Genomic DNA, 57,671 nt, shown 5'->3' on the forward strand with positions numbered 1-57,671 from the left:
TAATTTTCCTCAGCGACGGCTACATCGCCAATGGCGCCGAGCCCTGGAAATTCCCGAAAAGCGACGATCTGCCCGCCATCGAAGTGAAATTCAAGAAAGCGCTCGACGAAGGGGAAGAACAATACCTGCCTTACCAGCGCGACGAAAATCTCGTACGCCCCTGGGCCATACCCGGCACACCCGGGCTGGAACACAGGATCGGCGGGCTGGAAAAACAGAATATCACCGGCAACGTGAGCTACGATCCTGAAAACCACCAGGTTATGGTGAAGATCCGCCAGGAAAAAGTGGACAGGATCGCGGACCATATTCCGTTACAGAAAATAGAAGTAGGGCCGGATAAGGGGAAAGTGCTGGTACTGGGCTGGGGCTCCACCTTTGGGGCCATCAAAAGCGCGGTGCTGGAACTGCTGGCGGAAGGCCACGAAGTTGCACACGCGCACCTGCGCCACCTGCGACCCTTCCCGAAGAACCTGGAAGAGATACTTCACAGCTACGACCATGTGCTGATCCCCGAGATCAACAACGGCCAGCTGATCCGGATCATCAGGGACCAGTTTTTGATCCCTGCCCACGGATATAACAAGATCATGGGCGTGCCTATCACGAAAGGTGAGCTGGTAGCGAAGATCCGCGAGTTGCTGTAAACTTTGCGAGAGTAGCAATTGCCTGTCTGGAAAAGCGTTTCCAACCGGTAATTGCTATTTTCGTATATTGCTATACGTAATCGTTTTTTGACCCGTATGCCATGCACGCTCAAAACATATCGCCTGAAAGGCATCGTTCCCGTATTCCTGTTCGGGATCTTGCCGATGCTGACTGCCTTTGCGGCTGCCGCGCAGGTTTCAAAATATGAGATACGTTTTGGCAACAACGTGGTGGGCCTGTTGGAAGTAAAGCAGGAAACCGCCGGCTCCAACCGCAAGCTCTCCATCCGCAGCCGTGTGCAGTCCAAATTGTTTTCCCGCATGGAAACGGATATCCACGCAGAATACCGCCACAATGTACTCCACGCCGCTTCTATGAAACGCCTGAACAACGGGCAGGAAACCCTCACCGAGAAAAACGAGAAAGGGTATTCGGCGGTCTTCAGAGGCGACAAAAACGAAAAAAAAGATAAAAAGATACATCTTCCCGAACAGCAGATCACCTATTGTGTAAGCGATCTCTATTTTACGGAGCCGCGCGACATTAAAAAAGTGTATTCCGAAACGCAGGGCCGCATGCTGGACATACAGCAATTGCCGGATAAAACTTACGCGCTGATCATGCCGGAAGGGAAAAGGAATATTTACCGTTATATAAAAGGCCGCCTGGTGGAAGTGGAGATCAACCACCAGCTGGGCAAAGCCTGGTTCAAACTGATCGAGAACAAATAAGCGCAACATTCTCGCAGGAATGTTGTTTAATGCATAGAGCCTGTTTACTCCGCCGCCGATTTAAGCACACCTGCTGATTAAACCTACACGCGTATGATGGTGCTCTTATTCGTAATACTGACTTTTGCCCTGTTATTCGCCCGCAAGGGAAATTACACCTTCGCTGTTGCCGGCTTTTTCCTGCTGCTGATACTTTCCATCTGCTGGCTGATCTACCACATTACTGACCGCATAAATATCAATTTATGAGAAAAACGAACGGCGTAATGCGGGATATCAATGCCACGGGCGCTTTAGGGCTGGGACTGGTGGTAACGGGCGCGTATATTTTCCAGTTCGTGCTGCACGAGCTGCCCTGCCCTTTGTGTATGCTTCAGCGCTTAGGTATGCTGGGTGCGGCTTTCGGCTTGCTGATGAATGTACGTTTCGGGCTGCGGCCTTCGCATTACGCAATGGCCATTCTCAGCGCGTTGTTCGGTGCGGCCGTATCGGTAAGACAAATATTGCTGCATATCGTGCCCATGGCGGGCCAGCCAACGGGCTACGGCACGCCGCTGTTCGGCCTGCACGTGTATACCTGGGCTTTTCTGATCTTTATCGTCACCATCATTGCCGCGGCCGTGCTGCTGTTATATAACCGCCAGTTCCGCGACAGCCGGGTGTTGCCGCTTACCCGTTACCACCAGTTCGTTTACTGGTTCATCATCGTGCTGGCGGCGGCCAACGCGCTCACCACCCTGCTGCAATGCGGCGTGCTGCCCTGCCCGGACAATCCCACGGAATACCTCATCTTCTAAAACAAAAAAGCCGGCGCTAGGCCGGCTTTCGCATATCGGAAGGGATCAGATCACTTTCTCTACGATCTGCCCCGTTTTTTTGTCTTTCAGGATCAGTTTCTGGCTGCCGAAGTGGGTCATTTCTTCTTTGATGAGATAGAACTGCTCGTTGTAGCTGGTGAGCGCTTTTTCTTTCTCCACGCCTTCTCTCCCGCGCCATACGTCGAGTTTTACGGGCTCCCACTGTTTGGAAGCGGCGGAGCGGTAAGCGGCATCCAGCACGGCGTTTACCACGTAACCGTCGTAAAACGATTCCTGCGGGGCGCGGCCTGCTTCCACGGCGTTGAACATATCGGCGAACATATGGTTGTAGCCCAGTTCGTTCAGTTCGTCGCCCACGGGAAACAGCCAGCCGGTATTGCTTTCCGCCTTTTCGGCCACATAATCGGCTCCTTTGCCGGTGGTGAACATGTCGAAACCGGTGCGCAGGAAGCTGTTCAGCCAGATGGTGCCTTCGGAGCCCATTACTTCGTCGCGCAGGTCGAGGCCGCCGCGGAAGGTCCAGCTTACTTCAAACTGGCCGATAGCGCCGTTTTCATATTTCACCAGGCCGATGGCATGATCTTCCGCATCGATCGGTTTCACCTGCGTGTCTGCCCAGCACATCACTTCGATGGGCTTAATGTCTTTCCCGATAAAGCTCCGCGCGATCTCCACGCAATGGCAGCCCAGGTCGAGGATGCAACCGCCGCCGGCCTGCTCTTTGTCCCAGAACCATTCGCTGTGCGGGCCGGGGTGCGTTTCGCGGGATTTGGCCCAGAGAATTCGGCCCAGCGCGCCGCTTTTCACGGAAGCGAGGGCTTTCAGGAATTTGGGCGTATACACGAGGTCTTCGAGGTAACCGTTGAAGATGCCCGCTTTTTCCACGGCTTCCATCATCCTTTTGGCTTCTTCGGCGTTGCGGCCGAGGGGTTTGGTGCACATCACGGCTTTTTTAGCCTTGCAGCAGGCCAGTACGGCCGCTTCGTGCAGGTTATTGGGGAGGGAAATGCAAACCATGTCCACATCGGGGTGGTTGATGGCTTCTTCCATATTGGTGGTCCAGTGGTCGCATTTATAATCTTCCGCGAACTTTTTCGCGCTTTCCTCCCTGCGGGAATAGATGCTCACGATCTTGTCCCGGCTGCGTTGCCCTTGTAATGAATCCGCGTAAAAGCGGCCGATGAAGCCGGAGCCCAGCATTGCAATTTTCGCCATAATGATGAGATGTTTTTATATGTTTCAGACTGGTTTTTTATCCCTGAAAGCGATCATGAAATACACCAGCACGGCGGCCGCAATGTATACCGGCACCATCCAGATGGAGGGCCAGTCGCGCACCATGTTGATGGTGTAAAAATCCGCTACCATGCCGCTGAACCAGTTGCCGATCACCATGCCCAGCCCGTAGGTGGCGAAGGTGAAAAGCCCCTGCGCGGCGCTTTTGATCTTTTCTCCCGCGCGGCTTTCGGTATACATGTACCCGGTCACGAAAAAGAAATCGTAACAGATGCCGTGCAAAATGATGCCGCCGTACAGCATCCAGAGGCCGGAACCGCTGTCGCCATAAGAAAAAAGAATATACCGCAATACCCATGCGATCATGCCTAGGATCAGCATTTTTTTCACGCCGATCCTTTTCAGCAGCAGCGGGATGGCGAGGATGAACAGGGCTTCGGATAGCTGGCCGAGGATCATCTTGCCCGCCGCGTTTTCCATGCCTGCTTCGTTAAGGAAAAGGTTGGCGAAGCTGTAATAGAAACTGAGCGGTATGCAAATGAGCACCGCGGCGATAAAAAATACGAGGTAAGAGCGGTTTTTGAACAGCACAAAGGCTTCCGTGCCGATGGCGCTTCCCGCGGTGGCAGCGCTTCCCTGCGGAGGCGTATTCGGCAGCGTATAGCTGAAAAATCCCAGCAGCAGGCTGGCCGCCGCCGCGATGTAAAAGATATTGGCTGTTTTTTCGATGCCCAGGTTGCCGATCAGCAAGCCGCCCGCGATCCATCCTACGGTGCCGAGCATACGTACGGCCGGGAACTGCCTGGCCGGGTCTTCCATCTGCAAAAAGGCCACACTGTTGCTCAGCGCAATGGTAGGCATGTACAGCAGCGAATAGATCAGGATAATGGTGATGAACAACGGGTTGGAGGCGGTGAGCGTAGCCAGGAAAAGAAACACCCCGCCTGCGATATGCAGCGCCCCCATAATTTTTTGCGCGGAAAAATACCGGTCGGCGATCCTGCCCACAAAAAACGGCGAGATCATGGTGGCAACGGCCAGCGCGCCGTAAGCGTATGTGATCTGTTTGCCGGTAGAGCCAAGGTTGGCGACCATATAACTGTTCATGGATACATACCATGCGCCCCAGATAAAATACTGGAGGAACATCATGAAGGATAGCTGAAAACGGGTGCTGTTATTCACGTGGTGGAGGGTTTTGATCTTTCAAGATAATGAAAAACCTTTCAGCTTGCAATGCGAAGGTCAGCATTTTGCAAACCGTTTCAAAAAAATGCGACCCTTCCCGAACGAAACGGAAAACTATGCTTTGATAAGCTGCTGATAATACTTGCAGGCCGGTCTCAGCCCGCATTCCCCGCATTTGGGGCTGCGCGCCACGCAAATGTAGCGGCCGTGCAGGATCAGCCAGTGATGGGCGATGTAGATCTTTTCTTTGGGGATCATTTTGATCAGCTGCAATTCGGTTTGCAGGGGCGTTTTGGCATTGGTGGTAAGACCGATGCGCGCCGCCACCCTGAACACATGCGTGTCTACGGCCATGTTCGGCTGTTGATGCACCACGCTGGTGATCACATTGGCTGTTTTACGGCCCACGCCGGGCAGTTTTATGAGCTCGGGCACGGTATCGGGTATATTACCGCCAAAATCGTCCATGACCATATTGGCCATGCCGATAAGATGTTTTGTTTTATTGTTGGGATAGCTGATGCTGCGGATCAAAGGGAACAGCTCGTCGAAAGTAGCTTTGCTGAGCGCGGGAATGTCCGGGTACTTCTCGAAAATGGCCGGGGTGGTCATGTTTACCCGTTTGTCTGTGCATTGGGCAGACAGGATAACGGCTACCAGCAGCTGGTAGACATTGTCGTATAGCAATTCCGTTTCAGCATTGGGCGCATGTTTCTCAAACCAGTCGATCACGAACTGGTAACGTTCCTTTTTGGTCATGCCGCAAAGTACTAAAACCGGCGCTCTTCCTCAACGCTTTGGGCGTGATCGAAGATGGCTACGAGGGTAGCCGGGCGTGGGGAATATTGAACTTTGTTCAATATCTGCAAGGTCTGCAGGTGCAGTTTTTCCTCTTCACGGGCTAATTCAATATTCTCTTTCATAAGTTTCCCTTCCGGGTCGGTTACAGCACAATTAGGAGTAGAAACAGGGAGTGTAAAATTGCTCATGCGTTTGATTGTTTGTTTAAAAGGTTGTTCATCGGCAACGCCCGTTGCACTAAACGATAACAGTTAAATAACGGAGAATGACGGGATAGTATTGTCAATTTAAGCTATTTTTTTAAAAAAAGCAATTTTTTAACAATACCAGCAGGTTGAAAGTCAGGCAGTTAGTCGGCCTTGGGGGGAACGGGCACGATAAACAGGTCTTCATCGTCCTTTTTCATCCGGTATTGTTCCCGGGCGAATTTTTCGAGTTTTTCGGGGCTGGACAGCAGTTCGAACTGATCCTGCCGTGCGCGGTCTATTTCCTGTTTGTAAAAAGCCTTCTGATTTTCCAGCTGGTTCACTTCTGAATGCAGCTCGTATTGGGAGAGGAAGTTGTGGCGGTCGAGAAAAACGATCCATGTGATGAAGAGAATGCCCGCTACAATGTATTTGTTGCGGAGCCAGGCAGGCACTTTAAATCGCTTCTTCGTTTCCATGTTCGCCGGGTTTTAAAGTCAGGGTACCGCATAAACGGTACCCTGAAAAATTTGTATTGACCACTAAAAAATAAACGCGGTGTGGCGGATATTATTTCTTACCAAATTTAATTGAATTTTTCGGATAAAACGCGCTGCTGTCCAGAGCTTCTTCGATCCGGATCAGTTGGTTGTATTTAGCCATACGGTCTGTACGGCTTGCGGAACCGGTTTTGATCTGGCCGCAGTTCAGCGCCACGGCGAGGTCTGCGATAGTAGTGTCTTCCGTTTCGCCGGAACGGTGGCTCATGATGGAGGTATAACCCGCTTTATGCGCCATGGATACCGCGTTGATGGTTTCCGTTACGGTACCGATCTGGTTTACTTTCACCAGGATGCTGTTTGCGATCTGCTGGTCGATGCCTTGTTTGAGGCGTTTTACGTTGGTCACGAACAGGTCGTCGCCCACCAGCTGGCAGGAACCGCCGATAGCTTCGGTCAGTTTTTTCCAGCCGTTCCAGTCGTCTTCGGCCATGCCGTCTTCGATGGAAAGGATGGGATATTTTTTGGTCCACTCCGTCCAGTAAGCTACCATTTCGTCGCTGGAAATGATCTTCTGGGAAGATTTGTAGAATTTGTACGTGTTGTCTTTGTCGTTATACATTTCGCTGGAAGCCGCATCCAGTGCGATGCCGATCTGGCTGCCGGCTTTGTAGCCCGCTGCTTCGATGGCCTGCAGCACGGTTTCGATGGCTTCTTCGTTGCTCTGTATTTCGGGGGCAAAACCGCCTTCGTCGCCTACGTTCGTGCTGTAACCTTTCTTTTTCAGCACCGATTTCAGGTGATGGAAGATTTCCACGCCCCAACGGAGGCCTTCAGAGAAAGTGTCCGCGCCTACAGGCACGATCATAAATTCCTGGAAGTCGATTTTATTGTCCGCATGCGCGCCGCCGTTCACGATGTTCATCAAAGGAATGGGGAGGGTGGTGGCGTTTACGCCGCCCAGGTAGCGGAACAGGGGCAGGCCGAATGCTTCGGATGCCGCTTTGGCTACCGCCATGGATACTGCCAGGGTAGCGTTCGCGCCCAGTTTGGCTTTATTTTCGGTACCGTCCAGTTCAATCAGGAGTTTGTCCACACCGGCCTGGTCGCTGATGTCCCAACCGATCAGCTCGTCGGCGATCACTTCATTTACATTGGTCACCGCTTTGATCACGCCTTTCCCAAGGTATGCACCCTTGTCTCCATCACGCAGCTCAACCGCTTCGTGTTTCCCGGTAGAAGCGCCTGATGGCACTGCGGCCCTGCCTACATGGCCATCTTCCGTGGTTACGTCTACTTCCACCGTGGGATTGCCGCGGCTGTCTAAAATCTGTCTGGCATGGATCTCTGAAATGATACTCATGGGTAAAATTTTTTATTGTTAAATCTTGAGAAAAAGTTAGTTTGTCAACTCCCTGAACACGTCTTCCAGCGACTGCGAATTGCTGTGCAAAGAAAGGATGTTCCGGTTATTTATCAAAGCGAATTGCAGGAGGTTTTTACGCACCGTTTCCGCGTCCTGGGTATACAGCCGCCAGGCATGGCCTTCCGCGGCCACCGCGCGGGTCACCCCGGGCAGCCGTTCCAGCTCTTCCGCCGTGGCCGCCTCGCCAAACGTTACCTGGATATAGCTGTTCGCTCCCTGCCGCAGCACGCTGATCGCATCGTCCGCAATGATCTTCCCTTTATTGATAATGATCACCCGGCTGCACATCGCCTCTACTTCCTGCATGATATGGGTGCTGAGCATCACCGTTTTGTCGTGCCCCAGCTCCCTGATCAGGTTGCGGATCTCCACCAGCTGGTTGGGGTCCAGGCCGGAAGTGGGCTCGTCGAGGATCAGTACCTCGGGATTGTGCAGCAGCGCCTGGGCCAGGCCTACACGCTGTTTGTAGCCTTTGCTGAGCGCGCCGATCTTTTTGTGCTGTTCGGGGGTTAGCCCGGTGCGGCGGATCATGTCGCTGATCAGCCGGCCGGTTTGCCCGCCCAGCCTGTGCATGCCGGCTGAAAACTCGAGGAATTCCCGGATGTACATGTCCGGGTACAGCGGGTTGGCTTCCGGAAGGTATCCTACGCGCTTACGCACGTCCATGGTGCTTTTGAGCACATCGAAGCCGCAAACCGCCGCTTCCCCTTCGGTGGGGGGCAGGTAACCGGTGATGATCTTCATCGTGGTAGACTTCCCGGCGCCATTGGGACCCAAAAAGCCCACAATTTCGCCTTTCTGCAGCTCAAAAGAGATGCCGTCCACTGCTTTTTGTTCTCCATACAGCTTGGTTAGCTGCGATACCTTTATAGACATGGGTACTTTTTGCGGTGTCTAAATTAATTGAAAAAAATAGTTAACCGCTAATTCCGGCGCCCCCAAGGTATAAATTTTCAAACCCCGGGGCTTCCGGATTGTTGGATTTTCGTTAAGGAAGCCCCCGGATTATTGATTTTCAATTAAACTGAAGGCCCTACGCAGGCCGGAAATTTGGCATATGTGAAAAAAGATGTAATTTTACGTCTTCAAACAATACACAACAACTACAATGTAGAATTTGCCTAAGGCAATAGATACTCGCCTCTCAAGATGTTAGAAATCGCAATCCGCGCGATGAGTATACCGGAAAGTTTAGCACAAGTAATCATTCTCCCAATATCACGCTTCCTGTGTGAAAATACGGCTTCACCTTTCCAGCTAACAAAAGTCAAGCACAAGTAATCACTCTCCCAATATCACGCGGCCAGCGTGAAAATACCGGCTTCACTTTTTCTCATAACCAAATCACAATGTAATGTCTGACTTTCTCAGGAAGGCATTGGGTCTTTTCGTGGAATTTGAACCCAATGAACCTACACCGCCGGGCACGCCCGAAAGGGATTCCCTTGCCCAAAAATTCCCGCTCAGCTCGCCCAAACCGGCCGCACCCGTTGTTATCAGCGACGAAGAGCTCGACAAATTCGGGCAGCACTTCAGCCGCCTGTTCGAAAACAGCAACCTGCCCGGGCCGGATTATTTCGAGTTCTGGCGCATGATGGAAACACTCGCCGCGCACCTGCCCGACGAAAAGGCGCGGATCGGCGCCGTGTTCGCCACGCTCAGCGTACAGGGTCTCACGCGCGGCAAACTGCTCGAAACCGCAGCGCTGTACAAAGCCATCGTCGAAAAAGACAGGGCCGAGTTCGATAAAGCGGCCGACGACAAGGCCGCCAAAGAAGTGGAAGGCCGCGTGCATCAGATCGCGCAATTCGAAAAGGACATCGCGGAGCATTCCGCGATGATCCGCGAGCTCACCGAAGCCATTACCAAAGCCCAGGCGGACATGAAAACGCTGAAGGACCAGGTAACGGAGCACGAACGGAAGATCGCGGCAAACCGCCAGGGTTACGACCTGGCTTGCGACGCCATGATCAACAAGATCGAAACGGACATTCAAAAAATTCAAACCACAATTTAACCTGTATGGAAACACAATTCTTCCCCGGCGAACCCGGGCAAAAACTGAAATCGTACTGGAACCGCCCCGGCGGCAAGTTCGGTATCGTGATCGGCATCGGCCTGCTCGTGCTGATCGGTTATTACGTCGTGCCCATCCTTACCAAAGTGGTGTGGAACACGCTGAACTTCGGCATCGCGCTGGTATGCCTCGGCCTTTTCCTGTACTGCGTCACGCACCGCAAGCTGCGCATGAGCCTGTTCTATTTTTATGAATGGGTGATGAAAAAACTGGTGGGCGTTGTGATCGAGCTGGACCCTTTCCTGATCGCGGAAGATTATATCGGCGATATGGAAGAACAGCGTGAAAAACTGTACAAACAGTCCATCGACGTAGACGCGCAGAAAGAAAAGATCGACCTGAAGATCGCGGAAAAGGAAAAAGACATGGGGCAGCTGATGAGCCGCGCCAAAGCCGCGCAGAGCAACAATATGCTGCCCGAGCTGGGCAACGCCACGCGCCACATCGCGCGCATCAAAGAATACATCCAGCAGCTGACGCCGATCCGTGACAATCTCGCGCGCATCGGGGATTACCTCACGAAAGTGCATAAAAACAGCGGCTACATGATCGAAGACGCGCGCAACGAACTGGAGCTGAAAAAAGATCTCTACAAATCGGTTTCTTCCGGCAACAAAGCCCTCAGTTCCGCTTTGAAGATCTTCAACGGCGACCCCGAGAAAAAACTGATGGTGGAACAAAGCATGGAATTCCTGAAGGAAGACATCGCTACCAAGCTCAGCAGCATGAAAAAAGCCATCAATTATTCAACGGATTTTATGCGCTCCATCGACCTGGACAATGCTACCTATGAACTGCAGGGGCTGCAGATGCTGGAAAATTTCGACCCCGAGAAAGATTTCAAGCTGGACATCAAAAAATGGGAGCCCGGCAACGCCCCCCGCAAACCCGGCACGCTGCCCGCCGACAATTACAACGACCTTTTGAGTTAGTGCGCTGAAAAAACGGGTCGTGGTGAACGGCAGGCCCGAAGTGCGCCTTTGACTATAACGTTAACGAATATACGAAAACACAAATATCAATTTTTTAACAACATGTAAAACAAACCAATTATGGCACTCAAAGTAAAACCTGGTGGTAAAGTATTAGGCATCATCCTTATCCTTGGCGGCATTTACGCCGGTAAAATATTCTGGTGGGACAAGCGCCCGCAAGCCGCAAAAGCTTCCACCGAGATCGGCAAGGTAAGCCTGCCGGACGCCCCGGAGGCTTCGCTTTCGGGCAACGCCGCCAAACTCGGATTTCCTTCGCCGGAAGATGCCGCCAACGGCGGTACCAAAGTGAGCTGGAAGATTATGGCCTGGAACTCGCAATTCCCCCTCATGTACGCCAACGGCGGCGCCAGAACTACGAAAGGTTCGCTGGTAGACAAAGCCAACATGCAGATCGAGATCGTGCGGCAGGACGACTGTAACAAGTCCATCGCCGACATGGTGAAGTTCGCGCAGGACTACAAGTCCAATCCCAACACCACCGGCGTGTTCGCCTCATTCATGGGCGACGGTATGCCGATGTTTTTCGCGGCGCTCGCCAAAGAGCTGGAGCCGCTGGGCCCGGAATACCAGCCCATCGCATTTTACAGCATGGGTAAGAGTTACGGTGAAGACAAACTGATGGGCCCCGCCGAATGGAAGGCCGATCCGAAAAGCGCGCTGGGCAAAACCGTAGCCTGCGTACTGCGCGACGGCGATATGAACATCCTCGTGAAATGGGCCGGGGACAATGGTCTGCGCGTGAACCCGGATGAAACTTCCTTCGACAGGAACGCCATCAACCTTATCGCGGCCAACGACTTCCTGGACGCCGCGAACAAGTACATCGCCGGTTATTCCGAAAGCCGCAAGCTGATCGAGAACGGTAAGAAAATCGCGAAAGATACGACCGTAGGCGTAGACGGCGTTGCCACCTGGACGCCCGGCGACGTGAACATCGCGCAGAAAAAAGGCGGGCTGATCAACATCGCTACCACGCGTGAATACGCGGCGCAGATGCCGAACATCACGATCACCATTAAAAAGTTCGCCAACGATCACCGCACCGATATCGAAAACCTGATCGTGGCGCTGGCGCAGGCCGGCGACCAGGTGCGCTCGTTCAACGACGCGAAACAGTTTGCCGCGGACGTTTCCGCCAAAGTATACAACGAGCAGGACGGCGCATACTGGCTGAAATATTACAACGGCGGTGAAGAAAAAGACGCACAGGGCGTAAACGTGCACCTGGGCGGCTCCATGGCCTACAATTTGGCGGACGCTGCAAATATGTTCGGCCTCGGCGACGATAAGCTGGACCGTTACAGGATCGTATACGGCACGTTCGGCGACATTCTCGTGAAAATGTACCCCGAGCTGGTACCCGCTTACCCGGTGTACAACAAGGTGGTAGACAAATCGTTCCTGGCATCCGTGGTGAGCAATCACCCCGAGCTGCTGGCCGGTTCGGCGATCAGGGAGAAATATGCGGAGGAGATCACGAGCGAAGTGTCTTCCCGTTCGGTACAGGTGCAGTTTGAAACCGGCAGTTCCGTGATCAGACCGGAATCATACGCTGCGCTGGACGATATCCTGAAAAGCGCCGTGGTGGCGGAAGGGCTGAAGCTGGGGATCTACGGGCATACGGACAATGTGGGCAACGACGCCGCGAACGTGAAGCTGTCCAACGCCCGCGCGGAATCGGTGAAAGCTTATCTGCGGGATAAAGGTCTTTCCGCCGCAAGGCTTGAATCCAAAGGTTACGGCGCTTCAAGGCCGGAGGCGGACAACGGTACCGCCGAAGGACGCGCGAGGAACCGCCGTGTGCAGATCGTACTGGGTAACTAATGAATAGTGTTCTATAATTCCTGTACTACCATGCCGGTCGGATATTCCGGCCGGCACCTTTTCAAATTTTTGCTTTATGAATAAACTGAAAGCCATTTTCGAACCGCTCAAAGTGCTGGACAAAAAGACCATGACCACGCTGCTGGTGGCGGAAGCCGTGCTGGCGCTGCTGGTGTGGCAGCTGAGCGGAGGTGGGCTGATTCCCACGCCGGATAAGGTTTTGAAAGCCGTCGGCACTATTTTTTCGATGCCGGATTTTATTGATAATCTCTTTGCCAGCATTGCGCTCACGATAAAAGGGATGGTGCTGTCCATCATCATCGCCCTTTTTATCAGTTATTTGTCCATAGTGCCGGCCTTTCAACCCATTGCGAGGTTCGTGATCAAATGCCGTTACCTGACATTGACCGGCCTCATCTTTTTGTTTACCCTGCTGACGCAAAACGGCGGCCAGCTGAAGCTGAGCCTGCTGATCTTCGGCATCGTTCCCTTTTTTGTGACCACTTTGCTGGGTGTGATAGACGGCATCAGCAAACAGGAATTTGAATTATGCACCACGCTGCGGATGAACAGCTGGCAAAGCCTTTGGGAAGTAGTGATCGTGGGCCGGCTGGACCAGGTGTTTGAAGTGATGCGGCAGAACTTTGCCATTGCCTGGCTGATGATCACCTCGGTGGAAGGGCTCAGCATGAGCCAGGGCGGCCTTGGCGTGATGCTGATCAAAGCGAATAAATACGTGCAGCTGGACATCGTTTTTGGCACGCTCGTGATCATTTTCGCATTGGGCATTTTTTTCGACTTCATCCTGGGGCTTTTCCGCCACTGGTTATTTCCTTACACCAAACTTCAAACCCGCCGATGAACGCATACACAAAAAAGCAGGTGTTGCTGAGCGCAGAGTACGTACACCTGCAATACGGAGAAAAAAAGATCCTGCGCGACGTGAACTTCAAGATCCGCGACATCCATCGCGAAGGCATGGAGCAGGGGCAGGTAGTGGCTTTGATCGGGAGAAGCGGCATCGGGAAAACACAATTGTTCAAGATCATGGCCGGCCTGGTACAGCCCACGGAAGGCACGGTGCGCATCGGCGAAGGCCAGCACGCTGTAAAGCCGGGGCAGGTGGGCATAGTGCCGCAGAACTACATTCTTTTCAACCACCGTACCATTTACCGCAACCTGAAGATCGGGCTGGACAATTCCGGTGTAACGCTAACCGAAGCGGAGAAAAAACGCGTGATCGGGGATTATGCGGAAACCTTCGACCTGGCGGAACATTTAAACAAATACCCCGCGCAGCTCAGCGGCGGCCAGCGCCAGCGGGTGAGCATTATCCAGCAGGTGCTGACGGGCAACAAATTCATTTTGCTGGACGAGCCCTTTTCGGGGCTGGACATTTTGATGGTAGACAAGGTGATCGCGCTGTTGCGGAAAGTGTCTATGCTGAGCGAGCAAAACACGCTGGTGATCGTGAGCCACGACATCGAAAACGCCGCCGCGGTGGCGGATACGGTGTGGATATTGGGAAAAGAGGAAGGGAAGGAAGGCGCCACGATCAAAAAAGAATACGATCTGTGCGAAACGGGCCTCGCCTGGAAGCCGGACATCCGCACAGACCGCAGGTTTTTGGAGCTGATCGAAGAAATAAAGAAACAGTTGTAGGTTGATATCAGTAGAAAACGAGGGCCGGCGCGTACCGGCCCTTTATTTTTTAATAAGCGAGCGCAGGCTCCAGGTCTTTGGCCTGGTCTATCATCCCCTGTATTTCTGAAAGTGAGGGCGCCCGGCCGCTCAGGTTTTTGAGGGCGTTGAGCTCGGAAACTTTTGCGAACAGGTTTTCGGCATTGCGGTTGCGGAGCTCTTTTACCGTATCCACGCCCGCGGCTTCCAGCAGCTCGGCGAACTGGCCGCCCACGCCGTTGATGCGCATGAGGTCTGCATGGTTCACCCAGGTGAGGATCAGCGCTTCTGGGATGCCGGTAGATTCCGCCAGCCTGGTGCGGCCGGCTTTGGTGCCGCCGTCTTCCAGCAGCTTGGCGACGGTGTTGATGCCGAGGCCGGTGAGTTTGTTTGCGTAGTTGGGGCCAATACCCTGGATCTCTTGAATCGGATAGCTCATAAGAATTGTTTTAGCAGTTCGGAAATTAACGAAAACGCATAATCCGCCCGAAAAAAATATGTTAAATCGTGGTGAATGCGCTAAAATCTCCGGGTAAAACTGCATAACTATTACATTTGCAGGATGAAAGGATCGATCGTACTCTTGCTTTTGCTGCCGCAGCTGATAATGGCGCAGCAACTTCCGGAAAAGCATTACCCGAAAGGATATTTCAGAAATCCCCTGAACGTGGCCATGGAGCTGGCGGGGAATTTCGGCGAACTGAGGCCCAATCACTTCCATTCGGGGCTCGATCTGAAAACGCAGCAGCGGGAGAACCTGCCCGTACATGCCGCGGCAGACGGTTATGTGAGCCGTGTGGGCGTCAGCCACCTGGGTTTCGGCAACGTGCTGTACATCACTCACCCAAATGGGTACACGACCGTATACGCCCATCTCAACAAATTTTATCCCCTGCTCGACGAATACCTGACCCGCAAACAATACGAAGCGGAAAGCTGGGCGACGGACCTGACCATCCCGCCGAACCTTTTCCCCGTTAAAAAGGGTGAGTTTGTGGCCTGGAGCGGCAATACCGGTGGCTCGGCCGGCCCGCACCTGCATTTCGAGATCAGGGATACCAAAACCGAGAAACCGCTCAACCCGATGCTTTTCGGGTTCAGTATTCCCGATAAGCGGGTGCCGGAAATTTCCCGCATCGTGGTGTACGACCGTACCCGCAGCCTGTACGAGCAAACACCGGTCACCATCCCGGTAAAACGCACCAAAACCGGCGACTATGTAGCTTCCAGGCCGGTGGTGAAAGTGGCGACCAGCAAAGTGGGCCTCGGCGTCAGCGCGCTGGACCGCCAGAGCAATTCCGCCAACCCCAACGGCATTTACGAAGCCATGATCATCCGCGACGGGCAGATCGATTGCGGTTTCCAGCTGGATAATATCGGCTACGACGAAACGCGGTACCTCAATGCGCATATCGACTACAAACTGAAAAAAGGCGGCGGGCCGTACGTGCAACTGCTGTTTGCCCTGCCCGGCAACCGCCTGGATATTTACAAAGACGTTGCCGGCGACGGCATCATCGACCTGGGCGACAAACAGCCCCACCCGGTAACCCTCCGCGTGACCGATGCTTACGGGAACAAGTCCGACGTGAAACTGACGCTGCAGCAGCAAAGCGGTCCCGCGCCGGTGCCTACCTGCGCCAACCGCATGTACCCGGAAAGCCGTAATATTTTTGAGAACGACCAGGTAGAATTTTTCCTCGAAGAGGGCAGCCTGTACGACAATATCTGTTTCCGTTTCGTGGAATTGCCCAATGCCGGTGCGTTTTCGAATACTTACCGCCTGCATACCGCGCTGATCCCCGTTCACTACAATTTCGGCCTGCGCATACGCCCTACGAAACCGGTGCCAGCGGAGCTGCAGAATAAAATGGTGATCGTGCGGAAGGGCCTGGGAGAAAGCGTTTCAGCCGCTGTACCGGAGAACGGGTGGTTTACCGGCACGTTCCGCGACCTGGGGGATTTTTATCTTACGGCAGATACGGTTGCGCCGCGCGTGGCGGCGCTCGGCGCGGTGAAAGCAAATGCAAACCTTTCAAAAGCAACGAGAATCGCGTTTTCGATGAACGATGCAAGCGGGATCAAATCTTACCGCGCGGAATTAGATGGAAAATGGTTGCGTTTATCGCGAAAAAGTAATGTACTTTCTTATAACTTTGATGAGCATTGTCCACCCGGTAACCATACATTGACGTTAACCGTTACTGACATTGCAAACAATCAAACCACATATACTTTACCGTTTAAACGCTAGTAAAACCATGACGCACCTCAAAGAAGGGGATATCGCCCCCGCATTTGCCGCCCTGGACCAGCATGGCAATACTGTGTCGCTGGCCGACTTTAAAGGAAAAAAAGTGATCCTCTATTTTTATCCTCACGACATGACCCCCGGTTGCACTACGCAATCCTGCAATCTCAGGGACCACCATTCCCAGCTGATGACGAGAGGTTATGCCGTGCTCGGCGTGAGCGAGGATGACCAGAAAAGCCACAAAAAATTCGCGGACAAGTACGAGCTGCCTTTCCCGCTGCTGGTAGACGAGAGCCATACGATCCTGAACGATTACGGCGTATGGGGCGAAAAGACCTTTATGGGCCGCACTTACGACGGTACGCACCGCACTACTTTCCTGATAGACGAGGAGGGGAGAATTGCCCACATCATTCATAAACCCGAAAACGGTGATCATGCGCGTGAGATCATCGAATTGTGGGAAGGAAATACGGAAGGCTGGGAACCGGTTGTAAGGCCGGAAGACCCTAACGCAGAGGCTGCGGCCGTTGCGGAAGAAGAAATTGAGAACGAAGCCGGAGACGAAGAAGAAGGCGTTGAAGTGGAAATGGATATCATCGAAGAAGATGATGATCAGGATGAGGAGGACGAAGATGAAGCGAAAGAAGCCCCTGCTGCGCCCGCGCCGGTAGCAAAAGCGAAAGCCGCTCCGAAAGCGAAGACCGCTCCGAAAACGAAGGCTGCGCCCAAGGCTAAAGCGAAAACCGCTACCAAAGCTGCTCCGAAAGCAAAGGCGAAAGCTGCGCCCAAAGCCAAAACCGCCCCGAAAGCAAAAACGAAGACCGCAGCGAAGGCGAAAGCTAAAACAGCCGTAAAAGCTAAGCCGGCTAAAAAAGCTGCCGCCAAAAAAGCGGTTGCTCCAAGAGCAAAAACCGCGGCTAAAAAAGCTGCGGCGCCCAAAGCGAAAACCGCTGCCAAAAAAGCTGCACCAAAAGCAAAAGTGGCTGCAAAAGCAAAAGCTAAAGTAAAAGCAGCGCCGAAAGCCAAAGCAAAAACTGCGGCAAAAAAAGCGGCCGCTCCGAAATCGAAAGCAAAGGTAGCTTCGAAAGCAAAGGCCAAAGCGAAAGCAGCTCCAAAGGCGAAAGCCAAAACCGCGGCAAAGGCCAAAATCGCGCCCAAAACAAAAGCCAAAACCGCTGCAAAGGCTAAAACCGCTGCAAAGGCGAAACCGGCTGCAAAGGCGAAAGCCAAAACCGTCGCAAAAGCAAAAGCTGCTCCGAAAGCGAAGGCAAAAACCAAAGCGAAGAAACGCTAAGCATAAACAGATTTTTGAAAAGCCGTTCCGGAATGCCCGGAGCGGCTTTTATATTTTATACTCAAGTTCTTCGGGCTTTGTTACTATGGTTCCATTACGGGTGAGAACGCTTTTACGCTACTAAAGCACTACTAAAGCGCTATTAAAACGATACTGAACACACCGGCGCCAATCAGTCAAAATGGCTTCTCAAAGGTCGCTTTCCGACATTAACGATGTTCCGGAATCTTACACTCACCCGCAAATCTTTTGATCTTTATAGTCGGGCTGCGCCGCACAAACATGCTTGCGGATTAATACCGTGAAATCAGGCTTGTCCGAGTAAGGAATTGTTAGCAGCTGCGGCATAATAAAAGAGGCCGTCCCTTGCGGAACGGCCTCTTCGTATGGAAACAGTTGGCTGTTGTTATCGTTTTTGACGCTGTTTGCGGAAGATCTGACCGGTTTTGAACTTGTTCCCTTCGGGGCTGCCCACACGGTCCATCGCGCAACGGAAACCTACCGTATTCGTCGCCATATCTTCCTGCATGAAACGGCGGTTGCCCGGGGAAAGCCAGTAAGCACGGTCGTTCCAGCTACCGCCTTTCACCACGCGGGATTTATCGTTGATCAGGGTGGTCACGCCGTAGCCGTATTCAACCAGGGACAGGCTGTCACCATCCAGGTAGTTGATCACGTCGCCTTTCTGGTAGTTCAGGCGGCTGGCGGATTCCTCATCGGTCACGTCGCGCATTTTGAGCGCGCCCAGGCTGTCTTTTTCGAACTCTTTCTCGGCGTTCTGGTAAACCGTCTGGAATTTGTTACCGCGGAAGTAGTTGAAGTCGTCACCATCGATGGTGGTCAGCGGACGGTAAACGTCGTTCACCCACTCGCTCACGTTGCCGGACATGTTATAGATACCGAAAGTGTTCGGGAAATAAGACTGCACCGGTGCGGGGATGGATGCACGGTCGTTCAGACCGCCTGCCATACCCATATTGTCGCCGGAACCACGCTTGAAGTTCGCCAGGAACTGGCCCTGCCAGTTGCCGCGGCGGATGTCGCGCAGGCCGCTGTTGTTGGTGCCCCAGGAATAGATCTGTTTGTTCATGATCAGCTCTTCACCGCGTTTGCCTTCTTTTTTGGAAGGATTCGGGTTCTGGCCGATGTAACCCAGCGCCGCATATTCCCATTCCGCTTCGGTCGGGAGGCGGTAGTTGGGAAGCATGATGCCGTCTTCGAACTGCGCGCCGCGCGGAGAGCCGTCTGGATTGCTGAACTGCTTTTTGGCGTTTTTGCTCATTTTGCCGGGAGTGCCTTCGTAAAGGCCCGCCAGGTAAGACTTGCTGTCGAAAGTATTATCGTCTGCCTGGTTCATGATGTCTGCCTGAGACAACAGGCCGGCATCCATCAGGAGTTTTTCGTTTACACGGTTGGAACGCCATTTGGCGTAATCGGTCGCCTGCTTCCAGGTAACGCCAACCACCGGGTAGTCGTTATAAGCAGGGTGACGGAAATAATATTCCACCAGCGGCTCGTTGTAAGCCAGCTCGCTGCGCCATACCAGCGAATCGGGCAGGGCGTTGCGATATACGTCGGGGAAAGATTCGCCGTACATACGGGTGAGCCAGTACAAGTACTCGCGGTAATTCACATTGGAAACCTCGTTCTCGTCGATATAAAAAGAGGAAACCGTGATACGGCGGGGTATATTGTTCCAGTCCATCATGACATCCTGCTCGGTGGCGCCCATGGCGAATGTACCGCCCTGAACGAAAACAAGGCCGGGACCGGTGAATTGGTCTTTACTCTTGGCAACGGAAAAACCACCCATCTTCGGGTCGTTATAATTCCAACCAGTAGCGGAAGAAGATTCTTTCTTCTTCCCGAAGAGGCCACCGCCATTCTTACTACAGGCCGACATGGACAACATCACACCGGTGCCTACAATCAAGGATAAGGAGGTTAATCTGCGCATGCGATAACAGCTTTTGATCGATACAATTTAGGTATTCAATTAGGTAAACGCAAATGTAATTCTTTTTATTTTATAACAAAATTAATTAATCTGTAATGTAATAACTGTAAAAGTTTACCGGACGAGCCCGCCAGGTTGCGAAATCCCCCGTAATACATTAGGTTTGCGTTAGATATAAAACCCTGCCATTTCTTTATGAACCGCTCCCGCTTTGCCTTTTGCGTTTTCCTTTGCCTGTTTTGCGGGGCCGGAAAGGTTGCGGGCCAGCGTGCTTACGCCCCAAATTCCGTTTTGGCAGGCGGAAGCTGGTACAAAATCGCCGTAAAAAAAGCCGGTATCTATAAGATCGACGTTCCCCAGCTCAATGCCATGGGCATTTCCACCACCGGTCTTATTTCCGGTTCCATCAGGCTGTTCGGCAACGGCGGCGGGATCGTCCCCGAAGACAATGCCGCCCCCAGGCCCGACGATCTCCGGCAAAATGCCGTTTTCGTAGAAGATGGGGGGGATGGCCTATTTAACGGGAATGACTACCTTTTATTTTACGCCCCCGGGCCGCATCGCTGGCAGCGGGACGGCAGCGGGTATTACCATACTTACAATATCTATTCAGATTCAGCCTGTTATTTCCTGAACATCGCCCCCGGCGGGCTGCGGATCGTTACGGACCCTGCCGCGCCCATAGCCACGCAGACCGTTACGGCGTATGATTTTCATGATTTTTATGAAAAAGACGAAACCAGCGTGCTGTCCAGCGGGAAGGAATGGTTCGGCGCAATGTTCAGCACCGTGCCGGGTGGCGTTACCGAAAGGAATTACACGCTTGTTGCCCCAGCGGGCCTCAGCAACGCCCGGCTTCGCATCAGGCTGGCCGCGCGCAGCACTTCCGGCGCGCGTTTCGACCTGGGGCTTAACAATACCGCCGTAAAATCTTTTTTGCCGCCGCCCGTAACCGGGAATATCTTCGAAACCTACGCCAGCACCGTCACCGAACGGCTGCCAATTGGCGGGGCGGGCGATTTTACGCTGAAATTCACGGGTAATGCGAGCGCCCAGGGCTGGCTGGACTTCCTGGCGCTCGAAGGCCGCTGCCCGCTTGCGCTTCCGGCGCAGGGCGCCCTGCTGTTCCGTGACTGGCAAAGCACGGGCGCGGGACAAACCGCCGGTTTCGAGCTCGCTAACGGTACCGCGCAAACGATCGTTTGGGACGTGACCGTGCCGGACAGGCCGGTAAAGCTGCAGACCTCGCTCAACGGCACCATGCTGCGTTTCTCCAGGGATGCGGCCGTGCTCCGGGAATACGCGGCTTTCAACCCCGCCGGTCTTCCCGCGCCCCAATACATCGGGCCGGTGGCCAACCAGGACCTGCACGGCCTTTCCGCTGCGGACATGCTCATTATTTCGCCGCCAGCTTTTCTTCCCGCCGCCAACCGCCTGGCCGCCTGGCACCTCCAAACAAGTGGCCTGAAAGTAAGCGTGGTAGCCACTCCGCTGATCTGGAACGAATTTGGCTCCGGCACCGGCGACCCGGCCGCGCTGCGCGATTTCCTGAAAATGCAATACGATCGCGGCGGCCTGAAATATGTGCTGCTGTTGGGCCGCGCGTCGTACGACTATAAAGACCGCCTGGAAAATAATACCAACTTCGTGCCCACCTGGCAAAGCGATATTTCGCTGCATGGCATCAATAGTTATATGTCCGACGACTTTTTCGGTTTCCTCGGCGACGCCGACGACATCAATGGCAGCGGCGCCCTGCTGGACGTGGCCGTTGGCCGCTTGCCGGTGAGAAGTCTTGCCGAAGCGGAGGTTGCGGTGAAGAAGATCATGGAATACAATACGCCCGCGACTTTCGGCCCCTGGCGGCAAGAAATGACCTTTGTGGCGGATGATGAGGACGGGAATCTTCATCTCGAAGACGCCGAAACCGTCAGCGGCGTGATCACCGGGGAAGAAACCGCCTTTAATACCGGCAAACTTTACCTGGACGCCTTTCCACAGGTGGCCACTTCCGCCGGAAGCCGCTACCCTGCGGTAAATGAAGCCATCCGTCAGCGGATGTACAGCGGCAACCTCGTGTGGAATTATACCGGACACGGTACTTTCAACCGCCTGGCTGAAGAAGCCGTGCTCGAAGAAAGCTCGATCGACGGCTGGCAGAACGCCGGCAAGCTGCCGCTGATGGTGACCGCCACCTGCGACTTCGCGCCATTCGACAACCCGGACTTCAATTCCCTCGGCGAAAAGCTGCTGATGCGCGAAAACGGCGGGGCCATCGCGCTGATGACCACCACCCGCGCGGTATTCGCCTATTCCAACCTCGTGATGAACGCCAATTATTTCCGGCGGGCATTTACCCCGGGCGCGGGCGGGCGCATGCCTACGCTGGGCGAGGGCGCCATGCTGGCAAAAAACGATACCTATTCCCAGAACGGGGATGTGATCAATAACCGGAAATTCCAGCTGCTGGGCGACCCTTCCCTGCCGCTGGCCTTCCCGAAATGGCGGGTGAACACCGATTCGCTGAACGGGCGGGAAATTGAGCAGGGGGATACGCTGAAGGCGCTGGGAAAATATACCCTGGCAGGCAGCGTGCGCGATGCTGCAGGAAACGTGCAAACAGGTTACAACGGCATGCTCGATGTGACCGTGTACGACAAACCGGCCGGACGGGCCACGCGCGGGAACGACCCCGGAAGCACGCCGGTGAATTTTTCGGTGCAGGACAGGATCTTGTTCCGTGGAAGGGATACCGTCGTGAACGGGCGGTTCAGGTTTACGTTCGTGGCACCGAAAGATATGAGCCAGGCAGACGGGAACGCGCGCATCAGTTATTATACCAGGAATGCGTCGGAAGACGGCGGCGGATTTTATAACCGCCTGGCAGCTAATGGTACGGCGGCGGACGCGGCGGAAGACGACCAGGGCCCGGAAATCGGCGCCTGGATGAACGACCGGGGTTTTTCAAGCGGAGATATTACCAATGAAAGCCCGCTGCTGCTCATACATCTCAGCGACCCGGGCGGAATAAACGCCACCGGCAACGGCATCGGGCACGACATTACCGCCATCCTCGACGACAGCACGCAATTCTTCATTCTCAACGAGTTTTACGAATCCGTGGCGGGCGATTACCGGGAGGGCGACATCCGGTTCCCCATGGCGGGGCTGAGCCCGGGAGAGCATACGCTTACCATCCGCGCCTGGGACGGTTACAACAATTCCTCGACCGTTAACATCCGTTTTACAGTTGTGCCCAAAACCACGCTGGCAGTGGAAAAGGTGGGCAATTATCCCAACCCGTTCCGGGACCGGACGCGTTTTATCTTTTATCACAACCAGCAAGGCGTTGATGTTGATGTGGTTATACGTATCTTTACAGCCGCCGGACAACAAGTGAGCACTATCCGGCGCACAATAAACACAGGAAATGGCCGTTATGATGGCGTCTCCTGGAATGGTACGGCCGACACAGGATCGAGAGTGGCCCCTGGCATCTACTTTTATCAAATCGTTGTAAAGGGTAAGGACAATTCTCAAAAAGTATTCGGAGGACAACTGATATTATTATAATGTATAGATTAAAAATTGACTATATTTGAAATAATAATATTATACGTTTGACGCCCTTTACTTGGATTTAATGAATTAGACATTATTTTTACGTTTAAGCTAACTAAAATTCAGTATTGCATGTTTTCCAGGATAACGACAGTTGTTATTTGCATTTTTTCCCTGTTCCTATGCCAGCGCTCCTACGCACAGCTGGACCCGGGCACGCCGCTGGACGGCAGGTCGAATGTAATCAGCACGGCTGTTCCTTTTTTAAGAATATCCCCGGATGCCCGCAGCGGCGCGCTTGGCGACGCCGGCATCGCTATTTCGCCCGACGCGAATTCAGTATACTGGAACTTTTCCAAACTGCCCTTCGCCGCTAAAAAATCGGCGGTGGCCGTTACTTATACGCCCTGGCTGAAAGAGCTTGTCAACGACGTGTTCCTCGCACAGGTGGCGGGTTACACCCAGCTGGACGAACTGCAGACCATCGGCGGCTCCCTCCGTTATTTCTCGCTCGGCGACATCGAGTTCAGGAACAGCAACGGCCAGTTCGACGGTAATTTCCGCCCCCGCGAATGGGCGCTGGACGCAGGGTACGCCCGCAAGCTCAGCGACAACTGGAGCGTGGCGGTAGCGCTTCGTTACATTCATTCCAGCCTCGCTTCCGGCACCATCGACAACCAGCCGATCAGGCCAGGGCGCTCCGTGGCCGCCGACCTTTCCGGTTTTTATACCAAGGATTTCGAGAACAACAATGGCGTGAACAACAATTTCAGTTTTGGTTTCGCCATCACCAATATCGGTCAGAAGATCTCCTACACGCAGTCTGCACAAAAAGACTTCCTCCCCACCAACCTGGGCGTCGGCGCCGCTTACACCATCGGCATCGACGAGTATAACAAAGTGAGCTTCACCCTCGACGTGAACAAACTGCTGGTGCCCACGCCGCAATACCAGGGAGACACGATGCTGGTATACCCGGACAAAAGCGTGCTGGAAGGCATGTTTTCCTCCTTCGGCGATGCGCCGGGCGGCATGAAGGAAGAACTGCATGAGCTGATGTATTCTATCGGCGGCGAATACTGGTACAACGACCTGTTCGCCGTGCGCGCCGGTTATTACAACGAACACGCCACCAAAGGCAACCGTAAATATTTTACGGCGGGCGTGGGCGTGAAATACAACATCTTCGGGCTGAATTTCTCTTACCTGGTGCCTTCGGGAACGGGCATTCAGCGCAATCCGCTGTCTAACACGCTGCGCTTCACGCTCAGCTTCGACATCGGCGCTAATGAAGAATAGAACGTATATTTGCCATAATCACCGATAGTTGAATAAATCCTCCGAAGCTAAGGGGGATTTATTATTTTACGGGCCTGCTAAATAAACATTATGAGTAAGTTAAGGATCGGATTAGGAGTGGATTTTCATCAACTGGTGCCAGACAGGGACTTCTGGCTGGGCGGCGTATTGGTGCCGCATACCAAAGGCGCGCTGGGCCACAGCGATGCGGACGTTTTGCTGCACGCCATCTGCGACGCCATGCTGGGCGCCGCCAGTCTCGGCGATATCGGGGTGCATTTCCCGGATACGGACCAGTCGTACAAAAACATCGACAGCAAAATTTTACTTGCGCGCACCAAAGAGCTGATCGCGCAGAAAGGTTACAGCGTGGTGAATGTGGACGCATCGCTTTGCCTGCAGGCGCCCAAGATCAAACCGTACGTTCCCGCCATGCAGGAAGTGATCGCGCAACATCTCGGCGTAACGGTGGAAGAAGTGTCCATCAAAGCGACGACCACCGAAAAGCTCGGTTTTGTGGGCCGGGAAGAAGGCGTGGTGGCTTATGCCACCGTGCTGCTGGAAAAGCAATAAATTCATTTATAGATAACTGTTTTACCTTTGTTCAATGGCTGATATTCAAGTAAAGATCATCAATCGCTCAGCAAACCCTTTGCCTTCATACGCCACGGCAGACGCCGCCGGCATGGACCTTCGCGCGAACCTGGAAGCTGCCATCACGCTGCAGCCCCTGGAACGCACCCTGGTGCCCACCGGCCTTTTCATGGAACTGCCCGCGGGTTTTGAAGCGCAGGTGCGCCCCCGGAGCGGCCTCGCCATCAAGCAGGGCCTCACATTGCTGAATACGCCTGGCACGATAGATGCAGATTACAGGGGTGAGATCAAGATCATCCTGATCAATTTATCCAACGAACCGCAAACCATCCAGCATGGCGACCGCATCGCCCAGATGGTGATCGCGCCGTTCGTGCAGGCAACGCTGGCCGAAGTGCCCGAATTGTCTGACACGGAAAGAGGCGCCGGTGGGTTCGGCCATACCGGAAAATCCTGAGCATGCGTTTAACCGGAATATTCATAACTGTCACCGCCGGCATTATCGCCGCATCCTGTGGGAACACTAAAAAAGTCGTTTCCACACCCGGCCCCCTGCAACAGGAGGTGATGTCGCAGCGGGCAGACAGCCTGTTTTTTGCCGCACAGCGCTCCAAAATACTCGGCGATTACAAAACGGCGATCACGCAATATTCCGATTACATCCGTCTCAACCGCAACAATCCCACCGTTTATTACGAACTGAGCCGCCTCTTTCTCGAGGTGCGCAATCCACAATACGCACTGGGCTTCGCGCGCCGCGCCGCCGCCATGGACACTTCCAACAAATGGTTCCAGATGGCGCTGGCCGATGCTTTTTCCGTGAACGAAATGTTCGACAGCGCCGCAGTCGTATACGGCCGCCTCAGCAAACAAAACCCGCTGGACGATGAACTGCTTTTCAATAAAGGCATTTCGTTGTCCAAAGCCGAAAATTATACCGAAGCGCTCGAAGTGTTCGATTCCCTGGAAGCGAGGGTAGGCGTGGCGGAAGAGATCGTTTTCCAGAAACAGCGCGTGTACTCGCGGCTCGGGATGGTGAACGCGGCCGCGTCTGAAGTGCGGCGGCTGATCGCGCAGGAGCCGGCCGAACTGCGCTACTGGGGCCTGCTGGCAGAGATCTACGAATCCGTGGAACGCACGGAGGAAGCCCGCGCCATTTACGACACGATCCTCGCCATCGATCCGCAGCACCCGCGCGCGCTGATCGCCATCGCGAACTTTGAAAAGAAAAACGGCAACGAACCGCAATACCGCGCATACCTTATAAAAGCATTCGCAAATCCGGGATATACGATCGACGAAAAAGTATCTTTCGTATACCCGTACCTGCAAATGGCCGAAAGAGACACGTCCAAACGCGCGGAGGGCATCCTGCTCACCAAAATGATCGTAGATGCGCATCCCAACGAGGCGAAAGCCTACGCGCTGCGGGCGGATATGTTTTCGCAGGCGGAAATGACAGACAGCGCCATCGTGAATTATCACAAGGCCATTGCGCTGGACAGCACGCGTTTCAGCGTGTGGTACCAGCTGATGTGGATGTACTCCCGCGCAGATCAGTCCGATTCCCTGCTGCGCGTCAGCGAACATGTGATCGGGCAGTTCCCGAAAGAGTTCATGGGATATTATTTCAACGGCCTCGCCAACTATTTCAAACAACGGCACGACGCCGCGGCCCGCGCGCTTAACACGGCGCTGGAGATCGGCGGCGAGAAACGTTTTGTGGGAGATGTGTACGCGTTGCTGGGAGACACTTATCACGCCAGCGGCATGCATGCCCGCAGCGACAGCTGTTACGACATGGTGCTGAGCATCCGGCCGAAAGACCATATCGTGATGAACAATTACAGCTATTATCTTTCCATGCGGGGAGACAAGCTGGAGAAAGCCGAAGAGCTCAGCCGCCGCTCGCTGGAGCTGAAGCCCGAAAGCCCGACCTACATGGACACCTATGCCTGGATACTTTTCAGGCTCGGGCGTTACAAAGAAGCCAGGTTGTGGATCGAAAAAGCATTGCAGAACCCCGAAGCCCAGCAGGACCCGGACGTGCTGGAACATTACGGGGACATTCTTTTTAACCTGAACGAAAAAGAAAAAGCCGTTCAGTACTGGCAGCTGGCGAAAGCCAAAGGCGCCAATTCCCACGGCCTCGCGCGGAAAATAGCCGAGAAACGCTACATCAGGAACATGGACCGATGAATGCCCGCATTCACCGGTGAATCATAAAACGTTATACGCAAAAATGAAGCAAAAAGCAGTACTACAGCTTGTTATATGTCTGGTAAGCCTGGCCCTGTTCAGCTGCCGCTCCACGAAGATCACACGCGCCACCTTTCCTTCAGACACTACGGGGCCGCATGCCGCTGCCGATTCGCTCAGCCGCGAAAAAGACCTGGCGCTCGCACGCAGCATCCACGAAAAAGTGAATGCCAACCGCCTGGAATACAAGACCTTCTCCGCCGAAATGAAAATGGATTACGAAGACGACAAGGGCAAAAAAATGAACAACCTTGGCGTGAACGTGCGCATGATGTACGACAGCGCGATCTGGATACGCGTATCCGGCCCGCTGAACGTGGAAGGCGCGAGAATACTGGTTACCAAAGACAGCATCAAGATCATCAACAAGCTCGAAAATACTGTTACCCTCCGCAGCGTAAGCGAAGGCCGCGAACTGCTGAAAATGGACCTCAGCCTGGCTGCCCTGCAGGACCTGATCGTGGGCAACCCCGTGTTTTTCTCCGATTCCATCAGCAATATCATTTCCACTCCGTCCATCATTTCTTTTACATCTTTACAACCCGGGCTGGTAAGCATGTTCAATGTGTTTGCAGACGACTTCCTGGTACAGCAGTGCAAGATCACCGAAACAGACAGCACCAAGGCCGATCCCCGCGTGGTAGAGCTTACCTACGGCGATCACAAGCAGGTGGAGAATAAAAAAATGGCCTTCCAGCGGAAGATCTACGTGGAGGAAAAGAACGTCGTGAAAGTGGCGCTTGATTTTAAAAAGATGGAACTGAACAAACAGCTCACTTTCCCCTTTACCATTCCTCCATCCTACACCCGCGAGTAAACAATTTCGTTGTATATTTAACGTTATAATCATCACTAAATAGCAATATGGTGCAATTGAAAAAGTTTATCCCTGTTTTGTTGTTGGCGCTGGTGTTCCTGCCCGTAATGCTGCATGCGCAAAACCAATCCCGGGAAGAACTGGAGAAGAGAAAGCGCGAGCTGCAGAAGGAAATGGAGGAAGCGCAGGCTATTTTGAGAGAAACGAAAAAATCCAGCAAGGAAAGTCTGGCGCAATTGCGCGCGGTGCGCAACAAGATCGATGTGCGCAGCAAAATGATCCGCAACATCAACGACGAGATCAAATTCATCAATGGCGACATCAACAGCGCCCTGCGTGATGTAAAAACGCTCCAGAGCGACCTGGACACGCTCAAGGCGCAATACGCCCAGCTGATCGTGGCGGCGTACAAGAACCGGAGTTCCTACGCATTGATGAACTTCATCTTTTCCGCGGATAGTTTCAACGAAGCCGTTAAGCGTTATCAATACCTCAAACAATACCGCGACTTCCGCCGCCGCCAGGCCGATAATATTATCGAAACGCAGGCGCAGCTGCAGCTGAAAGTGAAAAATCTGCAGGACCAGCGCGTGAAACGTTCCGCCACGCTCAAAACCGAGCAGGAAGAACGCTCCACCCTCGAAAAAGACCGCAAGGAAAAAGACGAAGTGGTAGCCAAGCTGAAAGGCCGCGAAAAAGAGCTGCTGGCGGATATCAGCCAGAAACAGAAAGACCAGAAAAAGATACAGGACCTGATCCGCGCCGTGATCAGGAAAGAAATAGAAGCCGCGCGCAGGAAGGAAGCCGAAGAGCTGGCCCGCAGGAAAGCCGCTGAAGCCGCCGAGCGTAAACGCAGGGAAGAAGAAAGGCAACGCGCCCTGGCCGCAGCGAAAGAAGCTGCCGCTAAAGCCGCCGCCAGCAACAATGCGGGGAACAATACGGCCGCTGCCACGCAGCCCGCGGCCCCCGTGCCCCCGCCGCCCAAACCCGAGCCCGCGGAGCCTGAAAAACCTACCCGCGTGTACAACGTGCTGGAAGCCTCTCCCGAAGCGGCGGCACTTGGCGAGAAGTTCGAAGACAACCGCGGCAAACTGCCCTGGCCCGTTGAATCAGGCATGATCATCGGCTGGTTTGGCAAACAGCGCAATGCGGACATGGAAAGAGTAGTGGAAGAGAACGACGGAATGATTTTCGCCACCCGCAAAGGCGGCAACGTAAAAGCCATATTCGAGGGCGAAGTGAGAGTGGTAATGGCGATCCCCGGCGGAGGATATTCCATCCTCGTGAAACATGGCCAGTACTTCACGAACTACGTGGGCCTGCTGAGCTTCAATGTAAAATCCGGCCAGAAGATCAGCACCGGCCAGGTGATCGGCACCGCGAAAAGCAATGAAGAACAAAGCGCCGGCGTCATAGAAGTGCAGATCTACAAACTCGATAAATTGCAGAACGCCAATCAATGGATCAAACCGCGTTAGGAAAATATCAAAGCCAAAAAAGGCGTCCCGACCGGGACGCCTTTTTTATTTTACCAATGCCTGTTGCATGACGTTGTCGTACAAAGCCTCGTACTGCGGGATGATGTTGTCGATGTGAAAGCGCAAAGCCTGTTCCAGCGCGCCTTTGCGGAGCTGCGCCAGCAGGTTTTCGTCTTTCAGGATGCTGATGGCGTGCGCCGCCATCTGGTCCACATCGCCCACCGGGCTGCTGTAGCCGGTAACCCCGTCGATATTGATCTCCGGCAGGCCGCCCGCGTTGGAGCTCAGCACCGGCACCTGCGAAGCCATGGCTTCCAGGGCGGCGAGGCCGAAGCTTTCGTATTCCGATGGCAGCAGGAACAGGTCGCTGATAGACATCACGTCTTCCAGCTGCTCCTGTTTGCCCACGAAACGGATATCGTCGCAAAGGCCGAGCTCGCGGCAGAGGCATTCGATAGACGGCCTGTCTGGCCCGTCGCCCACCAGCAGCAGTTTTGCCGGCATCACGTCGCGCACCTGCTTGAATACTTTCACCACATCGGGCACGCGTTTCACTTTACGGAAGTTAGACACGTGCAGCAATATTTTTTCTCCCTTCGGCGCAATGGCCTGGCGGAAATGCGGTAATTCTTTCCGCGTAAAACGCGCCGTGTCCACAAAGTTGTAGATCACCGAGATATCTTTTTCGATGGGGAACGACTTGTAGGTCTCTTCCCGGAGATTGTGCGATACCGCGGTAATGGCGTCGGATTCGTTGATGGAAAAGGTGACTACCGGGGCATAGGTTTTGTCTTTGCCCACAAGCGTAATGTCCGTTCCGTGAAGGGTGGTGATGAAAGGAATGTACCGGCCGTGTTTCGCGACGATCTGCTGTGCCATGTAAGCCGTGGAGGCGTGCGGGATGGCATAGTGTACATGTAAAAGGTCCAATTTCTGGTTCAGGATCACGTCTACCATCGTGCTGCTCAAAGCGCTTTCATAAGGTGGAAAGTCGAACAGCGGATATGTAGGAACCTGTACTTCGTGATAAAAGATGTTGGCGTGGAAGCCATTGAGGCGAACGGGTTGCTGGTAAGTGATAAAATGTACCATATGCCCTTTGTCCGCCAGCGCCTTCCCTAATTCTGTCGCCAGCACACCGCTACCCCCGTAAGTAGGATAGCAAACTATTCCAATGCGCATCCCTGTTGTGGTTTTTATGAGTTGCTAAGGTACATATTTTAAAATTAGTTAGCTTTAAAGCCAAAATCTGAATCCACACGATGAGAAAGCCAATTTTAGTTCTCCTGGCCTGCTGCGCGGCGCAATTCTCCTTCGCGCAGCAAGACGATTCCGCTACTATCCGCCGCCTGGCAGACGAGGTGCTGACCAACGGGCAGGCCTACGAAAACCTGCGCGTGCTCACTAAAACTGTCGGCGGCCGCCTGGCCGGAAGCCCGCAGATGGTGAAGGCGGAAAAATGGGGCGAAGCCGCGCTGAAAGCGGCCGGGGCCGATAAGGTCTATACCCAGGAATGTATGGTGCCGCATTGGGTTCGCGGTGAAAGGGAGCAGGCGCGCATCGTTAGCCGCCGCCGCGATTATGTGGCGCCGCTGAATATCATTGCGCTGGGCAATTCCGTGGGCACCGGCGAGAAAGGCGTTACCGCGCCCGTGATGGAGGTGCGCACGTTCGATGAACTGGAAGAAAAGAAAGACCAGGTGAAAGGGAAGATCGTGTTCTTCAATTATAAATTTAACCAAAAGTTCATCAAAACTTTCCGTTCCTACGGCGATGCGGTGCTGTACCGCACCCGCAGCGCCAGCCGCGCGTCGAAATACGGCGCGCTGGCCGTGGTGGTGCGTTCCATGAGCCACAGTACAGACAATCACCCGCATACCGGCGGCCTGCATTACAACGATTCTTTCCCCAAGATCGCCGCGGTGGCCATCGGCCTGAAAGACGCGGAAGTGCTCAGCAAACGTATTGCAGGCGATCCTTCCATGAAACTTTTCCTGCGCACCAATTGCAGAATGCTGTCCGATACCGTCGGGCATAACATCATCGGCGAACTGCGCGGCAGCGAATTTCCCGACGAATACATCACCGTAGGCGGCCACCTCGACGCCTGGGACAATACCGAAGGCGCGCACGACGACGGCACCGGCTGCGTGCAGAGCATCGAGATCGTCCGCGCTTTCAAGGCCCTCGGCATCAGGCCCAAACGCACCATCCGCGTGGTGCTGTTCGCCAATGAAGAAAATGGCCTGCGCGGCGGCAGCAAATACGCGGAACAAGCCAAAGCCAACAACGAAAAACATCTTTTCGCCCTCGAAAGCGACGCCGGCGGTTTCACGCCCCGCGGTTTTATCATGGACATGAGCGATGCGCAGCGCAACAAGATCAAAAGCTGGGCGCCGCTTTTCCTGCCCTACGGCCTCTACGATTTCGACGAAGTAGGCGGCGGGGCCGACGTTGGCCCGCTGCACAACCTGCTCGGCACGCCGATGGCTGAACTTTCTCCCGATTCCCAACGTTATTTTGATATTCACCACGCCGCTTCAGACGTGTTTGAAGCCGTGAACAAGCGCGAAATGGAACTGGGCGCCGTTGGAATGGGCGCGCTGGTATATCTCGTAGACAAATACGGTTTATAACTATGAAAAGATTTCTCTTCGTTTTAGTGGCCGTGCTGCTGCTCATTTTCGGGATCTTCTTTGTGATCCGCTATTATTTCGTTTTCGGGCGGGGCACCAAAGCCGGTGAGCTGAACTTTTTCGTGCAGAAAGGTTACGTCTGGAAAACGTACGAAGGCCGCCTGATCCAGACCGGCTTTAAACCGCAGAACCTGGGCGGGGTGCAGTCCAACGAGTTCCAGTTTTCAGTGACCAGCGAAAAAGTGGCCGCGCAGCTGATGGCTGCCAGCGGAAAGGTACTGGAGCTGCATTATAAAGAATATCTCGGCGCGCTGCCCTGGCGCGGTTACAGCAATTTTATCGTAGACAGCGTGTTGTCTGTAACCGACCCGGCTACCGGGAAGAAGGTGCCGTTATAAAAAAGAATATTATTGAAAAAGCCGGGCTGTGTTCAGCCCGGCTTTTCAGTTTAATCTTTAAGCAGCGTGGCTTTCGCGGCAAATGCAACCGGGTCTGCTTCGATCAGTTCCAATGATTTGACCATATTTTTTGTCCCGTTTTTATATTTCCCTACCCCGCATACAACAAAAATATCGCCGGCCGTTTGTGAAAATCGGCGTCGGTCTGCTTTTTCCACTGGGCCACGCTTTGCGTGCGGATGTACTCCGTTGGCCCGGTAAGGTCTGCGGCTACGCAAAGCTGCGTACGGTCGTTACAGTTAGCCAGGATATCTTTCAGCAGCTGGTTGTTGCGGTAAGGCGCTTCAATGAAAAGCTGCGTTTGTTGTTTTTTCGCGGAAACGGCTTCCAGTTCTTTGATCGCTTTGGCGCGATCGGGCGGTTTTACCGGGAGGTAACCCACGAACTGGAAATGCTGCCCGTTCATACCTGAGGCCATCAGCGCCAGCAGCATGGAATTGGGGCCTACCAGCGGCACCACCGCGGCGTTTATGCTGTGCGCGGCCTGCACCACGAGTTGACCGGGATCTGCAATGGCGGGGCATCCCGCTTCGCTGATCACGCCGATGGAATGGCCTTCCTGCAGCAGCTTGCGCGCGAGCGGGAGGTCGGGCGGGTTGTGTTCGTTCATGAGATGCAGCTGCAGCGAATCGATATCAATAGACCGGTCCAGGGCTTTCAGGAAACGGCGTGCCGTTCTTTCATTTTCAACGTAAAATATTCTGAGCTGCCGCACCGTGTCCGTAATGTAAGGCGGCAGGCTGAAAAGCGCGTCCGCGCTCAGTACCGTGGGCACCAGGAAAACTTTACCGGGCATCGGGCAGGCGTTGTTGTTGTAAATGAATGGTGGCGGCGATCACGGCGTAACAGGGCGCCAGTATCCAGCCCAGCAGCGGGATGAACATCATCAGGTAAAACACGACCCCGTTACCGATCGCCATGCCTTTGTGCTGGCCGATGTACGTGATGCTTTGTTTCATGGTCCAGCGGCGGCGCTCGAAGCTGTAATCCATCATCGAAAAACCGAAATAATAACATTCCACGAACAACGCGATCAGCGGCGTAAGCCAGCCAAGGATCGGTATAAAGGCCAGTATGGCGATGATAAGCATGAAAACGGTCTGGTACAGCAGGTTGCGCAGCGAAAGACGGATGCCGCGCGCCACGTCTTTCATCAGCTGTTCAAAACTGAATGGAAAATCTTTCCGCTGCATGATCGCTTCCGTTTTTTCGGACAGGTAGGCAAACAGCGGCGATCCCACGATCAGGAAAAGATATTTGAAGAAAGAAAAATACATGAGCAGGAACACCATGCGCACAGCAAACCCCACCAGCAGGAACAGGAAATTCACCCAGCCGTTCTGCACTTCTTCGATCCAGGTTTTCAGGGTCAGCAGGTTCAGAACATAATCGATGAACACGCCCGAATAGTCCCACACGAAATAAATGCCCACCATAAACAGGAGGCAATAAATAATGCCGGGGATGATGATCCACTTCCACAACCGGTTTGCCGAAATGAACTGGTGCGCTTTACCGTAAGACTGGATGGCGCCCAATACTTCTCTTAATGAAAACAAAGGACTTTCTTTTTAAAATGACGCAATCAGGCAAAGGGAGTAAACATTGGAACAACGATGTAACGCATGTAAAATAGTAATATTTTGCAGTATGGCTAAACTGGAACAGGCGTTTTATGCTGATAAAGATGTGTTAAAAGTTGCAAAAGCCCTGTTGGGCAAGGTTTTGGTGACAGAAATAGACGGGGTGCTCACCTCGGGAAGAATAGTGGAAACGGAAGCGTACAATGGCGCAGTAGACAGGGCTTCGCACGCCTGGAACAACCGCCGCACGAACAGAACGGAGGTGATATTCGGCCCCGGCGGCGTGGCGTATGTGTATCTTTGTTACGGCATTCATCATCTTTTTAACGTGGTGACCAACCGGGAAGATACGCCGCATGCCGTGCTGGTGCGTGGCCTCGAGCCGCTCGAAGGCATCGGGCACATGCTTTTCCGGTGCGGCAAACAAAAGCTGGATTACACGCTCACCGCCGGCCCCGGCAGTCTTTCCAAAGCCCTGGGCATCACCACCGCGCTCACCGGGCAAAGCCTGCTCGGCGATACGATCTGGATAGAAGATGCGCCTCCCGTGCCGAAGAAGGACATTGTGGCCGGCACGCGCGTAGGCGTGGCCTATGCGCTGGAAGACGCTTACCTGCCCTACCGTTTTTCCGTAAAAGGCAGCCCCTGGGTGAGCAAAGGGAAAGGACTGGAACGATAAATTCCCGGAAATAAGAAGGGCCGGCAATCTCTGAGCCGGCCCTTCTTATTATGAGAAAGTGGTTAGAATTTCGGGCAAAGCGTGCCGTTCTTCTTGTTATCGTTTCTTGTACGGATGTAGATCACTGAAAGCTCCATACCGCCGCGGTAGTTGGAAGCGGGTTTCAGGGTGGATACGTTCAGATCGTAACTCAGGCCTACTTTAACGCTGTTGAACTCAAGCCCCACATAGGGGTTGATGGCGTCTTTCAGGCGAAACCAGGCGCCCAGGTAAAAGATGGTGGGAGCGTCGGGCATATCGTTGAGCATAAAGCCGTAAGCCCCGCCCATGGTGGTTTCCACGGCCTGGTTCTGCTTCATGTAGTGCGCGCTTAGGTGAATGCGGTTGCTGCCGTTTACGGGGAATGAACCGCCGCCATGCACGGTGTAACGGTAGCTGAGGCGGTTGTTGTCCGCATTGAGGAACGTTTCCGTAGGCTGTGTGAAGTGATAATAAGACACGCCGAAATACAGGTTGGACGATTCGCCTACCAGGCCGCTATACAACAACCCCACGTTATAATCCATGTAAGAAATGGCAAGATTGGTGATGGACTCGCCGCTGGGAAGGGCGGGGTCGTAACCGTTGTCTCCTATCTGCTGCTCGAAAATGAGCTTGCTCTGGTCTACCCGTTTTTGCACGAAAGCCGCCTGCAGGCCGATGCCGAGGGTATGATTGCCTTCCACGTCGAGACCTTTATGATACGCGGTGCTCAGGGCCACATAGTTGGAATTAAGCGCGCCGCCGCCGGTTTTATCGTACAGCGCCAGGATGCCTACGCCCCAGGTATCGGTGTAGGAGATCGTATTTTTCAGGATGCCGAAGTCCGCGGCCAGCGTGCCGGTAATATACGGTGAAGCAATACTGCGCCATTGGGAGCGGTAGTTGCCGGAAAGACGGAGATCACCGGAGAAGTACCCCGTAAAAGCCGGGTTCAGCGTCAACGGAGAGGCGAAGAACTGCGTGAAATGCGGATCTTGCGCCTTGGCGGAGCTGAATGCATAAAGGGTAATGGTTAATAGGAGTAGAACTTTTTTCATCACTTCAACGGTTATAAAACATATAGGGACACTATATAATCCAAAGCTACAAAACAATATTCATATTTCAAATTAAATCTATATAATGAAAACCGGCTATTGTATTTGCTTCGTTTTGAACTGGAATACATGTTTACGATCGACGGCTCACGGTTCTGGTTGACGCACAAAACTTCCGCGGGAACGGAGGGTTTTCTTCCTTTAAAACGCAAAATTCTCCAATTTGTTACTGCTGCACTTTGGTGCCGAAAGCCAGGTCGCCGGCATCGCCCAAACCGGGCACGATGTAGCCTTTGGCCGTCAGTTCGTCGTCGATGTCGCCGGCCCAGATGCTGATGATGTTCGCATCCGCATTCCGTTGTACATACTCGATGCCGATGGTGCAGGCGATGGCCGTAACGATATGGATATGAGCTGGTTTGCCAAACTCGGCCAGGTGATCGATGGTTTTTACGAGCGAAGCCCCGGTGGCCAGCATAGGATCGGAAAGGATCAGCACCTGCCCGTCCAGCGGGGGACAGGAAACATACTCCAGGCTGATCTCGAAACTGCCGTCGCGGTTATGTTTGCGGTAAGCGGAAATATAAGCATGGTCCGCCTTGTCGAAATAATTCACCAGGCCCTGGTGCAGGGCAAGCCCGGCTCTCAGGATGGTGCCCAGCACCGGCTGCTGTTTGATTACCCCGCAGGTGGCGGTGCCCAGCGGCGTCTGCACTTCCTTGTCTACGAAAGTGAGGGTTTTGCTGATCTCGTAAGCAGCCACTTCGCCCAGCCTTTCCAGGTTCCGGCGGAACCGCATCCTGTCTGTCTGAATGATTTCGTCCCTGATCTCGCTCATCCATTCGCCCACGAGCGAATTAGTTTCACTCAAATTGATAATCATAAGCCCTGCCATTTTGCGTTTGCACGCCAAAATACCACTTTTTAGCTTACCAAGGGCTAAAAGCACTGCGGCGAAAGGATTTATTAACCTTTCGCCGCAACTGTGCCGACAAGGCGCCGGCAGCCCCCGCGCCCGTCCGCCCCGGGCATTGCAGGGCCTTCCCCGGCAGCCTTGCTCTATATTGAACACCTAATCTTCTTTCGCCACCGATTCGCTGATCGCCTTTGCTTTTTTCAACAGCTGTATGTACTCCGCCCGGTACCCTTCGGGATCTTCGCCCTTGGCCGAAACCGCCAGCCCGATCGCGTCTTCGTAGCGCGATTTTCCGGCGTGGGGACTGTTACGCAGCAGCATGCCGAACTGTGCCACGGAAGCGGCTAAACGAAAGTCGGCCGGGCAGGCTGATATGTCTTTCGCGCCGGGCTGCAACACTTGCTGCAGCAACATGCTTTTATTGCCCTGCGGCGTTTTGTATCGTAGTTTTACGGTCAGCACTTCCCTGTTCGGGGCCAGCGGCGCGGGCGGAGGCGTGTTGCGCTGGTATTTCAGCGGGTCTACGGAACCGCCTTCGGGCATTTTCGCACCGGCAGGCACGATCTCGTACAGCGCGGTCACAGTATGGCCCGAGCCCATATCGCCGGCGTCTTTTTTATCGTCGTTGAAATCTTCTTTGTTCAGCATCCTGTTTTCGTAGCCGATCAGCCGGTAACCCTTTACCTGCGCTGGATTAAACTCCACCTGCAGTTTCACGTCTTTCGCGATGGTAAAGAGGGTGCCGCCGAACTCCGTAGCGAAGGTCCGGCGGGCCTCTTCGTAATCATCGATATAGGCATAGTTCCCGTTTCCCTTGTCTGCAAGGGTTTCAAGGTGATTGTCTTTATAATTGCCCATTCCAAATCCAAGCACGGAAAGGAACACGCCGTGCTGTTTTTCTTTTTCGACGAGTTTTTCCAGCTCGCGGTCGCTGGAGATACCTACGTTGAAATCCCCGTCCGTAGCCAGTATTACGCGGTTGTTGCCCTCACTGATGAAGTGCTGGCGCGCAATGCGGTAAGCCAGCTGAATGCCTTCCCCGCCCGCGGTGGAGCCACCCGCTTCCAGTTTATTAAGCGCGGCGATGATGCGGCTTTTCTGGTTGCCGGGGGTAGACGGCAATACAGTGCCTGCCGCGCCCGCGTACACCACGATAGACACACGGTCCTGCGGCCGCAGCTGCTGCACCAGCAGCTTAAACGCCTGTTTCACCAGCGGCAGTTTGTTTTCTTCGTCCATAGAGCCGGACACATCGAGCAGGAACACGAGGTTGGAAGGAGGGAGATTGCCTGTGGGTATGCGTTTGCCCTGGATGCCGATGCGCACCAGCTGGTGGGATTTGTTCCAGGGGCAAACGGCCAGGTCGGTATGGATCGCCACCGGGTGCTGGTCTTGCGGCGGCGCGTAATTGTAATCGAAATAGTTGATCAGTTCTTCCACCCTCACGGCTTCCGCATAAGGCAGCTCTCCATTAGCCAGCGCGCGGCGAACGATCGTGTACGAAGCGCGGTCTACGTCCGCCGAAAACGTGCTCAGCGGCTCGTTTTGCACGGTATGGAATTTGTTTTCGCTGATGCTGCTGAACTCGTTGGTGTTGGGAGCTTCAACAAAACAGTAAACCGCACCCGGCGGCGGCGAAACTACGCCCGCAGCTACAACTTCTTCCATCTTGACCTCTGCGTCGTTTGCAAGCGGTGGGAATTTGAAGTCTTTTTCAGATACGGTCTTATCTTTTTTAGGTTTCCCGTAACCCGCTACCACTACATCTTTTAATGCCTCCTGCGTTTCCCGCAGCTCCATTCGGATGTTGCTGGCGTTCATCGAAACCCGCTGCTGTAAAGGCATGTAGCCGATAAATAATACATGGATCGTTACCGAATCCATCTTCGACTTAAAACTAAAACTGCCCGCCGAATCGGTAACGGCAGTAAAACGCGTGCCCGCAAACACCACCCGGGCGCCGGGTACCGGCAGCTGATCTGTGGCAGATACTACCTGCCCGGTGATCGTTTTTTCCGTTTTATTTTGAGCGCAGGCCATCAGTACAGGGAAGGCGGCCAGCAAAAACAGGAGTAGTTTTTTCATGACAGTTCGGGTTTGTTTCCGGGATATAGATGCAGGAAATAGTAGTTATTCCATAAAAAAATTTTTCCTTCCCGTTATCTTTGCACAAATTCGCAGCATGGTATATAATGTAATCGGTTTAATGTCAGGCAGTTCGCTGGACGGGCTCGACATCGCGTTTGTGGAGCTGAGCGAAGTGCGCGGCCAATGGGGATATGTGATCCACGCGGCCGAATGCCTGCCTTACGGTGCCCAATGGGTGCAAGACCTGAAAACTGCCGTGGGCCTGCCCGCGCGGGAATACCAGCTGCTGCATACGGCCTACGGTCATTATATCGGCCGGGAGGTGAAGGAATTTATCCGCCGCCATCATCTCGAGCACCGGGTGCATTTCATCGCTTCGCACGGCCATACCACCTTTCATATCCCCGAACAAAAAATGACGGCCCAGCTGGGCGACGGCGCGGCCATTGCGGCGGAAACCGGCCTGCCCGTGATCAGCGATCTCCGCTCAATGGACGTGGCGCTCGGCGGCCAGGGCGCGCCCATCGTGCCCATCGGCGAAAAGCTGTTGTTCCATGGATACGATTACTGGCTCAACCTTGGCGGCATCGCCAATCTTTCCGCGAAAACCGGCGACGTATACCATGCATTCGACGTGTGTCCCGCCAACCGTGTGCTGGACGCACTGGTCTCGGCTCTCGGCAAAAACTACGACGAGAATGGCGCACTGGCCGCAGGCGGCGTTGCAGACGCCAAATTGCTCGACGCGCTGAACGCGCAGGAATATTACGCGCAGCCATTCCCTAAATCACTTGCCAACGATTTCGGAACCGGGGTGATCCTGCCGCTGATAGGCACATATACGCTTTCCGTGCAGGGCAAACTGCGCACCTACGTGGAACATATCGCGCAGCAAGTCGCCGCGGCGGTAAAAGCCGTGTCCGGCGAAAACACACCCGAAAAGAAATTGCTGGTAACTGGTGGCGGCGCGTTCAACCATTTCCTCATCAAAACGGTCAAATCGCAGCTGGAGCCTTTGGGCATTACGGTGGTAGTGCCCGATGAACAGACGGTCGCCTACAAGGAAGCGCTGGTAATGGCGCTGATCGGCGCATTGCGCTGGCGCCAGCAGCCAAACGCGCTCAGCTCCGTGACGGGCGCCAGCCGCGACAGCATAAACGGCGCATTGTACCTGGGAGAAGGGTAAGGTTATTCATCTTCCGGGAAAACCAGTTCCTCGAACGTAAAATCATCCCCGTTAAATAATCCTTTGTCGCTCAGTTTGAGGTGTGGGATCACCAGCAGCGCCATAAATGATAGTGTCATGAAAGGCGCGTCCAGCCTGCATCCCAGGGCCTTAGCCGCCTGGTCCATCTGGCTGTAGCGACGGGCTGTCGCATAACCGTCTTCGGCACTCATCAATCCCGCCACCGGCAGGGGCATTACTTCGCTCTGACTGTCAGACACCACGCTGATGCCGCCTTTGCAGGCGATCAGTTCGTTCACCGCTTTGCAGATGCTTTCATCGTCCGCGCCCACGGCGATAATGTTATGACTGTCGTGCGCCACCGTGGAGGCAATGGCGCCGTGTTTTAAACCGAAATGATGAATGAACCCGCAGGCTACCGGCGCATCGTTGTAACGGTTCACTACGGCTACTTTCAGCACGTCCTGCGTTACGTCGGAGGTGAGGTTGCCGTTGTGGCTGCACAGGATCGCGCTGATGCGGTTGGTGATCAGCTGCCCCTGCAGCGCTTCTATCACTTTTATTCTTGTTGTCTGTTCATGGCTCGCGATGCGGAAATCGGCGGGCGTTTTGGGGGAACATTGAAAACGGTTGATGGGAACGATGGGCACGGAAGGAATGAGCGTTTCCCCGTTTTGCGCTACCAGCGTGCCGTTGATGTATGTTTCTAAAATAGTGAAATCGGTTAGATTGTCCACGATAATAAAATCCGCCGGATCGCCCGGCTGCAGCAGGCCTACGGGCATGCCGTAATGCCGCACGGGATTAATACAGGCGGCCTGTAAAATGTTGTACAGGTTGTAACCTTTTGCCAGCGAGCGTTTCACCAGTACGTTGATGTGCCCTTCCTCGAGATTGTCCGGGTGTTTGTCGTCGCTGCAGAACATCACCATTTGCGGATGCGAATCGATCAGGGAGGAAAGCGCCTGGAAGTTCCGCGCCGCGCTGCCTTCCCTGATGAGGATGTGCATGCCGTACTGCAATTTGTCCAGCGCTTCTTCCAGCGTAAAACATTCATGATCGGTGCTGATGCCGGCGGCGATGTAACGGCCTGCATCTTTTCCGCGCAGGCCCGGGGCATGACCGTCCACCGGTTTCCCGTATCGTTTGGCCGCGGCGATCTTCGCCATTACTTCAGGGTCTTGGTGCAGCACGCCGGGATAGTTCATCATTTCGGAGAGATAATACACGTCCGGCCGTTGCAACAGCTGGTCAACGGCAGCGGCGGCTATACTTGCCCCGGCCGTTTCGAAAATAGTAGCGGGCACGCAGGACGGCGCGCCGAAGCAGAATTTGAACGGTACCTTCCCGCCGTTGTCCAGCATAAACTGCACGCCTTCCACGCCGCATACATTGGCGATCTCGTGCGGGTCAGACACGGTGCCGGTAGTGCCATGCACCACGGCCATCCTTGCGAACTCGGAAGGCACCAGCATGGCGCTTTCGATATGCACATGCGCGTCTATAAAACCTGGAAGGATGAAGCGCCGCGGCACGTCAGCCGTGGCGGGCGTGATGCTCTCGATCTTTCCGCCTGCGACGGAAACAACAGCGGGATAGGTTCTTCTGCCGGGAATGTCTACCACATGGCCGGCCAGCTGTATCTGGTTCATGGGCGTAAAACTCGTGAAAAACCGTTAAAGAAAACCTAATTCATTTTGCCAGTTCTGTCAAAGGAATACATTTGTACCTGATCCGATCTATCAATTAAACTGATCTTTATGAAAAATCTCCTGATGTTAACCCTCGCCATAACCCTTACGGGCGCCGCGGTTAACACGCAAGCACAGACAGTGGACGAAATCGTCGGCAAACACATTGAAGCGATGGGCGGCAAAGAAAAACTCGCCAACCTCAAAGCAACCACCACCGAAGGAACGATGGAAGCGCAGGGCATGGAGCTTCCCTTCAAAGCTACGATCATCAATAAACGCGGTATGCGCATCGAGTTTGAAGTGAACGGCACCCAAAACATCCAGGTGGCCACCACCACCGGCGGCTGGAACCTGCTGGGCATCCAGCAACAGACCGAGCCTACCGACGTTTCCGCAGACGATCTGAAAGATCTCGCCCCGGAGATCGACATCGAAGGCGAACTGGTGAACGCAAAAGAAAAAGGCAATACGCTTGAACTGATAGGCAAAGAATCCGAAGACAGTGCGGAAGTATACAAGATCAAACTCACCCGGAAAGACGGCAACGTGGCCAATTATTTCCTGGATACCAAAAGTTATCTGATCGCCAAAAGAACCGTGAATGTTGGCGGGCAGGAAATCGTGAACGTGCTGGGCGACTATAAAAAAGCGGACGACGGCTACACTTTTGCATCCGTGGTGGAAACGCTGCCCGCGGGCGTGAAGCTGAAGATCGCGAAAGTGACCTACAATCCCCCGGTGGATGAAAAGATCTTCGAGAAACCCGTGAAATAAACACCGGCAAACGATAAAAGAAAAGAGGCTGTTCCTTGCGGAGCGGCCTCTTTTTTTATTTGTATTTTTTGGCCATTTCCTTCGCTTCATCACGGATGCGCTCCGCCAGGTGCTGCGGCTGCAGCACGGTTACGCGGCTGCCGTTGCTGAGCAGCAGCATCACCAGTTCGTGGTTCACTACAATGTTCAGCCTGATGCGGCATTCGTTCTCATCGTCTACCAATACCTGCTGCGAAGGGTGCAGGGGCTGCGTTTTCACGTATTTGCCCTGGTGCGGCGTGTAGGAAAGAATGATCTCTTCCGGTTCGCCTTCCGAAACCGTGATGCCGATGGCGTGCTGGAAATAACTGGCGTCGTCGAAATTTTTTTCGTCAAAATGTTTGTCCGTAGGCCAGAGGTTCACCACGCGGTCGAGCGCAAAGGTAAGCAGGGTGCCGCCTTTGGCTTTCTGGCTTTTGCCGATGAGATAAAAGCGGTGATTGTATTCGCGGAGATGGTAAGGTTCCACCCAATGTTCTTTCGGCTCGCTGCGGTCGAAGCTCTGGTACGCGATGCGGATCACTTCGAAGTTCTTGATGGCGTCCACGATCTCGGGGATCAGTTCGGCGCCTTTGTACTGGCTGCCCCGGCTGAATTTGATGAGGCCGCGGTTTTCCAGTTCCTGGCGGTTCATTTTGAGGCTGGCGGCGATCTTGAGGATGGCGTCTTCAAACCGCTGGATCACCGGCAGGCTGCGGAACTGCTCTAATATGCCGATGGCCACTTCCAGCCCCTGGAGGTCCGCTTCGTCGATGGGACTGTTGCTGATGGAGAAGTTTTCGTCGGAATAATAGTAGGCGCGTTTGCTGCGGTCGTATATAATAGGCGCGAAATAATTCAGCTCCGCGTCGTTGCGCATGTCTTCAATATCTTTCTGGATCGTGCGCACGGCGATGGACTTGTCCATTTTGTCAGACACGAAGGTCACCAGGTCTTCCAGCGTGGGTTTGGGCAGGCGTTTATTGCGAAAACGCTCGTCCAGCCAGCGGTAACGGGAAAGCGCGTCTTTATTTTTAGGCATGCTGATCTTTTTTCAGGCCCTAAAATAAAACAATTTTGCTACGCATATCCCCTGCGTAAAGCCCCTATACTTTTGTATCGTTATCAATTCAGCAATATGAAAAAGGTATCCGTACAAACAACAGACTACAGGGAAGCAACCGCTATCAAAGTGGGCCAGATCATACTGGACGATTCGCATTACCTCACCTGCTGGGGTTATTTGGAAACGGCGGAAGGCTGGCGCAAATGCGATTTTGTGACGAATTACGACGTGCTGAACACCATGCTGCGCGCCGCGGAAGATAAAAGCGAAGCCGTGCAGATGGCCATTGTGCAGAAGCTGGAAACGATGGAGCAGATCCCCGAAATGATCGATTTCGAAGCGCAGCTGGGTGAGCCCGTGCTGTTCGACAATCTCAGCTTCCAGCTGGCCCGCCCGCAGTTCGAGCCCGGTACGGAATGGATGGAATATTCCGGCGACAACTGTTTTTATATCCGCAAAGCGGAGCCCATCACACAGGCGGAAGCCAACGCCCGCGGCGTAGCCCAGTGCATGAGCGCGCTGGCAGGTCATTATGCGCTGTACATGGGTTACCTCGAACTGGAATTCGACGAAAACACGGCAAGGCTGAAAGCCGAGCTGGAAGACGATATGAAATATACGCTGGCCTATTACGCCTGGCAGCAATCCGTAAAAAAAGATTAGCCCTTCAACGTTTGTTTACCTCAAAAAATCATTCATCTGTCCATGTTAACCCTTCAAAAACATCCTTTGAACCCATGTTAACCATTCAAAACGTCCATTTGTCCCTTGTTACCCTTTGAAACACCGCCCGATCCCCACTGCTGCCCCCGGGGAAAAGACGGCCACATCCGGGCTTTTTGTTAACCCCGCCCGTCCATTGTTGTATGAACAGGGCTCCGGCAGGCAATTTTGTGCCTGCCGCCCCTGGAATACAAGCCCGATCTTCCTCCCGCATTAAAAAACTGTAAAAAAAATCCGTAAAGTCTATAAAAATTGTAGGAAATCAGTATTTTTGGTTCCATCTTCATCAAAACAAGAACTGACCATGAGTTTAAGATTAGGCGATACAGCCCCCAACTTCAAGGCAAATACAACAGCAGGCGAAATAGATTTCTATGAATACCTCGGCGACAGCTGGGGCGTTTTATTTTCTCATCCTGCAGACTTTACCCCCGTTTGTACCACAGAGCTGGGCAAAACCGCCCTTCTGAACGGCGAATTTGCCAAACGTAACGTAAAAGTACTGGCTTTGAGCGTTGATCCCCTGGATAAACACAAAAGCTGGATCGGCGATATCAATGAAACGCAGGGCTGTGATGTGACTTTTCCCATCATTGCCGACGAAGATAAAACGGTGGCGAACCTCTACGGCATGATCCACCCGAACGCTTCCGAAACTTTCACCGTGCGCTCGCTGTTCGTGATCGGCCCGGATAAAAAAGTGAAGCTGACCATCACATATCCCGCTTCCACCGGCCGCAACTTCCACGAAGTGCTGCGTGTGATCGATTCCCTGCAGCTGACCGCCAACTACAGCGTGGCTACGCCCGCAGACTGGAAAGACGGCGAAGACGTGATCGTGACCGGGGCAGTGAAAACGGAAGATATTCCGGCCAAGTTCCCGAAAGGTCATAAGATCATCAAACCTTACCTGAGAACAACGCCGCAACCGAATAAATAAATGGCTGCCTTATCTTTGCGATGAAAACAATCATTCCGGGATAATCAGCATCAAAACACCTTCCACCAGCCGAAGGGAAGATATTAAAGAAGGGAAATACCGGCATCCGCTGGCTGCATGGATTTTACTTCTGATCGTTTTTTTTAATGGTTGGTTTTTGATTTTACGAAACGGGGATTTTTCCCCGTTTTTTTGTGCCTGTACCTCTCGTATAAATAATTGGTTATCAATTCCGGTAAATAAAAAGGGCCGCCTTTCGGGCAGCCCTTCGGTATTTTTAGCCGGAAGTGGTTATTCTCCTTTCAGTCTTCTCCTGTGTTCGATCATACCATTGAAGCCGGCGCCGGGCACGGGTTCCATTTTCAGGTCGGAAGCGTTTACCACCGTACCGTTGGCCGTGGCGATGCGGGCGTTGGAAAGCCTGCCGCCGATAGAGCCGGTATTGATATAGTTGATGGCCTTGGCGAGGGAACTTTCCTGCGGGTCGCCGAAATCGCGGGTAACAAGGTCCTGTTCGGTCATATCGGGCGTCATGCCGGCGTAGTAGCTTCCCTGGTTCAGCGCGTTGGTGCTGGTGAACTGCGCCATGTACACGGTGAATTTGTCGATGCCGATGCCGAAGAAACCCACCGGTTTGCCGTAGGAGGTGCTGCCGACGGTTTTTACGTCGATCGTGCCGGGGTATGCCAGCAGGCTGTTGATGGTAAGCTCGCTGGCGGAAGCGGTGGAGCCCGTCATGATGAACACCACTTTTTTCACATTATCCAGCGCGCCTTTTTTGTCGAAATAAAATACGTTGCCGGAAATGGTGAAGTCCACATCCGCGTAAGTAAGCGGCTTGCCGGTGGAGCTGGTGCGCTGTTTGTAATTGGCGTCCAGCAGGGGCAGCGATTTCAGGATGGTGGCTTTGCCCTGCTGCATCAGGTCGTTGAACTGTTCCTTGTACATCACTTTGCCGTGGAGAGAGTGGGGAACGATGAGGTTGGCGAGGTGCTCGAAAGTTTCCACGTACCCGCCGCCATTGTAACGGAGGTCTACCACCAGGTTGTTCACGCCGGCGTTGGCAAATTCGTCGAAAGCATTATCCAGGGATTCTTCTACCACGTCGAGGCGGGAGAAACGCATGAGGTTGAGGTAACCGATCTTGTTGGAACCGCTGCCCTGGATCACTTTGTAAGCCACTAGCGGATCGTTTTTATAGGCGGTTTTGGTAAGATTGGCGGTGGCTTTGGTGCCGTTGGTTTTGGTAAATTCCAGGCTAAGCGTGGCGGCATTGGCGAGGGCGCTGAGCGAGCCGGCATCCGTGGGAGGGGCGCCGCCATTCACTTTGGTGATCTCGCAACCGCGGGTGAGGCCGGCGGCGGCGGCGGGAGAACCTTTTTCCACGTAGGCTACGAACACGTATCTTTTACCCGGCACCGGGTCGTTGGCGAAAGTAACGGGGATGGCGAGGAAGCCCATGTCGTTGCCATCTCCTTCCAGGTCCACCGCGCCTTTGATGCCCCTTGCGAGGTTACCGCTTTCCACGAAGGAAAATTTGGAGCGGGAAGGGTTGGGAATGTAATATTCGAAAGGCTTCTGGGTGGCCGGGTTCGTTTTCAGCTGGCTGATCTTGTACATTTCTTCTTTCAGGCTGGAAAGATCGTCTGAGCCCGCGTAACCCCTGGGATTAAAGGTATTGTAATCGGGAATGGCATCGTACCAGAGATAGGTTTCTTTGGCAAAAAGGTAGAGCGTGTCGAGGCTTAACTGCAACCGGGTGCCGTCGGCAGGCGTAGTTGGCGGCGGCGGGTCAGGCTCCGTTTTTGAACTTTTTTTACAGGCGGCGAAAGCGGCGGCGCACAGAAAAACTGTGCAGATGATCCGGAGCTTAATCATAAATTGAAGCGATTTATATGAAAATTACGTCAATTCCGTGAAATCCCGCGCCGGTAACCGGCCAATGCTGTTATCCACCGGTTAAACGCTGAAATTTAACATACTAACGACGAAAACGGGCAATTAGTTGCCTTGCGGTTTCTTGTGTTTCCGCAATTGCTGCAGCACCGCCTGCATGTCTTTGGGCAGGGGCGCCTCCAATTCGAAGGCCTGGCCCTTGCTATCCGTAAATCTGATGCGGAACGCATGCAGGGCGAGCCTGTTCAGCAAAGGTTTTTCCTCTTCAGTGAATTTTCCCAGCCTGAATTTCTTTTTGATGGCGCTCAGCAGCACGGGCTGACCATTACCATACAGCGGGTCCACGGCGATAGGGTGGCCGAGGTATTTCATATGCACGCGTATCTGGTGGGTTCTGCCCGTATGGATGCGCAATTGCACGAGGCTGTACAGCCCGAAGGTTTCCTGCACTTCGTAATCGGTAAGGGAGGGGCGGCCTTTGGCATTGGTCACCATTTTGCCGCGTTGCACGGGGTGCTCCATGATCGGGGCGTTCACGCTGCCGGACGGGTCGGTGAACTCGCCGTTGACCAGCCCGAGGTAATATTTTTCCACGTCCCGGCTTTCGAATAGCTGGGAAAGGGATTTGTGGGCGGCTTCATGTTTGGCGAAGATCACGATGCCGCTGGTGTCGCGGTCGAGGCGGTGCACGGTGAAGATCTGGCCGTAATGTTTTTTGAGAAGGGCTGAAAGGGCTTCCAGCTCGTTGTCGTGACGGTCGGGAATGGTGAGCAGGCCGGAAGGTTTGTTCACCGCCACAAAATCGTCGTTTTCGAATATGATCAGCTGTTCCAGTCTCATGGACGTATTTCAGAAAGGCGGCCTTGCTGTGTTTGCAAGGCCGCCGCCGGTTATTTAAAATGTTTGAGCAGGATCACTTCCTTTTCGGTCAGGAAGCGCCATTTGCCGCGGTTGACGTTCTTTTTGGTAAGACCGGCGTACATCACGCGGTCGAGTTTTTCCACTTTGTATTCCAGGTGCTCGAAGATGCGGCGCACGATGCGGTTTTTGCCGCTGTGAATCTCGATGCCGATCTGTTTTTTATCCTTGCTGTCTACGTAACCAAGCGCGTCTACCAGCGCCAGGCCGTCTTCCAGCGTAACGCCCGCGATGATCTTCTCGAAATCCGCTTTGGTAAGCGGTTTGTCGAGCTCAACGTGGTAGATCTTTTTGATGTTGTGTTTCGGATGGGCCAGTTTCTGCGCCAGCTCGCCATCGTTGGTGAGCAGCAGCAGGCCGGAGGTGTTGCGGTCCAGGCGGCCGACGGGGAAAAGCCTTTCTTCGTCGATGGCGTCTTCCACCAGTTCCATCACGGTCTGGCGGCCTTCGGGATCGTCTGTGGTGGTGATGTAACCTTTCGGTTTGTTGAGCAGCACGTACACGAGGTTCTTTTGCAGGAAGATGCGTTTGTCGTTGAGTTTCACCTCGTCTTTCGCGGTCACTTTAAACGCCGGCTCGATGATCTTTTCACCGTTCACCAATACCTTGCCTTCCTTGATGTAGTCCACGGCTTTGCGGCGGCTGCAGATGCCGCAGTGGGAAATGAACTTGTTCAGCGGCATCTCGTTGCTGTCGGCGGTTTCGCTGGCAGCGGTTTCTTTTACGATGCGTTTGCGCGTGCTTTTCTCTTTCTTTTTGCCGTGTATTTCGGCTTTGCGCTCGCTTTTGCGCGGGCGGTCGCCAAATTGTTCCTTTTCTTTTTTCCTGGGCTTGAATTCTTTGTTTCCGCGGTCTTCAAATTTCCTTTTCGGGCTTTCTTCTCCGTCGCCGAAAGTTCTTTTCGGTTTAAGTTCTTTATCGCCGAAGCTGCGCTTGGGGCGTTCTTCACGGTCTTCGAACTTCCTTTTCGGGCGGTCTTCTCCATCGCCGAAGGTTCTTTTCGGTTTAAATTCTTTATCGCCAAAACTGCGCCTGGGGCGGTCTTCGCGGTCTTCGGACTTCCTTTTCGGGCGGTCTTCGCCGTCGCCGAAAGTTCTTTTCGGTTTAAATTCTTTGTCGCCAAAGCTGCGTTTGGGGCGGTCTTCACGGTCTTCGAACTTCCTTTTGGGAAGGTCTTCACTATCGCCAAAGCTGCGTTTGGGCTTATCGTCCCCGCTGCCGAAGCGGCTTTCCCGGGATTTTTTTTCACCGGGCTTACCGGTGCTGTTTTCTTTGAAAGGTGTGAACCCTTTACGGGGAGCGGGTCTGCTTTTTTTCATGCTGTATGTTTATGTTGCTGCATTCCTGCAGTAGATACGATTTTAAACAGTTGCTTTATTTGCCAGCTGGCCGCAGGCGGCATCGATGTCTTTACCGCGGCTTCTGCGCAGGCGCGCGTTCACGCGGTGTTTGCCGAGGTATTCCATAAACGCTTCCGTGGCTTCGGGCGAAGGTTTCTGGAAACGCGCCTGGTCGATCGGGTTGTATTCGATGATGTTCACGAGATCTACCGGCACCTGGCGATAGATCTTGATCAGTTCGTCCGCATCTTTTTCCGAATCGTTGAAATCTTTGAAAAGGATGTATTCGAAAGATATTTCGTTTTGCGTGGCTTTGTAAAAATAATTCAGCGAATCCACCAGCACCTTTAGGTTGTTGGTTTCGTTGATCGGCATGATCTGGCTGCGTTTTTTGTCGTTGGCGGCGTGGAGAGACAGGGCGAGGTTGAATTTCACCTGGTCGTCTCCCAGCTGCTGGATCATTTTGGCTACGCCCGCGGTGGATACGGTGATCCTTTTGGGGCTCATGCCCAGGCCATCGGGTGACGTGATCTTTTCTATGGATTTCAATACGTTACGGTAGTTAAGCAGGGGCTCGCCCATGCCCATGTACACGATATTGGTGAGTTTTTTCCCGGAAGATTCGAGGGCCTGTTTGTTGATCAGGGCCACTTCGTCGAAGATCTCGTCGAATTCGAGGTTCCTTTTCCTGTCCATGAAGCCGGTAGCGCAGAATTTGCAGCTGAGGCTGCAGCCTACCTGGGAAGACACGCAGGCGGTCTGGCGGGTGCTGGTCGGTATCAGCACGCCTTCCACGAGGTGGCCGTCGTGCAGGCGGAAGCGGCTTTTGATGGTGCCGTCCGTACTGTGCTGGGTAGCGTCGATTTTGATGGAAGGGAACGAGAAGTTTTCTTCCAGCGCGGCCCGCAGGGGCTTGCTGAGATTGGTCATGCTTTCGAAATCAGGGGCCTGTTTCAGCCACAGCCATTCATAGACCTGTTTGGCCCTGAACGGCTTTTCGCCCATCTGTTCAAAAACTTCCTGGATTTGTGCCAGGCTCAGGTGCCTGATGTTCTGCTTCCTCGTCATCGCGCAAAGGTACGTCCATATTTCGGATTTGAGATTGGTCCGGCCGGTCGTAATACCGGATAGTTACCCTAAATTCGCAACTTTAACAATTTTGACGTTATGCAAACTGCTTATATAGTCGATGCGGTAAGAACGCCGATAGGCCGTTATGGCGGCAAACTGAGCACGGTGCGGCCGGACGATATGCTGGCGCTTATGCTCCGGAGCCTGTTAACGCGCAACCCTTCGCTGGACCCCGCTGCCGTGGAAGACGTGATCGCCGGCGCCACCAACCAGGCCGGGGAAGATAACCGCGACGTAGCCCGTATGGCCGTTCTGCTGGCAGGATTGCCCGTATCGGTAGCCGGCAATACCGTCAACCGCCTCTGCGCATCGGGCCTCCAGGCTATTATGGACGCTTCCCGCGCCATCATGTGCAACGAAGGCGACGTATACATCGCCGGCGGCGTGGAAAGCATGACCCGCGCGCCTTTGGTGATGCCGAAAGCCGAAGGCCCCTTCAGCCGCAAAACGGAGATGTACGATTCCACCATCGGCTGGCGCTTCACCAACCGGAAGCTCGCCGATATCTATTATCCCTTTTCCATGGGCGAAACCGCCGAAAACGTAGCCCGCGAATGGAAGATCAGCCGCGAAGACCAGGATAAATTTGCCTACGAAAGCCAGCTGAAATACAAACAGGCCTTCGAAGCCGGCAAGTGGCAGGACGAGATCGTTCCCGTGGAAATCACGCCCAATAAGGAAGAACAGGTGGTTTTCAGCAAAGACGAGCACCCCCGCGAAACTTCCCTCGAAAAACTGGCCGGTCTCCGCCCCGCCTTTGCAAAAGACGGCTCTGTGACCGCCGGCAATTCCGCCGGCATCAACGACGGCGCCTCCGCGCTGCTGATCGTGTCTGAATCCGCCCTTAAACGCTTCAACCTCAACCCGATAGCAATGGTGCGCTCTATGGCGGTAGCCGGTGTAGACCCCGCCATCATGGGCATCGGGCCGGTGCCGTCCACGGTAAAAGCGCTCAAAAGAGCGGATATTTCCGTAGCAGACCTGGACGTGATCGAACTGAACGAGGCATTCGCCTCCCAGGCGCTGGCCTGCATCCGCGAGCTGGGGCTGGACCCGGCGAAGATCAACTTCAACGGCGGCTCCATTTCCATCGGTCACCCGCTGGGCTGCAGCGGCGCGCGAATCACCACCACGCTGATGCATGAAATGAAACGCCGGCAGGGCGCAAAATACGGCCTGGCTACAATGTGCGTGGGCGTGGGGCAGGGCGCGGCGATGGTGTTTGAGAAGGTGTAACCATGAAAAGATCCAACTATGCTCTCGGCTTTGCGATGGCGCTGATCGGCGCCATGATGTTCTCCGCCAAAGCCATTTATGTGAAGCTCGTTTACCGCACAGAAGCCATAGACGCCATTTCCATGCTGGCGCTGCGCATGATGTTCGCCGTGCCTTTTTATATCGTTACCGCCGTCGTGCTTTACCGCCGCAGCGATAACGTAAAACTCACCGTCCGCCAGTGGGGCTGGATCGCCATACTTGGCTTTCTCGGGTATTACGCCAGCAGTTTGCTCGATTTCATGGGACTGGCCTATATTTCCGCGGGGCTCGAACGGCTCATTCTTTTTCTTTACCCCACTTTCGCATTGCTGATCGGCGCGGTCGGTTTTGGGAAAAAGATCTCCCGTACGCAGTGGATCGCGCTGCTGATCGCTTATGCGGGCATGGTGGTGGCTTTTGCGGGGGACGTGCAGCAGCAGTGGGACCCCGGCGTGATCACGGGAAGCATGCTGGTATTGGGTTGCGCCGTTACCTACGCGTTTTACATCGTAGGCGGCGGCGAAGTGATCCCCAAAGTGGGCTCTATGAAGTTTACTGCCTACGCGCTGTGTTTCGCCGCCATCGGCATTTTCACGCAATACTTCGTGAAACACGGCACGGAAGTGCGGCATTTCTCCGGGCATACGTACTGGCTGTGTTTCCAGATGGCGATCGTTTCCACCGTGATCCCCACATTCCTGACCAGTGAAGGCATCCGCAAGATCGGCTCGGGCAATACGGCGATCATCACCAGCATCGGGCCGGTGGCTACGATCGTGCAGGCTTATATTTTCCTGGACGAGCCCATCACCTGGCCGCAACTGGCGGGCACCGCCCTGGTGCTGGGGGGTGTACTGCTGATCGGTAAAAAAGGGAAGGAGAAGGCAATAAAAAACGAGCGGTAGAACACTAACATCCCACCGCCCGTTCATGGCAAGCAAAAAAGGGTATTCACAAACAAATCTGCTTCTCCGTCATCATCTTCCGGAGATTGATCAGGCCATATCGCATACGGCCCAATGCGGTATTGATGCTCACATTCGTGAGGTCGGCAATTTCTTTGAAACTCAGTTCCGCGTAATGACGCAGGATGATCACTTCGCGCTGTTCGCCAGGCAGCATGTCCAGCATGCGGCGCACGCTGTCGTGGCTCTGGCGGGTCATCATCTTCTCTTCGGCGCTCGGCTCGGAGAAGTTCAGCACGTTAAAAATGTCTTTGTCGTCGCCGGTTTTGATGATCGGCGTACGTTTGATCTTCCGGAAATGGTCCACACACAGGTTATGCGCGATACGCATGGCCCATGGCAGGAATTTCCCTTTCTCGGTGTACCGGTCCGCACGAATGGTATCGATGATCTTGATGAAAGTATCCTGGAAGATATCTTCTGCAAGAAAAGTGTCTTTTACGAGCAATACGATAGAGGTGAATAATTTGTCTTTATGGCGGTACACCAACTCTTCCAGAGCGGAAGAGTGACCCTTCTTGAACAGGTTGATCAGCTGTTCATCGTTCATTTTGTACATTACTTGCATATACGTCTACCAATAGCGGTTATTAAATAGTACGGACTTAACAGTCAGTAGGTTGTCAGTAGCGTAAAGTTTAAGCGATAATGTACAATTTTTAAGTTATGAATCTTTAACCGGGACTAGGTATAAGATGTCGGTTATTGCAAATATAACGGAATGTTTGAATAAAACAACACCGACCGGATAATTTTACTGCGAAAGATGTACGACGGGCAAGGCGTTCCGGATTTCGGGAAATTTCGCCCCCGGCAGACTGCCTCCGAATCCTTAAATTTGTGATCCTATGTGCGCAAAAGTAAAATCCAAGGAAGTTACCGTTGAACGTGAACCAGTTAGCTCGCCTGACCATATCTTTATCAAAGGTGCCAGGGTGCATAATCTCAAGAATGTCAGCGTATCCATTCCCAGAAATAAACTCGTGGTGGTAACCGGCGTGAGCGGTTCCGGCAAGTCCAGCCTTACCATGGACACCCTTTACGCCGAAGGCCAGCGCCGCTACGCGGAAAGCCTCAGCTCCTACGCCCGCCAGTTCCTCATGCGGATGAACAAGCCGGACGTGGATTACATCAAAGGCATTTGCCCGGCCATCGCCATCGAGCAGAAGGTGGTTACCCGCACCCCGCGGTCTACCGTAGGCTCCATGACCGAATTGTACGACTACCTGCGCCTGTTGTTCGCCCGGGCGGGAAGAACGTATTCCCCCGTGTCTGGCCAGCTGGTCAAAAAACATGAAGTGGCGGACGTGGTGGACTTTATCGCCCGCCTGCCCCACGGCAGCAAGGTGCAGATCCTCGTTCCTTTCCGCCAGCACGCCAACCGCAAACCGCTCGAAGAGCTGAATATCCTGATGCAGAAAGGGTTTTCACGCCTTTACCTGAACGGCGCGCTGGTGCGCATCGAAGACCTTCTGGAAGAAAAATCCCCTAAAATAGCCGCTTCCACCTATGTGCTGATCGACCGCATCGTGGTGAAAGATTTTGAGGAAGACGATAAACACAGGATCGCGGATTCCGTACAGACCGCCTTTTACGAAAGCGAAGGCGACTGTATCCTGGAAGTGGACGGCAAAATTTCCCAGACCTTTTCCAACCGCTTCGAGCTGGACGGCATCCAGTTTGAAGAACCGGTGCCGAATCTTTTTTCCTTCAACAACCCCTACGGCGCCTGCCCGACCTGCGAGGGTTTCGGCCAGGTGCTGGGCATAGACGCGGACCTGGTAATGCCAGACAAGCGGCTGAGCGTGTACGAAGGCGCTATCGCGCCTTGGAGGGGCGAAAAGATGGGAGAATACAAGGAAGCCCTGGTGAAAGCCGCCAGGAAATTCAATTTTCCCATACACAAACCCATCGCGGAGCTTACAGATGAGCAGGTAAAGCTGCTCTGGACGGGCAACGAGCATTTCTACGGCCTGAACGAGTTCTTCAAAATGGTGGAGCAGAACCTGTACAAAGTGCAGTACCGCGTGCTGCAGGCCCGTTACCGCGGCCGCACCATCTGCCCCACCTGCAACGGCGCGCGTTTGCGCAAAGAGGCGCTGTACGTGAAAGTGGGAGATGCCAGCATTGCAGAGCTCGTTGACCTGCCGGTGGAGAAGCTGAAAGTATGGTTCGACGGGCTGGAGCTGAACGAATACCAGCAGCAGGTGTCCAAACGTATCCTCGTAGAAGTGCATCACCGCGTGAAAACCTTGCTGGACGTAGGTTTGGGCTATCTCACGCTGAACCGCGTGGCGAACACCCTCAGCGGCGGCGAAAGCCAGCGCATCCAGCTTACCCGTACGCTGGGCAGCAACCTCACCAACTCGCTGTACATCCTCGACGAGCCGAGCATCGGCCTGCACGCCCGCGACACGCACCGCCTCATCCGCGTGCTGCACGAGCTGCGCGACCTCGGCAATACCGTAGTAGTAGTGGAGCACGACGAGCAGCTGATGGAAAAAGCCGATTACATCATCGACATGGGGCCGCTGGCCAGTCATCTCGGCGGCGAAGTGATCTTCGAAGGCACTTACCCTGAAATATTAAAAGACGGCAAAAGCCTCACCGGTAAATATCTCAGCGGCCATCTGCGCATCGATCCGCCGGCGCACCTGCGCAAGTGGAAACGCTCCATCAAACTGGAAGGCTGCCGCCAGCATAACCTGAAGAACATCGACGTGGAATTTCCGCTGGGCGTGCTTTGCGTGGTAACCGGCGTATCCGGCTCGGGGAAAACCACCCTCGTCAAACAAATACTTTACCCGGCGCTGATGAAGCTGAAGGGCGAATTTACCGACCGTGTAGGCAATCACCGCGCGATGAAAGGCGATATGGACCATATCACCCAGATCGAAATGATAGACCAGAACCCGATCGGCAAAAGCTCGCGCTCCAACCCGGTGACCTATATCAAAGCCTACGACGAGATCCGCGACCTGTACGCCAAACAGCCGCTGTCAAAAATGCGGGGTTTCCAGCCCAAACATTTTTCTTTCAACGTAGACGGCGGCCGCTGCGACACCTGCAAGGGAGAAGGCGAAGTGATCGTGGAAATGCAGTTCCTCGCAGACGTGCATCTTACCTGCGAAACCTGCGGCGGCAAACGTTTTAAAGAAGAGGTGCTCGAAGTGCAGTACAAGGGCAAAAATATTTACGACGTGCTCGAAATGGGCGTAGACGAAGCGATCGAATTTTTCAAAGATGAAAAAGACGTAGTGTCGAAGATCCGCCCGCTCAGCGACGTGGGGCTCGGTTACGTGAAACTGGGCCAAAGCTCGGACACGCTTTCCGGCGGCGAGGCCCAGCGTGTGAAACTCGCGAGTTTCCTCGGCAAAGGCAAAGCGCAGGGACATATCCTGTTCATATTCGACGAACCGACCACGGGGCTTCATTTTCACGATATCCGCAAACTACTGGCGAGTTTCAACGCACTGATCGAACAGGGCCACAGCGTGCTGGTGATCGAGCATAACCTCGACGTGATCCGCAGCGCAGACTGGGCGATAGATCTGGGGCCGGAAGGCGGCGAAGGCGGCGGAAACCTGCTGTACGCGGGTGTTCCGGAAGGCATGAAAAAAGTAAAGGAAAGTTATACCGGGAAATTTTTGTGATGGACTATGCAACGATCGCCGTGCTGGCCATCACCTTTCTCGCTACCGTGATACGATCGACCTTTGGGTTCGGGGAAGCGTTGATCGCAGTTCCCCTGCTGATCTTCTTTCTCCCGATCGATATTGCCGTTCCGCTCTCCGTGCTGTTATCGGTTTTTATCGCTTTGGTGGTTGTGGTACAGGACCATAAAAAGATCCACCTGAGCAGCGCCAAATGGCTGATCCTGTTCGCGCTTCCCGGGATTCCGCTGGGGATCGTAATCCTGCTGTACGCGAACGAATTTTGGGTGAAGATCGGGCTGGGGACACTTTTGATCTTTTACTCCCTGTATTCCTTATTGGGAAAAAGCAAGATCAGTCTTCCGAAAGACAACATGTTCTGGCTTTTCATATGCGGTTTCGCATCGGGGGTCTTCGGCGGCGCTTATGGCATCAATGGCCCTCCCCTGGTGGTGTATGGCAATATGAGGCGATGGAGCGCAAAACATTTCCGGGCTACGTTGCAGGCCTATTTTTTGCCGGCGAGCCTTATCGGCATCATCGGGTATTTTGCGAAAGGGCTTTTAACCGCCGAAGTCTGGAAGTATTTCCTGTATTCGTTGCCGGTTACAGTACCGGCGATATTCCTGGGGCGATATTTTAATCACCGGTTAAAAGACGATTCGTTCTTCAAATATGTTTACTGGGGTTTGATCCTGATCGGGATCATTTTAGTGGCGGATACTTTCGTGCAATAAAAAAGGCAAACCCGCGCGGGGCTTACCTTTTTTGAATATCGTTTAATGAAACGCCTATCTCAGTCGGTCAAGGCTTTTGATAAGTTTTTCGTCTTTATAGATCCCTCTTGCCGCCAGGAACAGGCAGACGGTCATTACCACGGGGAGAAATGCCGGCAGCAGGTAATTGGCGCGCAGGTTGGAGGCGCCGTTCTCTACGAGTTTGTTGGCCGTGTTCTGCACGCCGAGGTAGATCAGCACCAGGATGCCAATGGAGAGCAGGATGTTCAGCACGGTAAGCCTGAACTGCAGCTTGCGTTTTTTGTAGAG

At 53.8% G+C, this 57,671-nt stretch carries 52 protein-coding genes (2 of these 52 running past the window's edge); 29 read left to right on the forward strand and 23 right to left on the reverse strand.

Annotated elements, in window-relative coordinates; genetic code table 11:
* The 4 genes from J7I43_RS14250 to J7I43_RS14265 form a co-directional block, all read left to right on the forward strand.
* On the forward strand, positions 1–647 hold the final stretch of the coding sequence (locus J7I43_RS14250; protein ID WP_209146349.1) for a 2-oxoacid:acceptor oxidoreductase subunit alpha. 1,201 nt of this gene lie to the left of the window's left edge; only the last 647 of its 1,848 coding nucleotides appear in the window; the start codon falls outside the window, past its left edge; the stop codon is at positions 645–647.
* Positions 648–743: 96 nt separating this feature from the next.
* Positions 744–1,379 carry a DUF6134 family protein gene (locus J7I43_RS14255; RefSeq protein ID WP_209146350.1) on the forward strand — a complete coding sequence of 212 codons (636 nt, stop codon included), beginning with the start codon at positions 744–746 and terminating at the stop codon, positions 1,377–1,379.
* 93 nt (positions 1,380–1,472) lie between these two features.
* The gene (locus J7I43_RS14260; protein ID WP_209146351.1) at positions 1,473–1,628 is read left to right on the forward strand and encodes a DUF5993 family protein; all 156 of its coding nucleotides are present in this window, start codon (positions 1,473–1,475) and stop codon (positions 1,626–1,628) included.
* Complete coding sequence (locus tag J7I43_RS14265) at positions 1,625–2,176, forward strand: disulfide bond formation protein B (RefSeq protein ID WP_209146352.1); 552 nt, start codon at positions 1,625–1,627, stop codon at positions 2,174–2,176. The genes J7I43_RS14260 and J7I43_RS14265 overlap by 4 nt, the downstream gene beginning before the upstream one ends.
* Positions 2,177–2,221: 45 nt before the next feature.
* Here the strand turns inward: J7I43_RS14265 and J7I43_RS14270 are convergent, their stop codons facing one another.
* From J7I43_RS14270 to gldA, 7 genes are all read right to left on the reverse strand, one after another.
* On the reverse strand, positions 2,222–3,412 hold the full coding sequence (locus tag J7I43_RS14270) for a Gfo/Idh/MocA family protein (RefSeq protein WP_209146353.1): 1,191 nt from the start codon (positions 3,410–3,412) through the stop codon (positions 2,222–2,224).
* A 24-nt stretch (positions 3,413–3,436) separates the two neighbouring features.
* A complete protein-coding gene (locus J7I43_RS14275) occupies positions 3,437–4,618 on the reverse strand; it encodes a nucleoside permease (protein WP_209146354.1) in 1,182 nt (393 codons plus the stop codon).
* 117 nt (positions 4,619–4,735) lie between these two features.
* A complete protein-coding gene (gene nth / locus J7I43_RS14280) occupies positions 4,736–5,380 on the reverse strand; it encodes an endonuclease III (protein WP_209146355.1) in 645 nt (214 codons plus the stop codon).
* A gap of 11 nt (positions 5,381–5,391) precedes the next feature.
* The gene (locus J7I43_RS14285) at positions 5,392–5,544 is read right to left on the reverse strand and encodes a hypothetical protein (protein ID WP_209146356.1); all 153 of its coding nucleotides are present in this window, start codon (positions 5,542–5,544) and stop codon (positions 5,392–5,394) included.
* Between the two features lie 227 nt (positions 5,545–5,771).
* Positions 5,772–6,086, reverse strand: a complete 315-nt coding sequence (locus J7I43_RS14290; RefSeq protein WP_209146357.1) for an FtsB family cell division protein — start codon at positions 6,084–6,086, stop codon at positions 5,772–5,774.
* 91 nt (positions 6,087–6,177) lie between these two features.
* Positions 6,178–7,470 carry a phosphopyruvate hydratase gene (eno, locus tag J7I43_RS14295; RefSeq protein ID WP_209146358.1) on the reverse strand — a complete coding sequence of 431 codons (1,293 nt, stop codon included), beginning with the start codon at positions 7,468–7,470 and terminating at the stop codon, positions 6,178–6,180.
* Between the two features lie 36 nt (positions 7,471–7,506).
* Positions 7,507–8,409, reverse strand: a complete 903-nt coding sequence (gldA, locus tag J7I43_RS14300) for a gliding motility-associated ABC transporter ATP-binding subunit GldA (protein ID WP_209146359.1) — start codon at positions 8,407–8,409, stop codon at positions 7,507–7,509.
* Between the two features lie 478 nt (positions 8,410–8,887).
* On the opposite strand from gldA, the gene J7I43_RS14305 reads away from it, so the two are divergent.
* The 5 genes from J7I43_RS14305 to J7I43_RS14325 all read left to right on the forward strand — a co-directional run bounded on the left by J7I43_RS14305 (position 8,888) and on the right by J7I43_RS14325 (position 14,091).
* Complete coding sequence (locus tag J7I43_RS14305; protein WP_209146360.1) at positions 8,888–9,550, forward strand: hypothetical protein; 663 nt, start codon at positions 8,888–8,890, stop codon at positions 9,548–9,550.
* A 5-nt stretch (positions 9,551–9,555) separates the two neighbouring features.
* Positions 9,556–10,542: a PspA/IM30 family protein gene (locus tag J7I43_RS14310; RefSeq protein WP_209146361.1), complete on the forward strand. Its 987-nt coding sequence runs from the start codon at positions 9,556–9,558 to the stop codon at positions 10,540–10,542.
* 120 nt (positions 10,543–10,662) lie between these two features.
* Positions 10,663–12,429 carry an OmpA family protein gene (locus tag J7I43_RS14315; protein WP_209146362.1) on the forward strand — a complete coding sequence of 589 codons (1,767 nt, stop codon included), beginning with the start codon at positions 10,663–10,665 and terminating at the stop codon, positions 12,427–12,429.
* Positions 12,430–12,505: 76 nt separating this feature from the next.
* Positions 12,506–13,291: an ABC transporter permease gene (locus tag J7I43_RS14320; RefSeq protein ID WP_209146363.1), complete on the forward strand. Its 786-nt coding sequence runs from the start codon at positions 12,506–12,508 to the stop codon at positions 13,289–13,291.
* Positions 13,288–14,091: an ABC transporter ATP-binding protein gene (locus tag J7I43_RS14325; protein ID WP_209146364.1), complete on the forward strand. Its 804-nt coding sequence runs from the start codon at positions 13,288–13,290 to the stop codon at positions 14,089–14,091. The genes J7I43_RS14320 and J7I43_RS14325 overlap by 4 nt, the downstream gene beginning before the upstream one ends.
* A gap of 49 nt (positions 14,092–14,140) precedes the next feature.
* On the opposite strand, the gene J7I43_RS14330 is transcribed toward J7I43_RS14325, so the two are convergent.
* On the reverse strand, positions 14,141–14,548 hold the full coding sequence (locus J7I43_RS14330; RefSeq protein WP_209146365.1) for a DUF4332 domain-containing protein: 408 nt from the start codon (positions 14,546–14,548) through the stop codon (positions 14,141–14,143).
* 123 nt (positions 14,549–14,671) lie between these two features.
* Here J7I43_RS14330 and J7I43_RS14335 point away from each other — a divergent pair, with 123 nt between their 5' ends.
* Together J7I43_RS14335 and bcp are read left to right on the forward strand one after the other, a co-directional pair.
* Positions 14,672–16,363, forward strand: a complete 1,692-nt coding sequence (locus J7I43_RS14335; RefSeq protein ID WP_209146366.1) for a M23 family metallopeptidase — start codon at positions 14,672–14,674, stop codon at positions 16,361–16,363.
* 7 nt (positions 16,364–16,370) lie between these two features.
* The gene (gene bcp, locus J7I43_RS14340) at positions 16,371–17,660 is read left to right on the forward strand and encodes a thioredoxin-dependent thiol peroxidase (RefSeq protein ID WP_209146367.1); all 1,290 of its coding nucleotides are present in this window, start codon (positions 16,371–16,373) and stop codon (positions 17,658–17,660) included.
* Positions 17,661–18,066: 406 nt separating this feature from the next.
* Here bcp and J7I43_RS14345 read toward each other — a convergent pair whose 3' ends face one another.
* On the reverse strand, positions 18,067–19,617 hold the full coding sequence (locus J7I43_RS14345) for an SUMF1/EgtB/PvdO family nonheme iron enzyme (RefSeq protein ID WP_209146368.1): 1,551 nt from the start codon (positions 19,615–19,617) through the stop codon (positions 18,067–18,069).
* A 291-nt stretch (positions 19,618–19,908) separates the two neighbouring features.
* On the opposite strand from J7I43_RS14345, the gene porU reads away from it, so the two are divergent.
* From porU to J7I43_RS14380, 7 genes are all read left to right on the forward strand, one after another.
* Positions 19,909–23,190 (forward strand): type IX secretion system sortase PorU, encoded by a 3,282-nt coding sequence (porU, locus tag J7I43_RS14350; RefSeq protein ID WP_209146369.1) that lies wholly within the window; start codon positions 19,909–19,911, stop codon positions 23,188–23,190.
* Positions 23,191–23,310: 120 nt separating this feature from the next.
* The gene (gene porV / locus J7I43_RS14355) at positions 23,311–24,477 is read left to right on the forward strand and encodes a type IX secretion system outer membrane channel protein PorV (RefSeq protein ID WP_209146370.1); all 1,167 of its coding nucleotides are present in this window, start codon (positions 23,311–23,313) and stop codon (positions 24,475–24,477) included.
* Between the two features lie 90 nt (positions 24,478–24,567).
* Positions 24,568–25,050 (forward strand): 2-C-methyl-D-erythritol 2,4-cyclodiphosphate synthase, encoded by a 483-nt coding sequence (gene ispF / locus J7I43_RS14360; protein WP_209146371.1) that lies wholly within the window; start codon positions 24,568–24,570, stop codon positions 25,048–25,050.
* A gap of 34 nt (positions 25,051–25,084) precedes the next feature.
* Complete coding sequence (gene dut, locus J7I43_RS14365; protein ID WP_209146372.1) at positions 25,085–25,528, forward strand: dUTP diphosphatase; 444 nt, start codon at positions 25,085–25,087, stop codon at positions 25,526–25,528.
* A gap of 2 nt (positions 25,529–25,530) precedes the next feature.
* Positions 25,531–27,270, forward strand: a complete 1,740-nt coding sequence (locus J7I43_RS14370; RefSeq protein WP_209146373.1) for a tetratricopeptide repeat protein — start codon at positions 25,531–25,533, stop codon at positions 27,268–27,270.
* Positions 27,271–27,313: 43 nt separating this feature from the next.
* Positions 27,314–28,147 (forward strand): DUF4292 domain-containing protein, encoded by an 834-nt coding sequence (locus tag J7I43_RS14375; RefSeq protein ID WP_209146374.1) that lies wholly within the window; start codon positions 27,314–27,316, stop codon positions 28,145–28,147.
* Positions 28,148–28,203: 56 nt separating this feature from the next.
* Entirely contained in the window at positions 28,204–29,625 is a 1,422-nt protein-coding gene (locus tag J7I43_RS14380) for a murein hydrolase activator EnvC family protein (RefSeq protein WP_209146375.1), read from the forward strand.
* A gap of 45 nt (positions 29,626–29,670) precedes the next feature.
* Here the strand turns inward: J7I43_RS14380 and bshA are convergent, their stop codons facing one another.
* Complete coding sequence (gene bshA, locus J7I43_RS14385; protein ID WP_209146376.1) at positions 29,671–30,807, reverse strand: N-acetyl-alpha-D-glucosaminyl L-malate synthase BshA; 1,137 nt, start codon at positions 30,805–30,807, stop codon at positions 29,671–29,673.
* Positions 30,808–30,887: 80 nt separating this feature from the next.
* On the opposite strand from bshA, the gene J7I43_RS14390 reads away from it, so the two are divergent.
* Positions 30,888–32,261 carry a M20/M25/M40 family metallo-hydrolase gene (locus J7I43_RS14390; protein ID WP_209146377.1) on the forward strand — a complete coding sequence of 458 codons (1,374 nt, stop codon included), beginning with the start codon at positions 30,888–30,890 and terminating at the stop codon, positions 32,259–32,261.
* Positions 32,262–32,263: 2 nt separating this feature from the next.
* Positions 32,264–32,659, forward strand: a complete 396-nt coding sequence (locus J7I43_RS14395; protein WP_209146378.1) for a hypothetical protein — start codon at positions 32,264–32,266, stop codon at positions 32,657–32,659.
* A 151-nt stretch (positions 32,660–32,810) separates the two neighbouring features.
* Here the strand turns inward: J7I43_RS14395 and J7I43_RS14400 are convergent, their stop codons facing one another.
* Together J7I43_RS14400 and J7I43_RS14405 are read right to left on the reverse strand one after the other, a co-directional pair.
* On the reverse strand, positions 32,811–33,515 hold the full coding sequence (locus tag J7I43_RS14400) for an SAM-dependent methyltransferase (protein WP_209146379.1): 705 nt from the start codon (positions 33,513–33,515) through the stop codon (positions 32,811–32,813).
* A complete protein-coding gene (locus J7I43_RS14405) occupies positions 33,505–34,278 on the reverse strand; it encodes an EI24 domain-containing protein (RefSeq protein WP_209146380.1) in 774 nt (257 codons plus the stop codon). Before J7I43_RS14405 ends, J7I43_RS14400 begins: the two co-directional genes overlap by 11 nt.
* Before the next feature lie 91 nt (positions 34,279–34,369).
* On the opposite strand from J7I43_RS14405, the gene J7I43_RS14410 reads away from it, so the two are divergent.
* Complete coding sequence (locus J7I43_RS14410) at positions 34,370–34,981, forward strand: DNA-3-methyladenine glycosylase (protein ID WP_209146381.1); 612 nt, start codon at positions 34,370–34,372, stop codon at positions 34,979–34,981.
* 62 nt (positions 34,982–35,043) lie between these two features.
* On the opposite strand, the gene J7I43_RS14415 is transcribed toward J7I43_RS14410, so the two are convergent.
* The 3 genes from J7I43_RS14415 to J7I43_RS14425 all read right to left on the reverse strand — a co-directional run bounded on the left by J7I43_RS14415 (position 35,044) and on the right by J7I43_RS14425 (position 39,061).
* On the reverse strand, positions 35,044–36,060 hold the full coding sequence (locus J7I43_RS14415; protein WP_209146382.1) for a PorP/SprF family type IX secretion system membrane protein: 1,017 nt from the start codon (positions 36,058–36,060) through the stop codon (positions 35,044–35,046).
* 226 nt (positions 36,061–36,286) lie between these two features.
* A complete protein-coding gene (gene upp / locus J7I43_RS14420; RefSeq protein ID WP_209146383.1) occupies positions 36,287–36,943 on the reverse strand; it encodes a uracil phosphoribosyltransferase in 657 nt (218 codons plus the stop codon).
* A gap of 189 nt (positions 36,944–37,132) precedes the next feature.
* Positions 37,133–39,061 (reverse strand): YfbK domain-containing protein, encoded by a 1,929-nt coding sequence (locus J7I43_RS14425; RefSeq protein WP_209146384.1) that lies wholly within the window; start codon positions 39,059–39,061, stop codon positions 37,133–37,135.
* A gap of 97 nt (positions 39,062–39,158) precedes the next feature.
* Between J7I43_RS14425 and J7I43_RS14430 the strand changes: the two genes are divergently transcribed.
* Positions 39,159–40,250, forward strand: coding sequence for an anhydro-N-acetylmuramic acid kinase (locus J7I43_RS14430; RefSeq protein ID WP_209146385.1), 1,092 nt, complete (start codon positions 39,159–39,161; stop codon positions 40,248–40,250).
* Between the two features lie 2 nt (positions 40,251–40,252).
* Here the strand turns inward: J7I43_RS14430 and ade are convergent, their stop codons facing one another.
* A complete protein-coding gene (gene ade, locus J7I43_RS14435; RefSeq protein ID WP_209146386.1) occupies positions 40,253–41,902 on the reverse strand; it encodes an adenine deaminase in 1,650 nt (549 codons plus the stop codon).
* Between the two features lie 108 nt (positions 41,903–42,010).
* On the opposite strand from ade, the gene J7I43_RS14440 reads away from it, so the two are divergent.
* On the forward strand, positions 42,011–42,718 hold the full coding sequence (locus J7I43_RS14440) for a LolA-like protein (protein ID WP_209146387.1): 708 nt from the start codon (positions 42,011–42,013) through the stop codon (positions 42,716–42,718).
* 55 nt (positions 42,719–42,773) lie between these two features.
* Here the strand turns inward: J7I43_RS14440 and J7I43_RS14445 are convergent, their stop codons facing one another.
* The gene (locus J7I43_RS14445) at positions 42,774–43,778 is read right to left on the reverse strand and encodes a helix-turn-helix transcriptional regulator (protein WP_209146388.1); all 1,005 of its coding nucleotides are present in this window, start codon (positions 43,776–43,778) and stop codon (positions 42,774–42,776) included.
* Positions 43,779–43,874: 96 nt separating this feature from the next.
* On the opposite strand from J7I43_RS14445, the gene J7I43_RS14450 reads away from it, so the two are divergent.
* Both J7I43_RS14450 and J7I43_RS14455 read left to right on the forward strand, forming a co-directional pair.
* Positions 43,875–44,465: a hypothetical protein gene (locus J7I43_RS14450; protein WP_209146389.1), complete on the forward strand. Its 591-nt coding sequence runs from the start codon at positions 43,875–43,877 to the stop codon at positions 44,463–44,465.
* 364 nt (positions 44,466–44,829) lie between these two features.
* Complete coding sequence (locus J7I43_RS14455) at positions 44,830–45,465, forward strand: peroxiredoxin (RefSeq protein WP_209146390.1); 636 nt, start codon at positions 44,830–44,832, stop codon at positions 45,463–45,465.
* Positions 45,466–45,756: 291 nt separating this feature from the next.
* Here J7I43_RS14455 and J7I43_RS14460 read toward each other — a convergent pair whose 3' ends face one another.
* From J7I43_RS14460 to rlmN, 4 genes are all read right to left on the reverse strand, one after another.
* Entirely contained in the window at positions 45,757–47,343 is a 1,587-nt protein-coding gene (locus tag J7I43_RS14460; RefSeq protein ID WP_209146391.1) for a S41 family peptidase, read from the reverse strand.
* A gap of 123 nt (positions 47,344–47,466) precedes the next feature.
* Complete coding sequence (locus tag J7I43_RS14465; RefSeq protein WP_209146392.1) at positions 47,467–48,201, reverse strand: RluA family pseudouridine synthase; 735 nt, start codon at positions 48,199–48,201, stop codon at positions 47,467–47,469.
* Positions 48,202–48,251: 50 nt separating this feature from the next.
* Entirely contained in the window at positions 48,252–49,598 is a 1,347-nt protein-coding gene (locus J7I43_RS14470) for a pseudouridine synthase (RefSeq protein WP_209146393.1), read from the reverse strand.
* A 42-nt stretch (positions 49,599–49,640) separates the two neighbouring features.
* Positions 49,641–50,687 carry a 23S rRNA (adenine(2503)-C(2))-methyltransferase RlmN gene (rlmN, locus tag J7I43_RS14475; RefSeq protein ID WP_209146394.1) on the reverse strand — a complete coding sequence of 349 codons (1,047 nt, stop codon included), beginning with the start codon at positions 50,685–50,687 and terminating at the stop codon, positions 49,641–49,643.
* A gap of 99 nt (positions 50,688–50,786) precedes the next feature.
* On the opposite strand from rlmN, the gene J7I43_RS14480 reads away from it, so the two are divergent.
* Together J7I43_RS14480 and J7I43_RS14485 are read left to right on the forward strand one after the other, a co-directional pair.
* Positions 50,787–51,986, forward strand: a complete 1,200-nt coding sequence (locus J7I43_RS14480; protein WP_209146395.1) for a thiolase family protein — start codon at positions 50,787–50,789, stop codon at positions 51,984–51,986.
* A 2-nt stretch (positions 51,987–51,988) separates the two neighbouring features.
* Positions 51,989–52,912, forward strand: coding sequence for a DMT family transporter (locus tag J7I43_RS14485; RefSeq protein ID WP_209146396.1), 924 nt, complete (start codon positions 51,989–51,991; stop codon positions 52,910–52,912).
* Between the two features lie 46 nt (positions 52,913–52,958).
* On the opposite strand, the gene J7I43_RS14490 is transcribed toward J7I43_RS14485, so the two are convergent.
* Complete coding sequence (locus J7I43_RS14490; protein WP_209146397.1) at positions 52,959–53,540, reverse strand: RNA polymerase sigma factor; 582 nt, start codon at positions 53,538–53,540, stop codon at positions 52,959–52,961.
* Positions 53,541–53,820: 280 nt separating this feature from the next.
* Between J7I43_RS14490 and uvrA the strand changes: the two genes are divergently transcribed.
* Positions 53,821–56,625: an excinuclease ABC subunit UvrA gene (gene uvrA / locus J7I43_RS14495; protein ID WP_209146398.1), complete on the forward strand. Its 2,805-nt coding sequence runs from the start codon at positions 53,821–53,823 to the stop codon at positions 56,623–56,625.
* Positions 56,625–57,362, forward strand: a complete 738-nt coding sequence (locus J7I43_RS14500; RefSeq protein ID WP_209146399.1) for a sulfite exporter TauE/SafE family protein — start codon at positions 56,625–56,627, stop codon at positions 57,360–57,362. Before uvrA ends, J7I43_RS14500 begins: the two co-directional genes overlap by 1 nt.
* A gap of 54 nt (positions 57,363–57,416) precedes the next feature.
* Here J7I43_RS14500 and J7I43_RS14505 read toward each other — a convergent pair whose 3' ends face one another.
* A protein-coding gene (locus J7I43_RS14505) for a DUF4293 domain-containing protein (RefSeq protein ID WP_209146400.1) crosses the window boundary here: on the reverse strand, positions 57,417–57,671 show its 3' portion. It continues 195 nt past the right edge of the window; the window shows 255 of its 450 coding nt (coding positions 196–450); its start codon lies off the right edge, out of view; its stop codon occupies positions 57,417–57,419.

It is taken from the genome of Chitinophaga chungangae (assembly GCF_017742215.1).
Lineage (GTDB): Bacteria > Bacteroidota > Bacteroidia > Chitinophagales > Chitinophagaceae > Chitinophaga > Chitinophaga chungangae.

Bases quoted from the DNA above. Each gene is read 5' to 3' on its own strand.
- J7I43_RS14255 (WP_209146350.1), top strand. From the start codon at position 744: ATGCCATGCACGCTCAAAACATATCGCCTGAAAGGCATCGTTCCCGTA.
- J7I43_RS14260 (WP_209146351.1), top strand. From the start codon at position 1,473: ATGATGGTGCTCTTATTCGTAATACTGACTTTTGCCCTGTTATTCGCC.
- J7I43_RS14265 (WP_209146352.1), top strand. From the start codon at position 1,625: ATGAGAAAAACGAACGGCGTAATGCGGGATATCAATGCCACGGGCGCT.
- J7I43_RS14270 (WP_209146353.1), bottom strand. From the start codon at position 3,412: ATGGCGAAAATTGCAATGCTGGGCTCCGGCTTCATCGGCCGCTTTTAC.
- nth (WP_209146355.1), bottom strand. From the start codon at position 5,380: ATGACCAAAAAGGAACGTTACCAGTTCGTGATCGACTGGTTTGAGAAA.
- J7I43_RS14285 (WP_209146356.1), bottom strand. From the start codon at position 5,544: ATGAAAGAGAATATTGAATTAGCCCGTGAAGAGGAAAAACTGCACCTG.
- J7I43_RS14290 (WP_209146357.1), bottom strand. From the start codon at position 6,086: ATGGAAACGAAGAAGCGATTTAAAGTGCCTGCCTGGCTCCGCAACAAA.
- eno (WP_209146358.1), bottom strand. From the start codon at position 7,470: ATGAGTATCATTTCAGAGATCCATGCCAGACAGATTTTAGACAGCCGC.
- gldA (WP_209146359.1), bottom strand. From the start codon at position 8,409: ATGTCTATAAAGGTATCGCAGCTAACCAAGCTGTATGGAGAACAAAAA.
- J7I43_RS14305 (WP_209146360.1), top strand. From the start codon at position 8,888: ATGTCTGACTTTCTCAGGAAGGCATTGGGTCTTTTCGTGGAATTTGAA.
- J7I43_RS14310 (WP_209146361.1), top strand. From the start codon at position 9,556: ATGGAAACACAATTCTTCCCCGGCGAACCCGGGCAAAAACTGAAATCG.
- J7I43_RS14315 (WP_209146362.1), top strand. From the start codon at position 10,663: ATGGCACTCAAAGTAAAACCTGGTGGTAAAGTATTAGGCATCATCCTT.
- J7I43_RS14320 (WP_209146363.1), top strand. From the start codon at position 12,506: ATGAATAAACTGAAAGCCATTTTCGAACCGCTCAAAGTGCTGGACAAA.
- J7I43_RS14325 (WP_209146364.1), top strand. From the start codon at position 13,288: ATGAACGCATACACAAAAAAGCAGGTGTTGCTGAGCGCAGAGTACGTA.
- J7I43_RS14330 (WP_209146365.1), bottom strand. From the start codon at position 14,548: ATGAGCTATCCGATTCAAGAGATCCAGGGTATTGGCCCCAACTACGCA.
- J7I43_RS14335 (WP_209146366.1), top strand. From the start codon at position 14,672: ATGAAAGGATCGATCGTACTCTTGCTTTTGCTGCCGCAGCTGATAATG.
- bcp (WP_209146367.1), top strand. From the start codon at position 16,371: ATGACGCACCTCAAAGAAGGGGATATCGCCCCCGCATTTGCCGCCCTG.
- J7I43_RS14345 (WP_209146368.1), bottom strand. From the start codon at position 19,617: ATGCGCAGATTAACCTCCTTATCCTTGATTGTAGGCACCGGTGTGATG.
- porV (WP_209146370.1), top strand. From the start codon at position 23,311: ATGTTTTCCAGGATAACGACAGTTGTTATTTGCATTTTTTCCCTGTTC.
- ispF (WP_209146371.1), top strand. From the start codon at position 24,568: ATGAGTAAGTTAAGGATCGGATTAGGAGTGGATTTTCATCAACTGGTG.
- dut (WP_209146372.1), top strand. From the start codon at position 25,085: ATGGCTGATATTCAAGTAAAGATCATCAATCGCTCAGCAAACCCTTTG.
- J7I43_RS14370 (WP_209146373.1), top strand. From the start codon at position 25,531: ATGCGTTTAACCGGAATATTCATAACTGTCACCGCCGGCATTATCGCC.
- J7I43_RS14375 (WP_209146374.1), top strand. From the start codon at position 27,314: ATGAAGCAAAAAGCAGTACTACAGCTTGTTATATGTCTGGTAAGCCTG.
- bshA (WP_209146376.1), bottom strand. From the start codon at position 30,807: ATGCGCATTGGAATAGTTTGCTATCCTACTTACGGGGGTAGCGGTGTG.
- J7I43_RS14390 (WP_209146377.1), top strand. From the start codon at position 30,888: ATGAGAAAGCCAATTTTAGTTCTCCTGGCCTGCTGCGCGGCGCAATTC.
- J7I43_RS14395 (WP_209146378.1), top strand. From the start codon at position 32,264: ATGAAAAGATTTCTCTTCGTTTTAGTGGCCGTGCTGCTGCTCATTTTC.
- J7I43_RS14400 (WP_209146379.1), bottom strand. From the start codon at position 33,515: ATGCCCGGTAAAGTTTTCCTGGTGCCCACGGTACTGAGCGCGGACGCG.
- J7I43_RS14410 (WP_209146381.1), top strand. From the start codon at position 34,370: ATGGCTAAACTGGAACAGGCGTTTTATGCTGATAAAGATGTGTTAAAA.
- J7I43_RS14415 (WP_209146382.1), bottom strand. From the start codon at position 36,060: ATGAAAAAAGTTCTACTCCTATTAACCATTACCCTTTATGCATTCAGC.
- upp (WP_209146383.1), bottom strand. From the start codon at position 36,943: ATGATTATCAATTTGAGTGAAACTAATTCGCTCGTGGGCGAATGGATG.
- J7I43_RS14425 (WP_209146384.1), bottom strand. From the start codon at position 39,061: ATGAAAAAACTACTCCTGTTTTTGCTGGCCGCCTTCCCTGTACTGATG.
- J7I43_RS14430 (WP_209146385.1), top strand. From the start codon at position 39,159: ATGGTATATAATGTAATCGGTTTAATGTCAGGCAGTTCGCTGGACGGG.
- ade (WP_209146386.1), bottom strand. From the start codon at position 41,902: ATGAACCAGATACAGCTGGCCGGCCATGTGGTAGACATTCCCGGCAGA.
- J7I43_RS14440 (WP_209146387.1), top strand. From the start codon at position 42,011: ATGAAAAATCTCCTGATGTTAACCCTCGCCATAACCCTTACGGGCGCC.
- J7I43_RS14445 (WP_209146388.1), bottom strand. From the start codon at position 43,778: ATGCCTAAAAATAAAGACGCGCTTTCCCGTTACCGCTGGCTGGACGAG.
- J7I43_RS14450 (WP_209146389.1), top strand. From the start codon at position 43,875: ATGAAAAAGGTATCCGTACAAACAACAGACTACAGGGAAGCAACCGCT.
- J7I43_RS14455 (WP_209146390.1), top strand. From the start codon at position 44,830: ATGAGTTTAAGATTAGGCGATACAGCCCCCAACTTCAAGGCAAATACA.
- J7I43_RS14460 (WP_209146391.1), bottom strand. From the start codon at position 47,343: ATGATTAAGCTCCGGATCATCTGCACAGTTTTTCTGTGCGCCGCCGCT.
- J7I43_RS14465 (WP_209146392.1), bottom strand. From the start codon at position 48,201: ATGAGACTGGAACAGCTGATCATATTCGAAAACGACGATTTTGTGGCG.
- J7I43_RS14470 (WP_209146393.1), bottom strand. From the start codon at position 49,598: ATGAAAAAAAGCAGACCCGCTCCCCGTAAAGGGTTCACACCTTTCAAA.
- rlmN (WP_209146394.1), bottom strand. From the start codon at position 50,687: ATGACGAGGAAGCAGAACATCAGGCACCTGAGCCTGGCACAAATCCAG.
- J7I43_RS14480 (WP_209146395.1), top strand. From the start codon at position 50,787: ATGCAAACTGCTTATATAGTCGATGCGGTAAGAACGCCGATAGGCCGT.
- J7I43_RS14485 (WP_209146396.1), top strand. From the start codon at position 51,989: ATGAAAAGATCCAACTATGCTCTCGGCTTTGCGATGGCGCTGATCGGC.
- J7I43_RS14490 (WP_209146397.1), bottom strand. From the start codon at position 53,540: ATGCAAGTAATGTACAAAATGAACGATGAACAGCTGATCAACCTGTTC.
- uvrA (WP_209146398.1), top strand. From the start codon at position 53,821: ATGTGCGCAAAAGTAAAATCCAAGGAAGTTACCGTTGAACGTGAACCA.
- J7I43_RS14500 (WP_209146399.1), top strand. From the start codon at position 56,625: ATGGACTATGCAACGATCGCCGTGCTGGCCATCACCTTTCTCGCTACC.